Annotated in this window: 53 protein-coding genes and 2 tRNA genes (2 of these 55 running past the window's edge); 26 read left to right on the top strand and 29 right to left on the bottom strand. The window is 64.8% G+C overall.

The annotated features are described in order from the left end of the window. From E2484_RS21180 to E2484_RS21120, 13 genes are all read right to left on the bottom strand, one after another. Positions 1-156, bottom strand: the start of a protein-coding gene (locus E2484_RS21180) for a complex I subunit 4 family protein (RefSeq protein WP_137287177.1). It extends 1,374 nt beyond the left edge of the window; 156 of the gene's 1,530 nt are visible here — the first part of the coding sequence; its start codon is at positions 154-156; its stop codon lies off the left edge, out of view. Beyond that, a complete protein-coding gene (gene nuoL, locus E2484_RS21175; RefSeq protein WP_137287176.1) occupies positions 157-2,214 on the bottom strand; it encodes an NADH-quinone oxidoreductase subunit L in 2,058 nt (685 codons plus the stop codon). 4 nt (positions 2,215-2,218) lie between these two features. Continuing rightward, on the bottom strand, positions 2,219-2,521 hold the full coding sequence (nuoK, locus tag E2484_RS21170) for an NADH-quinone oxidoreductase subunit NuoK (protein ID WP_137287175.1): 303 nt from the start codon (positions 2,519-2,521) through the stop codon (positions 2,219-2,221). Beyond that, entirely contained in the window at positions 2,521-2,982 is a 462-nt protein-coding gene (locus tag E2484_RS21165; RefSeq protein WP_321112880.1) for an NADH-quinone oxidoreductase subunit J family protein, read from the bottom strand. Before E2484_RS21165 ends, nuoK begins: the two co-directional genes overlap by 1 nt. Continuing rightward, positions 2,979-3,245: an NADH-quinone oxidoreductase subunit J gene (locus E2484_RS21160; protein WP_137287194.1), complete on the bottom strand. Its 267-nt coding sequence runs from the start codon at positions 3,243-3,245 to the stop codon at positions 2,979-2,981. The genes E2484_RS21165 and E2484_RS21160 overlap by 4 nt, the downstream gene beginning before the upstream one ends. Before the next feature lie 52 nt (positions 3,246-3,297). After that, the gene (locus E2484_RS21155) at positions 3,298-3,759 is read right to left on the bottom strand and encodes a NuoI/complex I 23 kDa subunit family protein (RefSeq protein WP_137287174.1); all 462 of its coding nucleotides are present in this window, start codon (positions 3,757-3,759) and stop codon (positions 3,298-3,300) included. Further along, a complete protein-coding gene (locus E2484_RS21150) occupies positions 3,759-4,859 on the bottom strand; it encodes a complex I subunit 1/NuoH family protein (protein WP_137287173.1) in 1,101 nt (366 codons plus the stop codon). Before E2484_RS21150 ends, E2484_RS21155 begins: the two co-directional genes overlap by 1 nt. Continuing rightward, the gene (locus E2484_RS21145) at positions 4,859-6,529 is read right to left on the bottom strand and encodes an NADH-quinone oxidoreductase subunit D (protein WP_137287172.1); all 1,671 of its coding nucleotides are present in this window, start codon (positions 6,527-6,529) and stop codon (positions 4,859-4,861) included. Before E2484_RS21145 ends, E2484_RS21150 begins: the two co-directional genes overlap by 1 nt. Beyond that, positions 6,526-7,227, bottom strand: a complete 702-nt coding sequence (locus E2484_RS21140) for an NADH-quinone oxidoreductase subunit B (RefSeq protein ID WP_137287171.1) — start codon at positions 7,225-7,227, stop codon at positions 6,526-6,528. The genes E2484_RS21145 and E2484_RS21140 overlap by 4 nt, the downstream gene beginning before the upstream one ends. Next, positions 7,224-7,637 carry an NADH-quinone oxidoreductase subunit A gene (locus E2484_RS21135; RefSeq protein ID WP_137287170.1) on the bottom strand — a complete coding sequence of 138 codons (414 nt, stop codon included), beginning with the start codon at positions 7,635-7,637 and terminating at the stop codon, positions 7,224-7,226. The genes E2484_RS21140 and E2484_RS21135 overlap by 4 nt, the downstream gene beginning before the upstream one ends. A gap of 570 nt (positions 7,638-8,207) precedes the next feature. Beyond that, complete coding sequence (gene purE, locus E2484_RS21130) at positions 8,208-8,840, bottom strand: 5-(carboxyamino)imidazole ribonucleotide mutase (protein ID WP_137287169.1); 633 nt, start codon at positions 8,838-8,840, stop codon at positions 8,208-8,210. 19 nt (positions 8,841-8,859) lie between these two features. After that, positions 8,860-10,059, bottom strand: a complete 1,200-nt coding sequence (locus E2484_RS21125) for a 5-(carboxyamino)imidazole ribonucleotide synthase (protein WP_321112888.1) — start codon at positions 10,057-10,059, stop codon at positions 8,860-8,862. A 43-nt stretch (positions 10,060-10,102) separates the two neighbouring features. Continuing rightward, complete coding sequence (locus E2484_RS21120; RefSeq protein ID WP_137287167.1) at positions 10,103-11,899, bottom strand: flippase activity-associated protein Agl23; 1,797 nt, start codon at positions 11,897-11,899, stop codon at positions 10,103-10,105. 80 nt (positions 11,900-11,979) lie between these two features. Between E2484_RS21120 and ribH the strand changes: the two genes are divergently transcribed. From ribH to E2484_RS21105, 3 genes are all read left to right on the top strand, one after another. Then, positions 11,980-12,381: a 6,7-dimethyl-8-ribityllumazine synthase gene (gene ribH, locus E2484_RS21115; RefSeq protein WP_137287166.1), complete on the top strand. Its 402-nt coding sequence runs from the start codon at positions 11,980-11,982 to the stop codon at positions 12,379-12,381. A gap of 1 nt (position 12,382) precedes the next feature. Continuing rightward, the gene (locus tag E2484_RS21110) at positions 12,383-13,525 is read left to right on the top strand and encodes a pyridoxal phosphate-dependent aminotransferase (RefSeq protein WP_137287165.1); all 1,143 of its coding nucleotides are present in this window, start codon (positions 12,383-12,385) and stop codon (positions 13,523-13,525) included. A 98-nt stretch (positions 13,526-13,623) separates the two neighbouring features. Further along, entirely contained in the window at positions 13,624-14,517 is an 894-nt protein-coding gene (locus E2484_RS21105; RefSeq protein WP_137287164.1) for a universal stress protein, read from the top strand. 52 nt (positions 14,518-14,569) lie between these two features. Here the strand turns inward: E2484_RS21105 and E2484_RS21100 are convergent, their stop codons facing one another. Further along, positions 14,570-15,184 (bottom strand): class I SAM-dependent methyltransferase, encoded by a 615-nt coding sequence (locus E2484_RS21100; RefSeq protein WP_137287163.1) that lies wholly within the window; start codon positions 15,182-15,184, stop codon positions 14,570-14,572. 160 nt (positions 15,185-15,344) lie between these two features. Between E2484_RS21100 and E2484_RS21095 the strand changes: the two genes are divergently transcribed. Continuing rightward, positions 15,345-16,766 (top strand): sugar porter family MFS transporter, encoded by a 1,422-nt coding sequence (locus E2484_RS21095; protein WP_137287162.1) that lies wholly within the window; start codon positions 15,345-15,347, stop codon positions 16,764-16,766. A gap of 26 nt (positions 16,767-16,792) precedes the next feature. Here E2484_RS21095 and E2484_RS21090 read toward each other — a convergent pair whose 3' ends face one another. Further along, positions 16,793-17,614 (bottom strand): nucleoside phosphorylase, encoded by an 822-nt coding sequence (locus tag E2484_RS21090; protein ID WP_137287161.1) that lies wholly within the window; start codon positions 17,612-17,614, stop codon positions 16,793-16,795. 130 nt (positions 17,615-17,744) lie between these two features. Between E2484_RS21090 and E2484_RS21085 the strand changes: the two genes are divergently transcribed. Both E2484_RS21085 and E2484_RS21080 read left to right on the top strand, forming a co-directional pair. Continuing rightward, positions 17,745-18,653 (top strand): DMT family transporter, encoded by a 909-nt coding sequence (locus tag E2484_RS21085; RefSeq protein ID WP_137287160.1) that lies wholly within the window; start codon positions 17,745-17,747, stop codon positions 18,651-18,653. Positions 18,654-18,701: 48 nt separating this feature from the next. Further along, positions 18,702-19,175 carry a hypothetical protein gene (locus E2484_RS21080; protein WP_137287159.1) on the top strand — a complete coding sequence of 158 codons (474 nt, stop codon included), beginning with the start codon at positions 18,702-18,704 and terminating at the stop codon, positions 19,173-19,175. Between the two features lie 16 nt (positions 19,176-19,191). Here E2484_RS21080 and cdd read toward each other — a convergent pair whose 3' ends face one another. The 9 genes from cdd to E2484_RS21035 all read right to left on the bottom strand — a co-directional run bounded on the left by cdd (position 19,192) and on the right by E2484_RS21035 (position 29,345). After that, a complete protein-coding gene (gene cdd, locus E2484_RS21075; RefSeq protein WP_137287158.1) occupies positions 19,192-19,578 on the bottom strand; it encodes a cytidine deaminase in 387 nt (128 codons plus the stop codon). A 419-nt stretch (positions 19,579-19,997) separates the two neighbouring features. Continuing rightward, positions 19,998-21,053: an ABC transporter permease gene (locus E2484_RS21070; RefSeq protein WP_137287157.1), complete on the bottom strand. Its 1,056-nt coding sequence runs from the start codon at positions 21,051-21,053 to the stop codon at positions 19,998-20,000. Further along, positions 21,050-22,342, bottom strand: a complete 1,293-nt coding sequence (locus tag E2484_RS21065) for an ABC transporter permease (protein WP_137287156.1) — start codon at positions 22,340-22,342, stop codon at positions 21,050-21,052. Before E2484_RS21065 ends, E2484_RS21070 begins: the two co-directional genes overlap by 4 nt. Further along, on the bottom strand, positions 22,339-23,895 hold the full coding sequence (locus E2484_RS21060) for an ABC transporter ATP-binding protein (RefSeq protein ID WP_137287155.1): 1,557 nt from the start codon (positions 23,893-23,895) through the stop codon (positions 22,339-22,341). The genes E2484_RS21065 and E2484_RS21060 overlap by 4 nt, the downstream gene beginning before the upstream one ends. A 113-nt stretch (positions 23,896-24,008) precedes the next feature. Beyond that, positions 24,009-25,082, bottom strand: coding sequence for a BMP family lipoprotein (locus E2484_RS21055; protein ID WP_137287154.1), 1,074 nt, complete (start codon positions 25,080-25,082; stop codon positions 24,009-24,011). 94 nt (positions 25,083-25,176) lie between these two features. Then, positions 25,177-26,289: a BMP family lipoprotein gene (locus E2484_RS21050; protein WP_170977452.1), complete on the bottom strand. Its 1,113-nt coding sequence runs from the start codon at positions 26,287-26,289 to the stop codon at positions 25,177-25,179. Between the two features lie 108 nt (positions 26,290-26,397). Further along, a complete protein-coding gene (locus tag E2484_RS21045; RefSeq protein WP_137287153.1) occupies positions 26,398-27,759 on the bottom strand; it encodes a phosphohexomutase domain-containing protein in 1,362 nt (453 codons plus the stop codon). A 277-nt stretch (positions 27,760-28,036) separates the two neighbouring features. Further along, positions 28,037-28,510, bottom strand: a complete 474-nt coding sequence (locus tag E2484_RS21040) for a DUF5793 family protein (protein ID WP_137287152.1) — start codon at positions 28,508-28,510, stop codon at positions 28,037-28,039. 334 nt (positions 28,511-28,844) lie between these two features. Beyond that, entirely contained in the window at positions 28,845-29,345 is a 501-nt protein-coding gene (locus E2484_RS21035) for a DUF7549 family protein (protein ID WP_137287151.1), read from the bottom strand. Between the two features lie 595 nt (positions 29,346-29,940). Between E2484_RS21035 and E2484_RS21030 the strand changes: the two genes are divergently transcribed. From E2484_RS21030 to E2484_RS25280, 8 genes are all read left to right on the top strand, one after another. Further along, positions 29,941-31,614, top strand: a complete 1,674-nt coding sequence (locus E2484_RS21030; protein ID WP_137287150.1) for a type II/IV secretion system ATPase subunit — start codon at positions 29,941-29,943, stop codon at positions 31,612-31,614. Next, the gene (locus tag E2484_RS21025) at positions 31,614-33,779 is read left to right on the top strand and encodes a type II secretion system F family protein (RefSeq protein WP_137287149.1); all 2,166 of its coding nucleotides are present in this window, start codon (positions 31,614-31,616) and stop codon (positions 33,777-33,779) included. Before E2484_RS21030 ends, E2484_RS21025 begins: the two co-directional genes overlap by 1 nt. 412 nt (positions 33,780-34,191) lie before the next feature. Beyond that, positions 34,192-34,911: a class I SAM-dependent methyltransferase gene (locus tag E2484_RS21020; protein WP_137287148.1), complete on the top strand. Its 720-nt coding sequence runs from the start codon at positions 34,192-34,194 to the stop codon at positions 34,909-34,911. Between the two features lie 168 nt (positions 34,912-35,079). Continuing rightward, positions 35,080-35,150: transfer RNA gene (locus E2484_RS21015), tRNA-Gly, on the top strand. Between the two features lie 98 nt (positions 35,151-35,248). Continuing rightward, a complete protein-coding gene (locus tag E2484_RS21010) occupies positions 35,249-35,794 on the top strand; it encodes an iron transporter (RefSeq protein WP_137287147.1) in 546 nt (181 codons plus the stop codon). A gap of 179 nt (positions 35,795-35,973) precedes the next feature. Continuing rightward, positions 35,974-39,288 (top strand): PAS domain S-box protein, encoded by a 3,315-nt coding sequence (locus E2484_RS21005; protein ID WP_137287146.1) that lies wholly within the window; start codon positions 35,974-35,976, stop codon positions 39,286-39,288. Positions 39,289-39,425: 137 nt separating this feature from the next. Further along, entirely contained in the window at positions 39,426-39,755 is a 330-nt protein-coding gene (locus E2484_RS21000; RefSeq protein WP_170977451.1) for a HalOD1 output domain-containing protein, read from the top strand. A 37-nt stretch (positions 39,756-39,792) separates the two neighbouring features. Further along, a complete protein-coding gene (locus E2484_RS25280; RefSeq protein WP_449272309.1) occupies positions 39,793-40,011 on the top strand; it encodes a DUF7576 family protein in 219 nt (72 codons plus the stop codon). A gap of 262 nt (positions 40,012-40,273) precedes the next feature. Here E2484_RS25280 and E2484_RS20995 read toward each other — a convergent pair whose 3' ends face one another. After that, a complete protein-coding gene (locus tag E2484_RS20995; protein ID WP_137287145.1) occupies positions 40,274-42,691 on the bottom strand; it encodes a DUF2298 domain-containing protein in 2,418 nt (805 codons plus the stop codon). Between the two features lie 326 nt (positions 42,692-43,017). On the opposite strand from E2484_RS20995, the gene E2484_RS20990 reads away from it, so the two are divergent. The 11 genes from E2484_RS20990 (at position 43,018) to E2484_RS20940 (ending at position 52,434) form a co-directional block, all read left to right on the top strand. After that, a tRNA-Met gene (locus E2484_RS20990) sits at positions 43,018-43,092 on the top strand. Between the two features lie 208 nt (positions 43,093-43,300). After that, positions 43,301-43,993 carry a type 1 glutamine amidotransferase domain-containing protein gene (locus E2484_RS20985; protein ID WP_137287144.1) on the top strand — a complete coding sequence of 231 codons (693 nt, stop codon included), beginning with the start codon at positions 43,301-43,303 and terminating at the stop codon, positions 43,991-43,993. Between the two features lie 51 nt (positions 43,994-44,044). Then, positions 44,045-44,323 carry a hypothetical protein gene (locus E2484_RS20980; RefSeq protein WP_137287143.1) on the top strand — a complete coding sequence of 93 codons (279 nt, stop codon included), beginning with the start codon at positions 44,045-44,047 and terminating at the stop codon, positions 44,321-44,323. A 144-nt stretch (positions 44,324-44,467) separates the two neighbouring features. After that, entirely contained in the window at positions 44,468-46,504 is a 2,037-nt protein-coding gene (locus E2484_RS20975; protein WP_170977449.1) for an ABC transporter substrate-binding protein, read from the top strand. A 180-nt stretch (positions 46,505-46,684) separates the two neighbouring features. Further along, entirely contained in the window at positions 46,685-47,674 is a 990-nt protein-coding gene (locus tag E2484_RS20970) for an ABC transporter permease (RefSeq protein ID WP_321112863.1), read from the top strand. Then, the gene (locus E2484_RS20965; RefSeq protein WP_137287141.1) at positions 47,675-48,631 is read left to right on the top strand and encodes an ABC transporter permease; all 957 of its coding nucleotides are present in this window, start codon (positions 47,675-47,677) and stop codon (positions 48,629-48,631) included. Between the two features lie 5 nt (positions 48,632-48,636). After that, complete coding sequence (locus E2484_RS20960; RefSeq protein WP_137287140.1) at positions 48,637-49,785, top strand: ABC transporter ATP-binding protein; 1,149 nt, start codon at positions 48,637-48,639, stop codon at positions 49,783-49,785. Continuing rightward, positions 49,758-51,116 carry an ABC transporter ATP-binding protein gene (locus E2484_RS20955; protein ID WP_137287139.1) on the top strand — a complete coding sequence of 453 codons (1,359 nt, stop codon included), beginning with the start codon at positions 49,758-49,760 and terminating at the stop codon, positions 51,114-51,116. The genes E2484_RS20960 and E2484_RS20955 overlap by 28 nt, the downstream gene beginning before the upstream one ends. A gap of 76 nt (positions 51,117-51,192) precedes the next feature. After that, positions 51,193-51,681: an LEA type 2 family protein gene (locus E2484_RS20950; protein ID WP_137287138.1), complete on the top strand. Its 489-nt coding sequence runs from the start codon at positions 51,193-51,195 to the stop codon at positions 51,679-51,681. After that, positions 51,678-52,136, top strand: a complete 459-nt coding sequence (locus E2484_RS20945; protein WP_137287137.1) for a hypothetical protein — start codon at positions 51,678-51,680, stop codon at positions 52,134-52,136. Before E2484_RS20950 ends, E2484_RS20945 begins: the two co-directional genes overlap by 4 nt. A gap of 43 nt (positions 52,137-52,179) precedes the next feature. Beyond that, a complete protein-coding gene (locus E2484_RS20940) occupies positions 52,180-52,434 on the top strand; it encodes a hypothetical protein (protein WP_137287136.1) in 255 nt (84 codons plus the stop codon). On the opposite strand, the gene E2484_RS20935 is transcribed toward E2484_RS20940, so the two are convergent. From E2484_RS20935 to E2484_RS20920, 4 genes are read right to left on the bottom strand one after another with little or no spacing between them, the layout of a single operon-like run. Further along, positions 52,435-52,644: a hypothetical protein gene (locus E2484_RS20935; RefSeq protein WP_137287135.1), complete on the bottom strand. Its 210-nt coding sequence runs from the start codon at positions 52,642-52,644 to the stop codon at positions 52,435-52,437. It abuts the gene before it with no gap. A gap of 4 nt (positions 52,645-52,648) precedes the next feature. Beyond that, positions 52,649-53,188, bottom strand: a complete 540-nt coding sequence (locus E2484_RS20930) for a hypothetical protein (protein WP_137287134.1) — start codon at positions 53,186-53,188, stop codon at positions 52,649-52,651. A gap of 3 nt (positions 53,189-53,191) precedes the next feature. Continuing rightward, on the bottom strand, positions 53,192-53,440 hold the full coding sequence (locus E2484_RS20925; RefSeq protein ID WP_137287133.1) for a hypothetical protein: 249 nt from the start codon (positions 53,438-53,440) through the stop codon (positions 53,192-53,194). 39 nt (positions 53,441-53,479) lie between these two features. After that, positions 53,480-53,803, bottom strand: a complete 324-nt coding sequence (locus E2484_RS20920) for a hypothetical protein (RefSeq protein WP_137287132.1) — start codon at positions 53,801-53,803, stop codon at positions 53,480-53,482. Positions 53,804-54,081: 278 nt separating this feature from the next. Between E2484_RS20920 and E2484_RS26205 the strand changes: the two genes are divergently transcribed. Further along, positions 54,082-57,671, top strand: partial view of an ATPase, T2SS/T4P/T4SS family gene (locus E2484_RS26205; RefSeq protein ID WP_394347936.1) — the 5' portion only. 277 nt of this gene lie beyond the right edge of the window; only the first 3,590 of its 3,867 coding nucleotides appear in the window; its start codon is at positions 54,082-54,084; its stop codon lies off the right edge, out of view.

The following is a 57,671-nucleotide window of genomic DNA, read 5'->3' as shown; positions in this document are numbered from 1 at the left end:
GTTACCGCTGGCCTCGTACGTGCTGTACATCCAGAGACTCCCGGCGAGCGGGAGCAGGCTGAGCGCGAACGCGAGTTTCCCCGCCACCTTGCTCGGGGCGAGGAAGACCGCGAGCGCGCTCACCATCGTCACGGCGATGAGTGCTTCGATCCACATTCAGAACCAACCTCCCACGAGACCGATGACGACGAGCAAGACGACGAAACTCGCCGTCAGCAGGAAGGCGTAGTTCGACACCACGCCGGTCTGGACGCGCCTGATGCGACTCCCGCCGAAGAGGCTCACGCTGGAGACGCTGTTGACCACGCCGTCGATGACGCCCTGGTCGAACTTGTCCGCGGCGCGGGCCAGCGGCAGGGTGACGCCTTCCGCGAGCCAGACCTGATACTCGTCCTGGTAGTAGTTGTTGAACAGTACCGTCTTCGCACCACCGAGTTTGTCGGTGTGTTCCTCGGGCGAGGGGACCGCGTAGAGCTTCCACGCGAGTCCGGCGCCCGCCAGCGCGAGCGCCAGCGAGACGCCCGCACCGAGCAGCACCGTCGTCAGCTCCGAGCCGATGGTGCCCGCGGAGTAGTGGGCGAAGTCGTGTGTCAGCTCGCCGTAGTGGTGAGCCGAGAGCGCTTCCGCCCCGCCGTCGAGCCACTGGTGGAGGAAGTCGATCTCCACGCCCAGCAGCTTCTGCACCGGGAGCATGTTGACCAATCCGGCGACGGCCGCGAGGGTACCCAGCACCGCGAGCGGGCCCTTCACGTTCCAGCGCACGCCGTGGGGGTTGCGGGCGGTGTCGGTCCGGGGCTCACCGTGGAAGGTCAGCGCGACCATCCGGAAGGTATAGAACCCGGTGAAGAACACCGCTACCAGACCCATCGCGTACGCGCCGAGCAGCAGCGGACTGTTGAGGCCGTGGACGAGCGCCTCGTAGAGGATTTCGTCCTTCGACCAGAAGCCCGAGAACGGCACGATGCCCGCCAGTGCGAGCGAACCGGAGAGGAACGAGTAGTAGGTCACGGGCATCCGGTCTTTGAGACCGCCCATGTCCCACATGTTCTCGTTGTGGTGCATGGCGATGATGACCGACCCGGCACCGAGGAACAGCAGCGCCTTGAAGAACGCGTGGGTCATCAGGTGGAAGGTCGCCGCGACGTAGCCGCCAGCGCCCAGTCCGAGCATCATGTAGCCGTACTGGGAGATGGTCGAGTACGCCAGCACCTGCTTGATTTCCTTCTTGACGACGGCCATCGTCGCCGCGAACAGCGCGGTGAAGCCTCCGACGAAGGCGATGAGCGCCAACACCTGCGGCAGGAGGGCGTAGAACCCGTAGATGCGCGCGACGAGGTAGACACCTGCCGCGACCATCGTCGCCGCGTGAATCAACGCGGAGACGGGAGTCGGACCCTCCATGGCGTCGGGCAGCCACGTGTGCAGGGGGAACTGCGCGGACTTGCCGACGACGCCGCCGAGGATGAGCAGGCCGAGAACCGCGAACCACGCCTGCGGGTCGAGACCGAGATAAGTCGTCACCTCGGCTGCGCTCTCGCCTGCGAGGACCTGCTCGGCTATGTGGGGGAAGGATTCGAGGCCTTCGCTACCCACGAACATCGACGTGCCGAAGGTGGCGAAGACGCCGACGAGACCGACGAGGAAGAAGTAGTCACCGAATCGGGTGACGAGGAACGCCTTCTTCGCCGCGCTCGGCGGTGCGTCGTCGCGGAACCAGAAGCCGATGAGGAGCCACGAACACAGGCCCACTAGCTCGAAGAACATGAACGCCATCAGCAGGTTGTCCGCGAACACGAACGAGAGCATGCTCGCGGTGAACAGGCCGAGTCCGGCGTAGTACCGGGGCAGGCCCGTCTCGCCTTCGTCGTTCATGTAACCGAGGCTGAAGACGTGGACGAGGAACGCGACCAGCGAGACGATGACGAGCATCATCGTCGAGAGCGGGTCGAGCAGGATACCCAGATGCAGGTCGAACGTCGCTTCGCCCGCGCCTGCGACCCACGTCACGTACTCGTGGTAGGTCTCGCCACCCGACACTTCGAGGAACGCCCACAGCGACAACAGGAGCGAACCGCCCGTGGCGAGGATGCCGGGAATCGCGCCGCCCTTGGGGAGTAGCCGCGGGGCGAACGCGCCGACGAACAACGCGATCAGGAACGATACGAACGGCAGGGCCGCGATGGCCGGTGCCAGTTCGAAGGGGAGTGCTGCCATACGTTTACCACCTCATCGTCGTCGCTTCGGTTACGTCCACGTCCTTGAAGTTACGATACAACACGAGGATGATGCCGATACCGACCGCGACTTCGGCGGCCGCCAGCGCCAGCGTGAACAGGCTGAACGTCTGGCCGGTCAGATTGCCGTGGAACCGCGAGAATGCGACAAGGTTGACGTTCGCCGCGTTCAGCAGTAGCTCCACGCTCATCAGGAACAACAGTGCGTTCCGGCGAGTCAGGATGCCGAAGACGCCGATTGCGAAGATAGCGGCCGAGAGCAGGAGGTAGTACTGTATCGGTACCATCACTCCTCACCTCCGTCCCGTCCGCCGTCGGCGACGACCTCATCGCGCGACGATTCGCCGACGGTTTCCTGCGGCGACCCTTCCTGCTCGACCGCGTCCGAGCGCAGGGCCGACGTGATTTCTCCAGCGTCGTCGCGGCGGGCCAGCATGACCGCGCCGACGAGCGCGGCGACCAGCACCAGGTCGATAATCTCGAAGGGAATCAGGAACCCTTCGCTCGGGATGGCGTTCTCCGCCGGAATGTTGAACATCGCGTAGCCGATGCTGGCGGTGATGCTCTCTCCGTCGGAACCGAAGCCAGCGGCGGCCTCGCCGAACTCCGCGCCGACGAAGACCCACGCCATCACCGCGAACAGTCCGAGAGCGGCCACGCCGGGCAACTTCCGGCCGCGGTCGTCGATACCGACGTCGGGTTCGGTACTTACGTCCCGTTCTTCCCTGTCGTCGTCGTATCCGCTCATACTTTCGATACCTCCTCTGTCTTGGCCTGGCGCGTGAGCATCACGGCGAACGTGATGAGGACGAGAACCCCGCCGACGTAGACGAGGATCTGCATCGCTGCGAGGAACTCGGCCTGCAGCATCACGTAGTGGACCGCGACGGAAAGCAGCGCGACACCCAGCAGTAACGCCGAGTGCCACACGTCCCGCACCAGGACGACGCCCAGACTGCTCGCTATCGTCACGAGAGCGAACAGTCCGAACGTAAGTGTCTCGTATGCCATTTCGGTCACCTTGAAATTCTGGTAATCGTCCTTTTAACGTTTCGAGACGGACTTACTGGTAGTCCACCTCACCTTCGCCCTCGCCGATCCACGCGCCCCGGTCGGGTTCGCGGGATTCGAGGGGGTCAATGTCCTTGTACCACGGGACGTTCTTCAACTGTTCTTTGTTGTACACGAGGTCGTCCTTGGTGTCGCCCGTGAACTCGAAGTTCTCCGTCAGGAGGATAGCGTCCACGGGGCAGACCTCCTCGCACAGCCGACAGTAGATGCACTGTCCGATGTGGAGGTTGTACTGCTCGCCGTTGCGCTGGTCGTCTTGAACGATCTGAATCGTGTCGTTCGGACAGACGTTCTCGCACTGGCGACACCAGATGCAGCGCTCCTGGCTGAACTTGTGGACCCCGCGGAACCGCGGGCTTACTTCGGGTGCCACGTCGGGGTACTCGACCGTGAACGTGGACCCGTCCAGTGCGTGCTTCAGCGTGGTTGCCATTGACTTGAGGACTCCGATCATTAGAGCATCACCCCAACGATGATGGCCGTCAGGACGAGGTTAGCGAAGCTCAGTACGAGCATGCCCTTCCAGCCGATTTCGATGAGTTGGTCGATGCGGACGCGCGGCACCGCCGACCGCGCCCACTGGGTGAACAGGAAGACGGCCCAAATCTTCACGACGAACCAGACGAAGTTCAGCGACTCCGGCAGGAACGGGCCGCTCGCACCGCCGAGGAACAGCGTGGCGATGATTGCGCCGCCGAGGAAGATGTGGAGGAACTCGCCGAGGTAGAACAGCACGAAGTACACCGACGAGTACTCCGTCTGGTACCCCGCGACGATTTCGGTCGGCGCTTCCGGAATGTCGAACGGGTTCCGGCCGACTTCGGCGAGGTTCGCCACGACGAACAGGATGAACGCGAACGGGTTCACGAACGCGAACCACGACGGAATCGTGATGCCCGCGACGGTGAACAGCGCCTCCTGCTGGGCCGCGACGATCTGGCTCATCTGGAGCGTGTCGGTGAACAGCACGACCGACGCCGCCGTGATGATCAGCGGAATCTCGTACGCGATGTTCTGCGCGATGGCGCGCAGACCGCCCATCAGCGAGTACTTGTTGTTCGATGCGTAGCCCGCCATCGCCAGTCCGAGCGTGGCGATGGAGGCGGCCGCGAACACGAACGCCATCCCCGTCTCGGGGTCGGCCAGATGCAGGTTGACGCCGAAGATGTGACCCATCGGGATGACCGCGAATCCGAGCAGCGCTGACGACGCCACCACGAGCGGCGCGAGGTCGAACGCCGGGCGGTCGGCGCCGTCCGGGATGATGAGTTCCTTGCTCAGCAGGCGGACGGCGTCGGCCACGATGATGAGTAGCCCCGCGGGACCCACGCGGTTGACCGCGATGCGGTCGGTGAACGCCGCGGTAATCTTCCGCTTGGCCCACGGCCCTGCGACGCCCGTCATCGCCAACATGATGTTGCCGATGAGGAAGGCAGCGATGAACGCCGCGATGGCTTCCTGCCACGGAGCCATGTTCGCTCCGAACAGCCACTCACCGATGGTCTCGGGGAGCAGGGGTTCGGCCTGTCCCTGGAGCGGGACCAACGACGTCATCAGCGGTCCACCTCCCCGAGAATCACGTCGAGGCTACCCAGTGCGGCCACGAGGTCGGGCACGTACTCGCCCTCGGCCATCGCCTCCAGCGAGTGGAGGTTGTTGAAACACGGACTCCGGATCTTGAATCGGCCGGGCTTGTCGGTGCCGTCCGACCGGATGTAGATGCCGAGCTCGCCCTTGGCACCCTCGACGGCCCGGTAGACTTCGGTGTCCGGGTCGGGCTTGAGCGTCCGGGGGACGTTGGACTGGATGTTGCGCTCGTCTTCGGGCCAGTCTTCGAGCAGGTCGACGCACTGGCTGATTATCTTGGCCGACTCCTCGACTTCGCGCATCCGCACGAGCAGTCGCGCGAAGTTGTCACAGCCGTCCTCGGTGATGACGTCCCAGTCGAGTTCGTCGTAGTAGCCGTAGGGGTCGTCGCGGCGCAGGTCGTAGTCGATGCCCGACGCGCGGGCGACCGGCCCCGTACAGCCGTAGTCCTTGGCGGTCTCGGCGTCGATGACGCCCGTGTCGATGGTACGCTTCTGGAAGATCTCGTTGCCGGTGATGAGGTCGTGGTACTCTTCGAGGGTCTCGGGCAGGTCGTCCATGAAGTCCCGGACCTTCTCGAAGAACTCCTCGCGGGGTTCGGGCAGGTCCCAGACGACCCCGCCGAGTCGGAAGTAGTTGAACATCATGCGCTGGCCGGTCAGGTCCTCCAGGATGTTCTGGACCTTCTCGCGGTCGCGCATGGCGTACATGAAGATGGCCGTGAAGTCGCCGTAGATGTCCAGACAGAACGTCCCGAGCGCCAGCATGTGCGACGCGATTCGGCACAGTTCGGCGCTCATCGTCCGGATAATCTGGGCGTACTCGGGCACCTCGATGTCGTTCAAGTCCTCCGCCACGCGGGCGTAGGCCCACTCGTTGAGCAGGCCGGCAGACGCGTAGTCCCACCGGTCGGGGTACGGCATGATCTGGTGGCGGTAGGTGCCCTGCTGGCACATCTGCTCCTCGCAGCGATGGAGGTAGCCGATGTCGGGTTCCACGTCCGCGACCTGCTCACCGTCGAGGACCGTCTTGACGTGGAGCACGCCGTGAGTCGCGGGGTGGTGCGGTCCGATGTTGAGGAACATCGTGTCCGACTCGCTGTCCTCTTGGCTCTCCGCGAGCGGATTGACGTGTTCGTCCAGCGTGACTATCTGAGGCTTGTCCTGGTCGTAGTCCGAACTCAGCGGGTGGCCCTGCCACGTCTCGGGCAGGAGGATGCGCCGGAGGTCTGGATGGCCTTCGTACTCGACGCCCACGAGGTCGTAGGCCTCGCGCTCGTGCCACTCGGCCGTCTTGTACACCGACGCGGCCGACTCGCTGGCCGGGTTCTCCGGGTCGGTCGGGACGACGACGCTGACCTCCTGGGTCCGGTCGTCGTACTTGGTCAGGTGGTAGATACTCTCGTATCTGTCCTCGTAGTCCTGGGCGGTGAGCATCGAGAGGTGGTCGAATCCGGCCTCGTCGCGGAGGAGTTCGAGCGTCTCCTCGACCTCGTCGGGCCGAACGACGAACCCCTCGGCGTTGAGGTGAGTCTCGCGTCGAATCACCCGGTCGCCGAGCAGGTCCTCGATAGCGTCGTAGTCGACGCCCTCGACCTGTGGAAGGTCGCCCTCGGGCGTCTTCTCTTGGGAACTCATGGTGAATCAGCCCAGTTGTACCGCATTACGAGGGTGTCCTCGTCGATGTCGTCGGCGAGTTTGTCGATGAGTTCGTCCTGTTCGAGGTCGCCGAACTGCTCCAGTTCGTAGGGCTTGACCGTCACTGGACTGGTCTCGCCGTTGGCGATGCGCTCCTGAAGTTTGGCGACGCCGTAGACCAGCGCTTCGGGGCGGGGCGGGCAACCGGGGACGTGGATGTCCACCGGGATGACCTCCTCGGCACCCTTGATGACGTTGTAGCCCTCCTGGAACGGGCCGCCCGAGATGGAACACGACCCCATGTTCACGACGAACTTGGGTTCGGGCATCTGGTCGTAGACGCGCTTCATCCGGGGTGCGAACTTCGAGACGATGGTTCCCGGAACGATCATCACGTCGGCCTGTCGCGGCGACGCGCGGGGGACGCCCGCGCCGAAGCGGTCGAGGTCGTGCTTGACCGCGTAGGTGTGCATCATCTCGATGCTACAGCACGCGATACCGAACTGTAGCATGAACATCGACGACCCACGGACCCAGTTCATGAACTTGTCGAACTTCGTGAGGATGAACGGCGACGAGCCGAACGCCTCCCGAAGCTTGGAGTTGAACCGACTGTCCACGCCCGACATCCGGGCTTCGCGGGTCTTCGTCTGCGGCTCTGTACTACTGTGAATCGTTTCCCGTGGTTCGTTGCTCATTGTCGTTCCACGCTCCGTTGCGAACGGTCGGGGTTGCGGACCCACCGTACGGCACCGTTACGCCACGCCCAGCCGAGACCGATTACGAGAACGCCGATGAACACCAGCATCGGGAGCAGGGCTCCCGTCAGGCCGACGCCCTCCATCGAGACCGCGTTCCTGTAGATGACCGTCCAAGGGAAGATGAGAACGGTCTCGATGTCGAAGACGACGAACAGCAGCGCGACCATGTAGTACTGGATGTTGAAACGGATTCGCGTGCCGCCCGTCGGCACTTCACCGCTCTCGTAGGTGGCGCTTTTTCCTTTCTCGGGCACGGTAGGCCGGAGCAGGCTGGATACCGCCATCATCCCGAACGGTATCAACAGCCCCACCAGCGCCAACGCGCCAATAGCTATCCATGGATTCATGCGGATATTCTCCTACCATCCCGAGATTATGAGCGCACCCTCATAAGCGTTGATTCTTGCGATTCCTACGAATCTGGCCGCCTCGCGTGCGTTTCGCCGGTTTGACGGTTTCTGTCGGGTAACGGAATATTTCGAGTCGGAGTTCCGGAGGTCACGCCGTTCACCGACGCTACGCGGTGGTTGTCACCCGTCCGAACTGACGTTAAGCCGATATAACCGACGGAACCGACGGGACAATCGGATTTTGTCGTTGAATTTTGTCCGCGCGGACGCCACATCCGACTTCTTCCCGAGCGGAACCGGCGTTGATCCTGCGCTCTCTCGACCGAAACGGCGTCACTCGACTGAAACGCGAGGCAAAAACCCGTTCCGTTCGCGCGAACGGACTGCTATACGATTTTCTCGGACGCTTTTTCCTATGTAAGGCAAATGGAGGAGCGATTCTGTATCGCGTATTTCTTTCTCTCGACGAAAGTCCGCGGGCGAGAGACTGCCCGTCGCCCGACCGCCCGACTCGACGCACTCGGCCCGACGACCGATCGCGATTCCGTTCGACCTATCTCCGACCCGTCACTCGCTCCGGTCGCGGAACCCCGGCGTCCCCTCCTCGTGGAGTCGCCGCGACACGTTCGCCACGTCCTCCTGCAAGTCGTCGTGATAGGCCACGAGTCGGTCCCGAAGGTCGCCGTGCCGGCGCGCGAGAATCTGGACCGCCGACAGCGCGGCGTTGAACGACTTGCCCGCGTCCACCGCGACGATGGGTGCGCCGGTCGGCATCCCCATCACGGAGGGGAGCGACTTCTCCTGGACCGGCACGCCGACGACCGGCAGGGGGTAGGCCAGCGAAGCCGTCATGTTCGGGAGGTCCGCGGACTTCCCGCCAGCGCCCGCGATGATCACGTCGAGACCGCGTTCCTCGGCGGTCTCTGCGTAGGCGTACATCAGTTCGGGCGTGCGGTGGGCCGACACGACGTAGGTCTCGAAGGTGAACCGGGCCTCCGGCGGGTCGTCGTAATCGGTGATCTCCTCGAACCCCAACTCGGTCAGGGCGTCGTAGGCCCCCTCGGAGTCGTCGGTCCCGGCCATCACGTCGAGGTCCGAGTCGCTCCCCATGACGATGCCGATTTCGGGCGTCTCCTCGGGGTCTCTGTCGCGCTCTGCCTCCGCTCGCAGGTCGTCGATGAGTCGCTGTAGTTCGCTCATTCAAATTCTCCTGTGGGTCTCACTCGAAGGTCACTTCGTCGCGCAGGTCGCGGGCGTCTCGAAGCAGTCGCTCGGGCGTCTCGTCGTCGCGCCGGACCAGCGTCAGGTGGCCCATCTTCCGGAGCGGGTACACCTCGTGCTTGCCGTACCAGTGATAGCTCGCGCCCGGATGGGCGAGAATCGCCTCGTCGCCCGAAATCTCGGCCCGCTGGCGCTCCTCGACGTCCCCAAGAAGGTTCGCCGACACGACGGGGCCTCGGAGGTCGGTCGCGCCGAGCGGTCGCCCGGTCACGGCGCGGGCGTGTTGCTCGAACTGGGAGGTCAGCGCGCCTTCGATGGTGTAGTGGCCCGAGTTGTGCGGTCGCGGGGCGATTTCGTTCACGAGAATCTCCCCCTCCGGCGTCTCGAAGAGTTCGATGCCGTACACGCCCCGGCCCGACAGCAGGTCCAGCACGTCCTCGGCCACCTCGCGGGCGCGCTCGCCGACTTCCTCGTCGGTCCGGGCGGGAACGACCGTCTCGCGCAGAATCTCCTCGCGGTGGACGTTCTCGCCGAGCGGGAAGGTGGCGGTCTCGCCGTCTCCTTTCGCGCCGATTACCGACACCTCGCGCTCGAACGCCACGAACTCCTCGACCATCGCTCCGCCCGAGACCGAGGCCAGCGCGTCCTCGACCTCGGTCTCGTCCGCTATCGGGACGTTGCCCCGGCCGTCGTACCCGCCTTCGCGGGCCTTCAGCATGACGGGGTAGCCGAACTCCTCGGCGGCCGCCGCCACGTCCGCGCGGTCGTCTACCTGCCGGAACTCCGGCACGGGAATCCCGGCCTCGCGCAGGGTGCGCTTCTGAACCAACTTGTCCTGAATCGTCCGAAGCGTCTCGGGGTCGGGGTTCACGGGCACGTCGTACTCCCGTTCGACCGATTCCAGCAGGTCGGGGTCGGCCAACTCGATTTCGTACGTTAAGTAGTCCGCGCGCGCGGCCAACTCCTGGACGCCCTCCTCGTCGTCGAACTCGGCGACGATTTGGTCGCGGGCGACCGGCGAGGCCGGGCACTCCGGTGTCGGGTCGAGGACGACCACTTCGACGCCGAGCGGTGCGGCCGCCTCCGCCAGCATCCGGCCGAGTTGTCCGCCGCCGACGACGCCGAGCGTCTCTGTGCGGGTCATCTGGTGGTGGGTTGTAGACGGCCCTGCATAAGATTTGCCAACTCGGGCGGCTATTGTGCAAGAACGTGGCCATCGAGTGTCGGTGGCGTCGCGGTGGCTACTGCGTGCCGACCGCGTCGCGGTGTTGGGAAACCGAGCCACCCCCGTTCTCCGGCGGAAGCGCGTCCTCGCGGACGAAGAACACCGTCTCGCTCCCCCAGAGGGTCAGTTCCTCCTCGAAGGCTCGATAGCCGTCGAGGCGCTCGGCGACCTGCGCGCGGTCCCCGGCGCGGGCGACGACGACCGGCGGCGGGTCCGACTCGACCACGCCGAGTTCGGTCGTGCTGTCTACCTCCGCGCCGTACATCTCGGTGTACCACGGGAGCGGCAGGCGGTCGTACCACCCGCCGCCCGCGGCCCACCGGTCGTTCTCGGTCTCGTCGGCGACGTAGAAGTCCGACCCGTAGTACAGCACGTCGATGCCGTCGTTGTGGTTCGCGGCGTAGCGCACTCGTTCGAGCGTCGGCCGGAGACCCTCCGCGGGTTGGCCGTACTGGAGCAGGGCGTTCCTGTCCTCCTCGGCCTCGTCGAGGTACTGGTCGGCCGGATGCTGGTAGGTCGTGCTGACCGCGGTGGCCGCGACCTGTCCGGCGACCAGCAGGACGAGCAGGGCCGCGAGCGTGGCGCTCACGGCGTCGCCGTCGGTCACGGCCTCCGCGCCCCAGCGGACGAGGATGGCGATGCCGACCCCCGCGGGAACCGCCAGCGGGACGACCGCGTGGACGACCTCCCACGGGAACGCGTTCTCCACGATGACGGGGTAGCCGAGGATGCTGACGAACCCCCAGTAGGCCGTGAACGAAACCACGTCGCGGGGCCTGTCGCCGACGTATCGGTCCGCGACGAACCCGACGACTGCCAACACGACGATCGCGGCCGCGCCCTCCCAGAGAACCGCGCCGAGCGACTCGAGCGTCCCGAGGTACGACTTCTGGTTGCCCTCGCCCCACTTGCCGACGAACGACTCCCACGACCCCACGGTGGCCTCTTCGAGTACCGCCGGGAACGTCCCCGGATTGCCGAACGCCTTCCAGAGACCCGGTTCGGAGACACCCTGCGACCGCGGCGCGTAGAAGAAGACGACTACCGCGAAGAAGAAGACGACTCCGAGGACGAGGTGGAGACCCCACCGGTCGTGCCAGAGCGCGCGCCACGTCTCGCGGGCCTGCTCGCGGAGGAAGGCCACCCGGTCGTCGGCCCCGACCACGAGTTGGAGTCGGTGGTCGAACAGGAGGACGGCCGCGCCGAGCCACGTCACCACGTAGACCAGCACGTTCTCCTTCGTGGTGAACGCCAGCGCGACCATCAGCGTCCCGGCGTAGAGGTATCGCGGCTTCCCGGTGTCGAACAGGCGAACGTAGAACGCCAGCGCGTACATCATGAACGCCGCGAGCAGCACGTCGTTGCGCATGAACCGCGAGTAGTACAGGATTACGGGGTTAGCGGCGAAGAACAACCCGACGGCGATCATCTCGACGCGGCGGAGTCGCTCGCGGAACAGCCACGCGGTCAGCGGAAGCAGGCCCGAGACGACGGCGACGGGCAAGCGCGCGAGGAAGTCGCTCGCGCCGAACCACTGGAAGAGATACTTGTTGACGTGATAGAGAAACGGCCCGTGGATGACGGCGTGGTACTCCCAGATGCCGTTCTCGGCGTAGCGTAGAATCCAGTAGCCGACTCGCGCCTCGTCCCAATGGAACACGCGCGTTCCGAGCGCGAACAGTCGAAGCGCCAGCGCCAGCAGTGTCACGGTGAGCACCGCGACTGCGGTTCGCGTACCGACCGCCCGGCGGAACGAACTCACGGAATCGCGGGTCCACCGCCGAGCGCTCGCGGACCTCTCGTCTGCGGTCATCGTTTCCGGAAACCATCCGGAGGGATACAAGTTTTCCGGAGAACGGTAGTTCTTTTACTCGTCCAAACCACGACTCCGACATGGTTTCCCTCGGTCTCGTCGTCTCGCGGTTCAACCGCGAGGTAACTGAGCAGATGGAAGAACGCGCCAACGAGGCCGCCGCCGACCGCGGTGCGGAGGTCGTCGAGACCCTCCGCGTCCCAGGCGCGTACGACGCGCCGCTGGCGGCCGACCGCCTCGCCCGGCGCGACGAAGTCGACGCCGTGGCGGTGGTCGGAACCATCGTGACCGGCGACACGGACCACGACCAAGTTATCGCCGACGCCGCCGCGCAGGGCCTGACCGACGTGAGCCTCGACCGCGACACGCCGATCACCTTCGGCATCAGCGGACCGGGTATGTCGGGAGCGGAGGCCCGCGAGCGCGTGGACAAAGGTGAAGAGGCAGTGAACGCGGCAGTCGAACTTGTGGAGGAACTCTAAGATGGACTTTTCAGACCGAATTCAGCGAGTCGAACCGAGCGCGACCCTCGCAATCAGCAACCTCGCGGCCGAACTGGAGGCCGAGGGCGCGGACGTAGTGGACCTGAGCGTCGGCGAACCCGACTTCCCGACGCCCGAGAACGTCGTCGAGGCCGGACAGGAGGCGATGGACGCGGGCCACACCGGCTACACGTCCTCGAACGGAATCGCTCGACTCCGCGAAGCCATCGCCGAAAAGCTCCGCGGTGACGGACTCGACTACGAGGCCGGAAACGTCATCGTGACGCCCGGAGCGAAGCAGGCGCTCTACGAGGCGGTCCAGACCCTCGTGGACGACGGCGACGAAGTGGTCCTGCTCGACCCCGCGTGGGTCTCCTACGAGGCGATGGTCAAGTTGGCGGGCGGCGACCTCGACCGGGTGGACCTCTCGCCCTACGACTTCCAACTCGAACCCGCGCTGGACGAACTCGGCGAGGCTATCTCCGACGAGACCGAACTCCTCGTCGTCAACTCGCCGAGCAACCCCACGGGCGCGGTCTACTCCGACGCCGCGCTGGAAGGCGTCCGTGACCTCGCGGTCGAACACGACGTGACGGTCATCAGCGACGAAATCTACCAGCAGATCACCTACGGCGCGGAACCGACCAGCCTCGGTACGTTCGACGGCATGGCCGACCGAACCGTCACCATCAACGGCTTCTCGAAGGCCTACTCGATGACCGGGTGGAGACTCGGCTACCTCGCCGGACCCGAGGAACTCATCTCGGAGGCCGGGAAACTCCACTCCCACTCGGTCTCCTGTGCGACCAACTTCGTCCAGCACGCGGGCGTCGAAGCCCTCCGGAACACCGACGACGCGATCGAGGAGATGGTCGAGGCCTTCGCCGAGCGCCGCGAGTTCCTGCTCGAACGCCTCGGCGAGGAGGGCGTCGAAGCACCCGAACCCGACGGGGCCTTCTACCTCATGATGCCGGTCGCCGACGACGACCAGACGTGGTGCGAGGACGCCTTGGAAGAGGCCCACGTCGCCACCGTGCCGGGCAGTGCCTTCGGCGCGCCGGGCTACGCCCGCATCTCCTACGCCAACAGCAAGGAGCGCATCGGCGAGGCCGTCGATAGACTCGTGGACGCCGGCCTGCTGTAGCCGGGGCGACTCCTTTTCGACGGGCGTCGATTCTCGACGCTCGGGAACTGCCAGCTTCCTTAAGGGACGGTCCCTCGTACGTCTCGATACGATTCACCATGTACGACACCATCCTCGTGCCCACCGACGGAAGCGAACACGCCGAGCGGGCCGCCGAGCACGCCCTGCATCTGTCACGCGCGTTCGACGCCACGGTCCACGTCATCAACGTCGTGGACGTGCAGTCGGAGGGCGGTCTGTTCAGTGCCGGCGGCGTAGACGAGGAGTTCGTCGGGCAACTCGAAGACCGCGCCCGAGAGACGATTGCGGAACTCGACACACTGACCGACTCCTCGGACGACGTTCGCACGGCGGTCGTCAAGGGCAAGCCGTCGGAGGGCATCCTCGAATACGCCGACGACAACGACGTGGACCTCGTTCTCATGGGTACGCACGGCCGAACCGGGCTGAACCGGTTCGTCACGGGGAGCGTGGCCGAGCGAGTCGTCCGACTGTCCGACGTCCCGGTGTTCACGGTCCGAGCGACCGAGCGGAGCGTCGTCGGTGACGGCTACGACCCGATTCTGATTCCGACCGACGGGAGCGACTGCGCGACCGCCGCGGTGGACCACGGCATCGCAATCGCCCGGAAGTACGGCGCGACCGTTCACGCGGTCAACGTCGTGGACATCCGGTCTGTGGCGACTGCGTCCGAGGTCGGCCCTGAAGCCGACCTCCTCCAGCAACTCGAGGAGCGCGGCGAAGACGCCACCGAGGCCGTCGCCGAGCGAGCGCGCGAGGCCGGTCTCGACGCCACGACTGCAGTTCGAAAAGCCGTTCCGGCGCGGGGACTGCTCGACTACGCCGACGACAACGACGCTGACCTGATCGCGATGGGGACTCACGGACGAAGCGGTCTCGACCGGCACTTCCTCGGTAGTACGACCGCGAAGGTCGTCAGGGCCGCCGAGATTCCGGTTCTGTCGGTGCGTTCGCCGGAAGAAGACGAGTGACGGCCCTTCGTCGGAGCGCCGTCACTCGTCGCGCGCCGCGTCGGGTGGACCGTCACGCCCGCCCGAGCAGTTGTACCCAGTCGCCGTCCGAAACGGTCTCGACCTCGAACCCCGCGACGTCGGCCAGTTCGCGCAGTTCGTCGGCCCGGTAGAGCGTGAACTGGCGTCGGTCGTCGTCGTAGGTGTCGCCCTCGGTCTCGCCGTCGCCCGCCTTGACAGAGAGGAAGACGACCCCGCCCGGCCGGACCACGCGCCGGAACTCCCCGAGGGTCGCGGGAGCGTCCTCGCGGGGGACGTGGAGGAACGACGCGCAGGCCCACAGGCCGTCGAAGGCGTCGTCCGCGAAGCCGAGGCTCCGCATGTCCATCCGAGCGAACTCGGCGTCGGGGGCGCGGTCGCTCGCGGCCCGGAGGAACGCGGGCGTGAGGTCCACGCCGACGACCTCGTGGCCCGAGTCGGCGAAGGTGGCCGACTCCCAACCGGGACCACAGCCTACGTCGGCGATGCGGGCCGGTTCCGAGTCGGTCGCCCATTCGCCGTCGGGCGGGGTTTCGAACGACCCGAGGAACTGCTCGACCGACTCTCGAATCGGGGAACGGTCGTCGTGGCGTTCTCGGTACTCGTCGGCGACCGACTGATACGTCGAAATCGTGTCCGGGTCGGTCATCGTCTCCGGGTTCGTCGAGGGTTCGTATCAATCTAATTGGATCGGACGCGCCATCCCTCCGGTAGAATTCATAATCGTAGAACATTTACTACGACCGTAGTAATCGTTTTCAAAAGTTTCGTTAGTGACTACGGAAAACATCGAACCGGGTATTCTCGATATGTCCGCGACCGAAACGGGGGAGAGCGCCATCGCGGGACGTAACAGTTTCGTCTACGTCACCGCCGCGTTGGCCGCCCTCAATGGCTTGCTGTTCGGATTCGATACGGGAATCATCTCGGGAGCGTTCCTGTACATCAAACAGACGTTCACCATGACGCCGCTGGTCAGGGGAATCGTCGTCAGCGGCGCGATGGCGGGTGCCGCCGCCGGGGCGGCGCTCGGCGGCAAACTCGCCGACCGCATCGGCCGCCGCCGACTCATCCTGCTCGGCGCGTTCGTGTTCTTCGTGGGGTCGCTCACGATGGCAGTCGCACCGAACGTCCCAGTGTTAGTGCTTGGCCGACTCATCGACGGGGTCGCAATCGGCTTCGCGTCCATCGTCGGCCCGCTGTACATCTCGGAAATCGCGCCGCCGAAGATTCGCGGCGCGCTCACCTCGCTCAACCAACTCATGGTCACCATCGGCATCCTCGTGTCGTACTTCGTGAACTACGCGTTCGCCGACGCGGGCGCGTGGCGCTGGATGCTCGGGGCCGGGATGGTTCCGGCACTCGTCCTCGCAGTCGGGATGTTCAAGATGCCCGAGAGTCCGCGGTGGCTCTACGAACACGGTCGCCGCGACGAGGCCCGGGCGGTCCTCGAACGGACCCGGCAAGGCAGCGTCGAAGAAGAACTGTCCGAAATCGCCGAGACCGTCGAGAAGCAGTCCAGCACCGGGCTCAGTGACCTGCTCCAACCGTGGCTCCGCCCGGCGCTGGTCGTCGGACTGGGGCTCGCAGTCTTCCAGCAGGTCACGGGTATCAACGCGGTCATGTACTACGCGCCGACCGTCCTCGAATCGACCGGGTTCGGTAGCACGACTTCGATTCTGGCGACGGTCGGCATCGGCGTCATCAACGTCGTCATGACCGTCGTCGCCATCGCGCTCATCGACCGCGTCGGGCGGCGCGTGCTGTTGCTCGTCGGGGTCGGCGGGATGGTCCTCACGCTCGGAGTCCTCGGCGCGGTGTTCTACATGCCCGGGTTCTCCGGCGCGCTCGGGTGGTTCGCCACCGGGAGCCTCATGCTGTACGTCGCCTTCTTCGCCATCGGTCTCGGGCCGGTGTTCTGGCTCCTCATCTCGGAGATATACCCCCTGACGGTCCGGGGGACCGCGATGGGAGCGGTGACGGTCGCAAACTGGGGTGCGAACCTGGTGGTCTCGCTGACGTTCCCGATGCTGACCGCGAACGTCGGCACCCCCTTCACGTTCTGGCTGTTCGGGGCGTTTAGCCTCGCCGCGCTGGTGTTCACCTACTACGTCGTTCCGGAGACGAAGGGTCGCTCGCTCGAAGCGATCGAGGCCGAACTCCGCGAGAACGTCGGTACCGCCGCGACCGAGAACGCGGGCGAGGAGTCGCCCGACACCGCAGACGACTGAGACGAACCCTCGGTCGGAACTCTTTTTCAGTCGAGGCTCAGACCGGGGTGCCACCGCTCGACGCCGTTCTCGGCCTTAATCTCGTCCATCCTCGCCAGAAGCTTCACCGCGAGACTTGCGGTTTCGGCCGCGCGGTTCTCTCCCTCGGTCAGGAACTCGCCGGTCTCGCGGTTGGCGAACACCGAGCAGACCGCGCCCGCCCGGAGGCCGTAGATGTTGGCGAGCGTCATGATGGCGCTGGCCTCCATCTCGATGTTCTTGACGTTGGCCTCCTTCAGTCCGTCTACGAGTTCGTCGCTCCCGACCGCCTCGAAGCCCTCGAAACCGGGTCTGCCCTGTCCGGCGTAGAAGCTGTCGGCGCTCATCGTGATGCCGGTGTGGTAGTCGTAGTCGAGGCGTTCGGCGGCGGCAACGAGTGCGGAGACGACCTCGTAGTCGGCCACTGCGGGGTAGTCCTCGCGGACGTAGGCGTCGCTGGTGCCCTCTTGACGGACCCCGCCGGTCGTGATGACCAGATCACCGACTTCCATGTCGGGTTGAATCGCACCGCAGGAGCCGACCCGGATGAAGGTGTCCGCGCCGACGCGGGCCAACTCCTCGACCGCGATTGCGGCCGAGGGACTGCCGATTCCGGTCGAGGTGACGCTGATGGGCGTCCCCTCGTAGTCGCCGGTGACGGTCCGGTACTCGCGGTGGTGGGCCACCTCTTCGTCGTCGTCCCAGAACTGGGTTATCTTCTCGATGCGCTCGGGGTTGCCCGGCAGGAGGACGGCGTCCGCCACGTCGCCCTCGCCGACTTCGATGTGATACTGCACTTCGTCGTTGGGGTCTTCGCTGTCGCCGGTCATGCCGTTGGCTGACTCGGCCAGCGGGCATAAATGGTTCGTCGCGCCGTCGGAAGCGCGGTCGGGTCGCTGGCAAGAGGACGGTACCACAGGAAGCGGGAGGCTTATTTCCGGCGGGTTCCGAGCAGGTACGGTGTCACGCTATCGAGACGCTGTGCTGTTCGTCTTCCTCGCAGTCGCGTGGGGCGGGTCGTTCGTCGCCATCGAAGTCGGACTGGACTCGTTGCCGCCGCTGTTGTTCGCCGCGTTCCGATACGACATCGGTGCGGTCCTGCTCGTCGTCTACGCGGCGGTTGCCTGCGACCGATGGCTGCCCCAGACCCGCGACGATTACCTCGCGGTACTCGTCGTCGGTGTGTTCCTCATCACGGCGGCGAACGGACTTCTCTTCGTCGGTCAGCAGTACACGACCGGCGGCGTCGCGGCGATTCTCTACAGTCTGAACCCGGTGCTGACGACGGGGTTCGCCCGAAGTCTGCTCCCCGACGACCGACTGTCGCCGCTCGGAATCGTCGGACTGCTGGTCGGACTCGCGGGCGTCGCACTAGTCGTTCGTCCCGACCCCGCGAACCTGTTCGCGGGCGCGACCGGAAAACTGCTGGTCGTCGTCTCCGCGACCAGCGTCGCGTTCGGGAGCGTTCTCCTCCGGCGACTGAAGCCGACCACCGACAGTACCGCGACCACCGCTTGGGGAATGCTGGTCGGCGCGGTGTTGATGCACGGCGTGAGCATCGCCCGCGGCGAGACCCCGAAATTCGCCGCCGCGCTCGACCCGCAGGTCGTAGTTCCGCTGGCCTACCTCGCCGTGGTCGCCACCGCCGTGGCGTACGCCGTCTACTTCGGACTGCTGGAGCGTCACAGTCCGGTCCAAATCAACCTCGTCTCCTACGTCGTCCCGGTGGTTACGGCGTTCGCGGGGTGGGTCCTGCTCGGCGAATCGCTGGCACCGGCCACGTTCGCCGGATTCGTCGTCATCCTCACCGGGTTCGCGCTGATAAAACGAGAGGTGCTGGCCGAGTTCGCTGGCCGGTACTCGGTCTGACGGTCGCCGGGAAGAAAACTTATTGGCCCGGTGAGAGAACCGCGAGTCATGCCCTCCAGACGACAGGTCCTCGCGGGACTCGGAAGTACGACCGCCGTCGCACTCGCCGGATGTAGCGGGTCCGGGTCGGGCGGGTCGGAGACGGTCGACTGCCACACGCACGCGGTCGAACACGGCGACGGAGAACTCCTCGACGGCGGCGCGCAGGCGACGGTCGAAGACGGTGACGTTAGACTGGCGGTCCCCCTCTCCGTGGAGGACGTACGCGGAACGGGCCTCGACTCGCTCGAACTCCACGACGCGTCCGGAGAACTAGCGCACCTGATTCCGGTCTCGTCGGACGACGCCGACCTGATGGCGAACAAGGACGGCGTCGGACGGGGGCAACTACGCTACGAGCAGTACCTCGGGGAACGTCCGTTTCACGGACGATACTCGGTCGTCGCGGTGGACGACACCGACGAATCGCTCGACTCCGTGACGGTCGAGTTCAACTGTTTCCCCGACGTTTCGAAGGAGTAGCGTCGATACGCGGCGACTACTCCAGCATCTCCTCGGTAATCGTGTTCGGGAGGAGTTCGCCCAATCTGTACTCGGCAACGTCGTCGCCCTCGTCGCAGACGACCGGCAGGTCGTCGTCGCAGAACTCCGAGAGGGTCTGGCGACACATCCCACAGGGAGTCACGCCGTCTCTCCGACCGGAACTGACCGCCAGCGCGTCGAACTCGCGGTGTCCCTCCTTGACCGCCTCGGCGATGGCGACTTCCTCGGCGTGGAGGGAGTTGCTGTAGTTGGCGTTCTCGATGTTGCACCCGACGTAGACGCTCCCGTCGGCGGTTCGGAGCGCCGCGCCGACCGGGTAGTCGGAGTAGGGAACGTGAGCGTCGTCCTGCACCTCGCGGGCGGCCTCGATGAGTTCGTCCATAGTGACGGGATTGGGAGTCGCTGGTCAAATATCTCCCGTCTGCGAGCAGTGGCGTCCGTGCCACCGCACTGCGTCACCACACCTCTCTCGAAGTGTGTCGCTCGCTAGCGCCGTCCGAGATGCTTATATCGTTCTTACACAAATGAAAATACACCTCTAATATTCCGATAATTGTCTTTAATCGCAGAACGGCCGACAGCTCGGGTCGGACGGAATCACCCGAGGGTTGAAATACGAAGCCGGGACGAATCCCGCCCGGACGCCACGCGCGGTTCCGGACGAGGGCAGTAGCGCGCACTGCGGGACCGCCAGTCCGACTACCCCGAAAGGGCTGAGCCACTGGTCGAGATGCATCGCCGGAACGTCGCTTCGAGAATCAGCACCCAAGTACCAGCGACCGAAGACGGACCGCGGGGACCCTACTCTTCGCCGGACTCGTAGTGGTCGCCCGCCGCGGACGGAATCCGGGTGTGGCCGACGAACGCCAGCACGACCACGACCGTCACGTAGGGGATGATGCCGATGAGTTCGCTCGGGATGTTGTAGCCCAGTTGCTGGAGTCGAATCTGGAGCGCGTCGAGGCTGGCGAAGAGGAACGACGCGCCGAACGCCCCGAGCGGGTTGTAGTTGCCGAACAGGTAGGCCGTGATGCCGATCCAGCCCCGGCCGTTGACCATCGTCGCGCCGCCGCCGATGAACTGGCCGACGCGACCGAGCGCGAGTCCGGCACCGCCGAGGCCCGAGAAGAACCCCGAGAGCAGGACGCCCGAGTAGCGGACCTTCCGCACGTCGATGCCCACCGTGTCGAGGGCCTTTGGGTTCTCGCCGCTGGCCTCTATCCACCGACCGAAGGCGGTCCGGTTCAGGGCGTACCACGCCAGCGGAACCGCGACGAGCATCATGACGACCGGCGGGTTCGCCGTGAACAGCACCGCGTCCGTGAACGGAATCCCGAGCGTCCAGTCGTTCAACGTGGCGACCGGCGGACTGTTGACCTGTCCCCAGATGACCTTGCTGGCGAACGGTGCGAGACCGAGCGCGATGAGCCATACCGCGAGCCCCGCGATAATCTGGTCGGCCTTGAACTCGATGCAGACGACCGCGAACAGCAGCGCGAACAGGACGCTCGCCAGCACCGCGACGAGGAAGCCGACCCAGAGTTGGAGTTGCGTAGGACTCCCACTGCTGATGGTCCCGGCGACCGCGATGGAGGTGAACGCCGAGATGATGAGCAGGCCTTCGAGACCGATGTTGATGACGCCGCTCTTCTCGGCGAAGATACCGCCGAGCGCCGCGAACGCGATGGGGACGGTGAGCCGCAGCACCGACCGGACGTAGTTGGCGTCCACGATGCGGACGACCTCGGACACCGGACTCTCCGGGAAGAACAGTTCGACCATGACCAGCGCGACGCCCGCGAGGACGACGGCTCCGGCCAGCCAGCGACGCTTGCGCGAGCGGTCGGCGTAGCTCATCTGTCGTCACCTCCTTGGTCGTCGCCGACACTTCCGCCTGTCGTCTCGCCCGCACCGTCGGTGGCGACCGACTGGCGTTCGTCGCCGAACCGGAATCGCGCGCCGACCATCCGGAAGAACTCCGGCATGGCGACGAACAGGATGATGAGACCGCGCAGGACCCCGACCAACTGCTTGGGCACTGCGAGCTGGAACTCGATGGCCAGACTACCGGTCTTGAGTGCGCCGAACAGCAGGGCCGCCGGAATCACCCCGAGCGGGTTGTTGCCCGCGAGGATGGAGACCGTGATTCCGTCGAAGCCGAGCGACGGGATGCCGGTCCGCCACCGCGCGGCGACCATCAAGACGTAGACCGCGCCGCCGAGACCGCCGAGCGCGCCCGACAGCGCCATGCTCGACACCATCGTCTTCTTGGCCTCGACGCCGCCGTACTCGGCGGCCTCGGGTTGGACGCCGCTGGTTCGGAGGTCGTACCCGAACGCGGTCCCCTTGAGCATCCAGTAGATGGCTCCCGCGAGGACGAGCGCGCCGACCAGTGCGAGCATCGAGAACTCCGTGGTGTCGAAGACCACCGGCTGGAGTTGTGCGAACGCGGCGATTCGCCGGGTCTGGACGGTCTGGCTCGCCGGGTCCTTGAACACCTCCGAGACGAGGGTGAACGCGATACCGGACGCGACGAAGTTGAGCATGATGGTCGTGATGACCTCGTTGGCGTCGGCGTAGGCCTTCAGCGCGCCCGGAATCGCACCCCAGAAGCCACCGACGAGTGCACCCACGAACAGTCCGACCGAAATCAGAATCAGTGCACCGACGAGACCCGCGGGGACGACCGGCGCGACCCACAGCACCGACAGGGCGGTGCCGAGTGCGCCGAGGACGAGTTGGCCCTGCGTCCCGATGTTGAACATGCCAGCACGGAACGCGACTGCGACCGACAGGCCCGTGAACAGCAGGAGCGTGGTCTCCTTGAACGTGATGGCGACGTTGTACGAGGGCCAGATTGCGCCCTTGAACAGGGTGACGTACACCGAAACGGGGTCGTAGCAGAACGACCCGACGCCCGACGTCGCGAAAAACGGCGACTCGCAGGTCGCCACCCATCCGGAGACGAGGATGACCACCGCCCCGACGACCACCGACAGCGCGAGCGCCGCGAGGCTGATGAGGATGCGCTCGACCGCGGAGGCACCTACGAGTCGTGCGAGCGCACGGTCGGCCCGGTCCTGCCAGGAGTCCTCCGGGTTCGGGTCGGCCCGTTCGTCGTCGCGGTCTGGCTCACCGTCGCTCATCGCTCACCTCTCACGGCGTCGGCGATGCTCGGCGCGTCCTCTGGGGACTGGCCCGCCATCAGCAGACCGAGTTCCTCCTCGGTCACGCGGTCGGGGTCCACCACGTCCATGACCTCGCCCTCGTACATCACCGCGAGGCGGTCCGATAGCTGCTGGACTTCGTCCAACTTCGAGGAGACGAGCAGAATCGTCTTGCCCTCCCGCCGGAGGTCGAGCAGTCGCTCGTGGATGAACTCGATGCTCCCCACGTCTACTCCACGGGTCGGGTGCGAGGCGACCACTACTTCGGGGTCGCGGGCGAACTCCCGGCCGACCACGAACTTCTGCTGGTTGCCCCCCGACAGCGACTCGGCCTCGGCGTCGGCGTTCGGCGGGCGCACGTCGTACTCTTCGATGATGTCCTCGGCGTGGTCGCGGGTGTGTTCCCAGTCGATGCGGCCGTGCTCGGCGAACGGAGTCGCGTGCTGGCTGCCGAGCAATCCGTTCTCTACGAGGTCGAACTCCATCACCAGTCCTCGCTCTTGGCGGTCCTCGGGGATGTACGCCATCCCGGCGTCGATGCGCTCGCGCCGCGAGAGGTCGGTCACGTCCCGGCCGTAGAGCGAGACCGTTCCCTCCTCGGGCGTGGCGAGACCGGTGATGGCTTCCACGAGTTCCGACTGGCCGTTGCCGTCCACTCCGGCGATACCCAACACCTCGCCCTCCCGGGCAGTGATGTCGACGTCACTGACCTGCTCGACGCCGCGGTCGTCGGTGACGCGGAGGTCCGACACCGACAGGCCGACCTCGCCCGGTTCCACGGAATCTTTCTCGGCTTCGAGCAGAACCTCCCGACCGACCATCAGTTCGGCGAGTTCCTCGCGAGTGGTCGTCTCGGCGTCCACCGTCCCGACGTTCTTGCCGTCCCGCAGGACCGTGATGTCGTCGGCGGACTCCATCGCCTCGCCGAGTTTGTGCGTGATGAAGATTATCGTCTTGTCCTCGGCCGCGAGTTCGTCGAACACCTCGAAGAGGTCCTCGACCTCCTGGGGCGTGAGGACCGCGGTCGGTTCGTCCAGAATCAGCACGTCGGCCCCGCCGTACAGGGCCTTCAGAATCTCGACGCGCTGTTGGACCCCGACGCTCACGTCCTCGACACGTGCGGTCGGGTCCACGTCGAAGCCGTAACGTTCGCTCAGTTCCCGTACGTCGCGTTCGGCCTGTGCGCGGTCCATGGCCAGACCGCCCCACTTTCGAGGTTCGTGGCCGAGAACGATGTTTTCGGCCGTGGTCAGCGTGTCCACGAGCATGAAGTGCTGGTGAATCATCCCGACGCCCGCGTCGATAGCGTCTCGTGGGGTGTCGAACTCTCGTGGCTCCCCGTGCAGGTAGACGGTCCCGCCCTCCGGTTGGTAGAGACCGTACAGGACGTTCATCAGCGTCGTCTTCCCCGCACCGTTTTCGCCGAGGAGGGCGTGGACGCTCCCTTCCTCGACTTCGAGGTCGACCTCGTCGTTGGCGACGACGCCGGGGAACCGTTTGGTTATCCCCTGTAGGTGGACGGCTACGCTCATCTTTGGTCGGTGTTACGGACGTGCCCGCTTAAGAGACCCGGATTTCGTAAAGAATGTTCAGGCAGGATACGTTTCCTTTCGGTCGAAATCAGTCGTTTCTGACGTGGTTCCTGCTACTGCGTGGTCGTCGCCTGACCGACGTTGGCCGGGTCGGTCGGCACCGTGATTTCGCCGTCGATGATCTGCTGGCGGGACTGCTGGAGTTGGGACTTGACCTGCTCGGGAATTTCGGACTCCAGCCCTCGACCGTAGACGGCTTCGACCCCGTCCTGTTCCAGTCCGAGGTTGTTGACGGTCCCGCCCTCGAAGTTCCCGTTGACGACGTTCCTGGCCGCTTGGAAGACGGCCTCGTCGACGTGTTTCACCATGCTCGCCAGAATCACGTTGCTGTACTCCGGGAGGCTCTGGCTCTGGTCGGCGTCGACGCCGATGGCGTACCGCCCTCTGCTCTGGGCCGCCCTGAACACGCCGTTGCCGGTGCCGCCCGCGGCGTGGTAGATGATGTCCGCTCCGTTGTCGTACATCGAGTTGGCGATGGATTGGCCCTGCGCGGGGTCGTTGAACGAACCGGAGTAAGCCGAGAGAACGCCGACGTCCGGGTTCGCGTGCTGTACGCCCGCCGTGTAGCCAGCCTCGAACTTCTTGATTAGCGGGACCTCCTGGCCGCCGACGAACCCGACCGTCAGGTCGTCGTTGGTCTCGCCGCCCCCGGCGCTGAAGTCCATCGTGGTCAGTAGTCCCGCGAGATGGCCGACCTGGAACGACCCCTGATGCTCCTTGAAGACGTAGCTGGCGACGTTCGGCGACTCGACTACGGTGTCCACGACCATGAACTTCTGGTCGGAGAACCGCTGGGAATTCTGACTGAGCGCCTCCTGCTGGACGAATCCGATACAGCAGATGAGGTCGTAGTTCGGATTCTGCGACCGGGCGAACCGCCGCTGGAGCGCCGCCACGTCGCTCGGACTGCTCGGTTCGGCGTTCTGGAACTCGAGGTCGAACTCCTCGGCCGCGTTCTGAATCCCGGCGTGTGCCATGTCGTTGAACGAGTTGTCCCCCAGTCCGCCCGTGGCGTACACCATCCCGACGTTGGTCACGTTGTTCTGCAGGAGTCCGACCGTCCCGAACGCGGCCGTTCCCCCCAGTACCTGCAAGAACCGACGTCTGCGTTTGTTTTTCCCCCGCATCTCCTCAACGTTCACCGTCGACCGTGAAGAAATCGACGCTTTGTTGCTCGGGAAGCGGTCCGAAACCGAAAGAGAACCAGTGAGCTGCTACAATTCAGGCGTTCCCGGGCTCGGACGGAACCTCGATGTCGCCGTCGACGATCTTCTTCCGGGAGTCGTCGAGTTTCGACTTGACGGAGTCGGGGATTTCCGAGCCGATTTCGTCGCCGTAGACCGTCACGACGCCGTCTTTCTCGAGGCCGAGACTGCGAACCGACCCGCCCTCGAAGTTGCCGTTCGAGGTGCGCTCGACCGACCGGTAGACGGCCTCGTCGACGCGTTTGACCATGCTCGCGAGGATGACGTCGCTGTACTTGGACAGACTCTTGGACTGGTCGGCGTCGACGCCGATGGCGTATCGGCCTTTGCTCTGGGCCGCCTTGAACACGCCGTTGCCGGTGCCACCCGCGGCGTGATAGATGATGTCCGCGCCCTTGTCGTACATCGAGTTGGCGATGGATTGGCCCTTGCCGGGGTCGCTCCACGTGCCGGCGTACGCGCTCCGAACGCTGACGTCGGAGTTGGCGTGTTTGACGCCGGCCTTGAAGCCAGCCTCGAACTTCTTGATTAGCGGGACCTCCTTACCGCCGACGAACCCGACCGACAGGTCGTCGTTGGTCTCGCCGCCCCCGGCGCTGAAGTCCGTGTCGGTCAGCAGACCTGCCAGGTGGCCGACCTGGAACGAACCCTGGTGTTCCTTGAAGACGTAACTTGAGACGTTGTCCTTCTCGACCACGGTGTCCACGACCATGAACTTCTGGTCGGAGAACTTCCCGGCGTTCTCCTTGAGCGCACTGGTCTGGACGAAGCCGATGCAACTGATGAGGTCGTAGTCGGGGCTCTGAGACCGGGCGAACTTGCGCTGGAGCGTCGACACGTCGCTCGGACTGCTCGGTTCGGCGTTCTTGAAGGAGATGTCGAACTCGGACTCGGCACTCTGGATACCCTTGTGAGCCATGTCGTTGAACGAGTTGTCCCCCAGTCCGCCCGTGGCGTACACCATCCCGACGTTCAGCGTGTCGGACTCGGTCGTGGTCGTCTCGCTACTGTCACCACCACCGCCACCACCGCCACCGCCACCACCGAGACATCCCGCGATTCCGGTTCCGAGAAGCCCCGCACCGCCAACTTTCAGCATCCGACGCTTTCCTTCGTCAATTTTCGTCATCGTATCCGAAGTACCTCGGCAGCGCTCTATAAAACCGTCGCTTCAAAATTAAAACGATGGAAAATACCGAGATAAACCGTTCTTCGCCGACGTTTCGCCCCGAACACGTCAGCTCTCAGACTCGACAGCGTCTTCCACTACGTCGGTCGCTTCCCCGACGAGCGCGTCTACGTCGTCGCTCTCGGCGTAGATGCGGACGTAGGGTTCGGTCCCACTGGGCCGGACCAACACCCACGACCCGTCGGGGAAGGTCGCCCGAACGCCGTACTCGGTTTCGACCGACGCCTCGGGGAACCGCTCGGGGACCGCCGTCTCCAGTCGCGTCATCACGCTCTCCTTGGCGTCGTCGGGACAGGAGACGCTGACCTTCCGGTAGGGCCGCTCGGTGACGGGGTCCCGAAGCGGGCCGAGTCCGCCCGCCTCGGCGACGAGTCGGGAGACGACGGCCGCGCTGGCCACGCCGTCTATCCACCCGCCGAACAGGGTGTGGACGTGCTTCCACGGTTCGGCCGCGAAGACGACCTCGGTGGTCTCGTCACCCTCCTCGCGGGCCGTGGCGATGCCCTCGTGGAGCGCACCGAGTCGCACGCGCTCGACGCGACCCCCGGCGGCTTCGACCCGTTCGTCGATGCGCCCGGAGGCGTTGGGCGTCGTCACGACCACGGGGTCGTCGGCCTCGCTCCGGTCGGTGTAGTGGCCCGCGAGGACGGCGACCACGGTGTCCTCGTGGACGACTCCGCCGTCGCCGTCCACGACGACGATGCGGTCGGCGTCCCCGTCGTGGCCGATGCCGAGGTCGGCGTCGGGGTCGTTGCGGAGAAACTCCCGGAGGTCTGCGAGCGTCTCGGGCGTCGGCTTGCTCTCCCGGCCGGGGAAGTGGCCGTCCACGTTGGCGTTGAGGGAGACGACCTCCGCGCCGAGCGCCCGCAGGACTTGCGGGGTCGCTACGGCCGCCATTCCGTTGCCGCAATCGACCACGACGCGCAGGCCGTCGAGGGGTGCCCCGTGACTCTGTGCGTACTCGACCACGGCGTCCCGGTAGTCGTCCAGTACGTCCACGCGCTCGCCGTCGCCCCACTCGTCCCACGCGACCGGCGGGTCGTCGGCCTCGATCCGCCGGTCGATGGCTCGTTCGGCCTCGCGGTCGTACTCCTCGCCGTCGATGAACAGTTTGATGCCGTTGTCGGTGGGCGGATTGTGGCTCGCGGTCAGCATCGCGCCGCGCCGTCCCTGCGAGGCGAACGCGAGCGCCGGGGTCGGGAGTTGGCCCGCCCGGCGAACGTCGCCCCCGGCGCTTTCGAGTCCGGCCTCCATCGCGGCCGCCAGCGCCGGGCCGGTCTCGCGGCCGTCGCGCGCGACGACGAACTCCCCACCGTCGCGTCCGGCGGCCCGGCCGACGGCCAGCGCGAGTTCCGGCGTCACCGTCTCGACTGCACTCCCGCGGATGCCCGCGGTCCCGAAGAGAGTCATATCCGAACTTCGGGGGGCCGGATACTTAGCTTTCCGCGGTTCGACGCGACGGGCCAGTGAACACCGAGGGACCGAGACGGACCGCATTGCCCGTGAAACCTAAGCCGTCGGTCGCCGTAACCGAAAATATGAAACTGAGTCTCACCGACCCGGAGGGCCTATTCAACACCGTCATCGGTGGCATCATCCTGTTGGCGGCGCTCTTCCTCGCGTACCTGTTACTGTTCGGTACGTACTGAGAGTCGGAGGGAGATGCGCCGCCGACGAGCGGGAGGGGTCAGAGTTCGACGCCGCTCGGGATGAGACTGTGTTGTCGGAGGAGATTCCCCTCCTCGTTGTAGACGAGGAACGTGCTCTTGTCGTATTCGACGAGGTCCTCGCCGTTGATGCTGATCTCGACGTGGTACCGGCCGTCCATGTCGCCCGAGGCCTTGCCGTACTCGCGGGCCGCAGTGATGAACTTCAGCACGTCGTCGGCGTCCTGATTGAGTTCGAGGACGAAATCACCCGTGATGCGGTTGGTGACGCTGACGACGCCCGTAGTCTCGTCGTCGTCCACCGGCCCCTGGAGTCGGAACGCAACGTCTGTCTCCCCGGCGTCGAGTAGCTCGTCGCCTGTCCCCGTGAGGCGCTCGCGGAGCGTCGAGGACGGACCTTCGAAGTCGATGATTACTGTCGGCTTCTTGGCTTCCGCGTCCTCCTCGACCCAATCGACGTTTCGAACCTCCAGCGTGAAGTAGTCGCGCCTCATTCCGTATCCCCCTCTACGGTCCGGCGCGTCATGAACGTAACGCCACTGGCAGGATGGAAGTCGGTCGAAGAAACTCGTAATTACTCGGTCGGGAACCGGTCCCTCGGCAGGAACTTCCACCCATTACATCTGTTGGTATCGTTATAAGTCTGGGCTTCTCGGCGGGCCTGCTCCTCGACGGGTCGCTCTGCCGCCTCGGGCGCGTACTGACTGGCCGACCAGCCTTCTCCCGTGCGCTCGCGCCCGTCTCACAGAATCGCAGTCGTTTGTTCGACTTTCGAGCGAAGAGGAGGACGACGAACCGGAACGCGACGAGCAGAACGGCCTCGAAACGCTAGTCCCGACGGGCAACCAACAGCGTCCCGCCGAACAGGTACAGCAGGACGACCCCGATGGGAATCGGCAGGCCGGGGAACCCGCGAGTCCAGAGCAACCACGTCGCGGCGGTGAGGACCACGCCTGCGAGCGAGAGGAGCGCGCCCATGACCCGCACCGCGTCGACGGTCGCCTCGACGCGCTCTTCGTAACGGTACAGCAGGACGCTCAGCGCCACGGCCGCGCCGACCACGGCCGCGCCGACCGCCCACGCGGTGTAGGCGGCCGCAATCGACTGGCCCTCCTGATACGCCAGCGCGCCCAGCGGCGTCGAGACCGCGAGACCCTTCGAAATGGAGATGCCCGCGACGTACCGGACCTGAAAGAACGGGAAGCGAACGAACAGGACGCTACCGACGCCCGAGAGCGTCGAGTAGGTGACGTTCCACGGGAGAAGCGCCGAGAGCCACGCCAATACCACGGCCAACTCCCCGGCGTACTCCGAGCGAACCCAGACCATGCCGGGGACACCGAAACCCGGGGAGTAAAAGCTACCGGGACTGCTTAGAGCACTTTTTGGGTTTATTTCGATGTTAAATAGTTGTGTTTTGGAATTCTAATTCTGGTTAGAGCTGGCGAGAAGCTAGCTTCGGGCTCGAGCCACTCATCCCGCACGGCACCGTGACCGCGCCGCCTCGCACCGCAACCTCACCGCCTCGCACCGCAACCTCACCGCCTCGCACCGTAACCTCACTGCAACCGCGGGCCTCACGCCTCCCCAGCCTCCTCACTCGCTTCGCTCCCTCGTCCACCGTCAGAGGCACACTGTGACGAGCCTTCAGTCACTTCGCTCCTGAAGACCTCGCGCGCTGGCGCGACCTCGCTGTGTGAGGTCGCGCCAGCGCGCGCCGGGCCGGAAAGACAAGTCTGCACGCGCCGGGCCGGAAGGCCAACCGGCTCACACCGAGGAGGTGGGCAATCGACGCACGACGGGGCAGACGAGCCAGTTCGCGGGTCGCCTGACCCGTAATTTAAGTACCCCCGACGAGATGTGGCGCGTAAACCGTCGCTGGCGGCTTGCGCGACTCTCGACCGCTCGCAACCTCCGACCCACCATGTCCGAGTCACCCCTCTCCGAGTGGACCGACGACGTGCGGATTCGAATCCAGGAGTTCCAGCGGACGCTCCGCCGGACCGCCGAAGTCCTCCGGGGAACGACCATCGACGCCGACGAGTACGACCCCCGCGAACACGGGTCGCTGGTCTCGTTCTCCGGACTCGACGGCTACGAGGAGATCGACCGCTACTGGGTCGACGCGCCGTTCGCGTTCGTCTCCATCAACTACGACGACGTGGAGAACGAACACCTGTATCAGGTCGTCGAACCCGAGTTGGACGACCTCGAAACCGAACTGCTCGACCGCCTGTTCGCCGACATCCGCGACTCGCTCGTCCACCGCCGGGACGCAGGCACCGAGGACGCCCAGTCGGAACCCGGCGGGGCCGACACCGCCGAGGTGGTGCTGAAGGAGGAACTCCGCGAACTCCTCTCGATGTACGGCGTGGACGTGGACGAAGCGACGTTCTACCGCCTGTTCTACTACCTCTTCCGGACGTTCCGCGGGTTCGGAAAGTTGGACCCGCTCATGCACGACCCTCACATCGAGGACATCTCCTGCGACGGCTACGACCTGCCGCTGTTCGTCTACCACGACGAGTACACCGACATCGAGACCAACGTCGTCTACGGCCAGGAGGAACTCGACAACCTCGTCGTCCGCCTCGCCCAACAGTCGGGGCGCCACGTCAGCATCGGCGACCCCGTGGTCGAGACGACCCTGCCCGACGGCTCCCGGGCCGAACTCGCGCTCGGTGAGGAGGTCACGCCGCGCGGGTCGGCGTTCACCATCCGGAAGTACGCCGACGAACCGTTCACTCCCATCGACCTCGTGGAGTACGGCACCTTCAGTTTGGACCAGATGGCGTACCTCTGGTTGGCGATCGAGTCCAACAAGTCGCTCATCTTCGCCGGGGGAACCGCCTCGGGGAAGACCACCTCGATGAACGCCATCTCGATGTTCGTCCCGCCGCGCTCGAAGGTGCTGACCATCGAGGACACCCGCGAGTTGGCGCTCTACCACGACAACTGGCTGTCGTCGGTCACGCGCGAGCGCAGAGGCGAGGGCGCGGACATCACGATGTACGACCTCCTGCGGTCGGCCCTGCGCCACCGGCCGGAGTACATCGTGGTCGGCGAGGTCCGCGGCGAGGAGGCGATGACCCTGTTTCAGGCGATGAACACGGGTCACACCACCTACTCCACGATGCACGCCGACTCGGTCCAGACCGTCATCAATCGCCTCGAGAACGAACCCATCAACGTCCCGCGGGCGATGATCCAGAGCCTCGACATCCTCTCTGTCCAGACGCTGACCTACGTCGGCGAGGAGCGCGTCCGCCGGAACCGGGTCCTCGCCGAAATAGAGGGCATCGACCAGCGGACCGGCGACCTGGACTACTCGACCACCTTCTCGTGGAACGCCGACGAGGACACCTTCCGGCGCAACGACAGCAACATCTTGGACGAAATCCAGAACGAGAGAGGGTGGTCGCGCGGCGAACTCCTCGAAGAGTTGCGAAACCGCAAGCGCGTCCTCCAGTACCTCCGGGAGCGCGACGTATCCGACTACCGTCGGTTCACCGCGATGATAAACGAGTACTACTCCCATCCCGACCGCGTGCTGGACACCTTGGACGTAGACGCCGAGATTTCGACCGGGTTCGACTGATGTTGGCGTTCTTGCCCCTCCTTCTGGTCGTCGCCCTCGTCGTTCCGGTGGCGCTCGCGCCCCTCTCTCGCCGGGCCGACCGCCTCGTCACTCGGGTCGCGCTCACGGCCTTCGGCGGGTGGGTCGCCGACCGCGGCAGGCGACGAACCGAGCGCCAGCACCTCCTCCAGGCGGTCCACGTCGGCCAGACCTACCGGGTGTACGCAGCCAAGACCCTGCTCTACGCCGGGGTCGCCGCGGTGGTCGGGAGCGTGCTGGGCGTCTACCTCGTCGGAGGCGTGCTGGAGATCCTCCGAATCTCGCCCGAGGCGATGCGGGCGGCGCTTCCCACGCAACTCCACTTCCTCGCGGGTCTGCTCGTCTTTCCGGACCTGTCGGTCGGTCAGTTGTTCGCCATCCTGCTCACCAGCAGCGGGACGGTCGGCGTGGCGTCCGGGGGACTCGTCTACTGGACTCGGTGGGAGAACCTCTCGTACCGGGCCAACGCCCGCGAGCGCCAGATCGACGAGAGCATCGCTCGGACCGTGGCGTTCGTCTACGCGCTCTCCCGGAGCAGGATGGCGTTCCCCGAAATCATGCGGACGTTGGCTCGGAACCGGGCGGTCTACGGCGAGGCCGCCGAGGAGATCGGCGTCGCGGTCAAGGCCATGGACTACGCGGGTCTCGACATGCTGTCGGCCATCGAGCGCCTCGCCGACCGGACGCCCAGCGAGAAGTTCGGCGAGTTCGCCGACAACCTCGCCAGCGTCCTCCAGAGCGGCCAGAGCATCTCGTCGTATCTCGACGACCAGTACCAGCGGTATCAGGAGGACGCCGAGGCCCAGCAGGAAGCGTTTCTCGAACTGCTCGGCACGCTCGCGGAGGCGTACGTCTCGGTGTTCGTGGTCGCGCCGCTCCTGTTCATCACCGTCTTCGTCATCATGGGGTTGATGGCGCTGGGGGACACCCTGCCGCTCCTCCAGACGCTGACGTACTTCGCCATCCCGCTGGCGAACGTCGGATTCGTGGTCTACCTCGACAGCATCACGGAGTCGCTTCGGGCGACCCGCGAGGACCGCGACGTCGACCTCGCGTCTGTGGCGCTGGCGGGCGTTCGGCACACCGACGACTCCGGGGCCGAGCGCACGGGCGTCCAGCGACCCGAGGGCGGCGTCGGGACGGTCCGTTCGGACGGCGGCGAGCAGACCGCCGGTCTGGGAACGTCGTCGGGCCATCGGTCCGGCGGGAGCGCGGGCGTCGTGAACTTCGAGCGACTCGACGCGTTCGAGAACGTGCGCTGGTTCCGCGAGGCGCTGGCCGACCCCGGGAGAACACTCCGGAACAGGCCGGTCGTCCTGCTGTACGCGACGGTCCCGCTCGGCCTGCTCTCGGTCCTCGTCCGGTCGTGGCCACACCTCGTCTCGGGGACGCTCACGCTCCGGGTCGTGGACGACTTCGTGGTGCAGGCCGCGCTGTTCGTCGTCGGTACCTTCGCCGTGGTGCAGGAACTTCACCGTCGGCGAATCGCGGCCATCGAGGCCGCAGTCCCCGACTTCCTCGACCGACTCGCCAGCGTCAACGAGGCGGGGATGTCGGTGGTCGAGAGCTTCGAGCGCGTCGCCGACAGCGACCTCGGTGCGCTCGACGCCGAGGTCCGAAAGCTCTGGGCGGACGTGCAGTGGGGCGTCGACGCCGAGACCGCCCTCTACAGGTTCGAAGACCGCCTCGACACGCCGACGATCACCCGGACCGTGACGCTCATCGCCAACGCAATGCACGCCAGCGGCGACATCGCGCGAGTCCTCCGCATCGCGGCCGACGACGCGCAGGACACCCGTCGCCTCAAGCGAAAGCGCCGACAGGAGATGGTGACGTACGTCGTCATCATCTACCTCTCGTTCGTGGTGTTCCTCGTCATCGTCGGCGCGCTCGACAGCATCCTCATCCCGAATCTGCCCACGGACGGGGCCACGACCGGCGGCGGGTCTCCGGTCGCCGGTCCGCTCTCGGGGATTTCGGCCGTAGACACCGAAGCGTACACGCTCATGTTCTTCCACTCCTCGCTGGTGCAGGCGGTGTTCTCGGGCTTGCTCGCCGGACAGATGGGCGAGGGGAGCGTCAAGAACGGCGCGAAGCACGCGACGGTTCTGCTGGCCATCGCCTACGGCGTGTTCCTGCTCCTCTGAGCGGTCGTCTCACGGTCGTCGCGCCTCGGGAGCGACCTCGAGACTAGTGGCTCGGCAACTTTTGTATTTCTTTTACAACTGTAATCTTGTCTTTGGGAGATGTTTCTATGTCTTAACTCTCCACCTCGGCGCGCGCTGGCGCGGCCCGAAGCGGCCGCGCCAACCGTGCGAGGGACGAGTAGCGCAGGTCCGTGGCCGAGCAACGCAGTCGGTTGGGGAGGCGTGAGGCCGTCGCGGTACTGTGCGGGGCGGTTGCGGAACTCCTTGGCTCGAGGAGTAGCTAGCTCCCGTGTTGCGGTGTCGAGGCGGGTAATCAGCCAGCAAACCCCCGAGGTTCGAGAGGGACAGCTAACTACCCGTCTCCCGCGAAGAACCCGGAGCCGTTTTCACCCCTCACGACCCACGCAGAAGCATGGACGAGGCGGACCCAGACCGCCGAAGCGACGACAGAGCCGACGTGCGAGCGACGTACGACTACATCGCCGACCACTTCGCGCAGACACGCGAGTACGCGTGGCCGGAGGTCGAGGAGTTCGTCTCCGAGCAGTCCCACGTCCCGATTGCGCTGGACCTCGGCTGTGGCAACGGTCGCCACGCCGAACTCCTCGCAGCGCAGGCCGACCGGGTGGTCGCCGCAGACGTGAGCCGCGGACTGCTCGAAACCGCCCGCGAGCGGGCCGCCGACCGGGGCTTCGACGCCGACCTCGTGCAGGCCGACGCCGCGACCCTGCCGCTCCGCGACGCGACGGTCGGCGTGGCGGTGTACGTCGCCACGCTCCACCACCTGCCGAGTCGGGCCGCACGCGTCGGGAGCCTGGACGAACTCGCGCGCGTCCTCGCGCACGAGGGGCGTGCGCTCGTCAGCGCGTGGAGTACCGCCCACGACCGATTCGACCGAGAGGAAAGCGAGGCGCAACGCGCCTCGAACAGTCGAGCGGGCGAGACCCGCGAGACGGGGTTCGACACTACCGTCGATTGGACCCTGCCGGGCGGCGAGACCGTCGAGCGGTTCTACCACATCTACTCGCCCGCGGAGTTCGAAGCCGACGTGGCCGAGAGTGCGCTGGAGATGGTGGAGTTCGAGATATCGAGCGGGAACTGCTACGGAGTCGTCCGCGGAACGAAACAGTAAGGCCCTTAATCCCGGGCGGCGAACGGTGAAACACGACGACGTGCGCCGGTGTCTTGCCGAACGACGTGAGGCAAGGTTCGGCGCGCGAACGAGCGTCGTGAGCGAAGCGCGCGGGTGTTGAGACGGACGAAGTCCTCGATGCTCGGCGCGAACGAGCAAAGCGGATGAGCGCCGGTGGTCTAGTGGTATGACTATGGCCTTCCAAGCCATCGACCCGGGTTCAAGTCCCGGCCGGCGCACTCCTTCCGAGTAACTGACCAGCGAGCGACTGCTTCGCGCATCGGTCGTCCCTGCCACAACCCTTAATCTCGCACCTACCGTGGCTCTTACGTCCACGATGCCTGACAATCCCGAGAAACAGACCAGCGACGAGGTAGACCAGACCCAACTCGACCTCGCCGAGAAAGCGGGAGACGCCTACCGCGAAGCCCTCGACTACATGGCCAACGAGGTGGCTCACACGGGCGACAAGCAGGAGACCGGCGATTACCTCGTCGGATTCGCGCAGGAGGAGGCCGAGGGGATGTACGTCCTGAAAGACGAAGGTCAGTTCGAGTTCGTAGAACCCGACGACGCGAACTGCCACCTCGAAGTGGCGGTCTGTGACGCCGACGACGGCAGATTCGTCCCGGGATGTACCGTCATCGCCACGCTGACCGGCGAGGACGGCGAACGGGTCGGCCCGACGCGACTACCGTTGCTCTGGCATCCCGGTCTCTACCACTACGGCAAGAATCTCGACGTGCCCGGCGACGGTACCTACGACATCGACGTGCGGGTCGAACCGCCGACGTTCAAGCGCCACGACGAGCAGAACGGCGACCGATACGGCGAGCCGGCCGAGGTCACGTTCGAGAACGTGGACGTCGAGACCGGACAGTGACCTCTCTCGAGGGAGTCACCTTCACCCCAAATGCATAAATTTCTAATACCTTGGCCGTGCGGTTTTTCTACCCGAATGGTGTACGTGTAGGCAAGCGTATCTTTGCCGGAACCGACGCACAGTCTCAGTACGTTAGCCCTCAGTCCAGCGATGAATGTACCTCGTCCCCCGACGAAACGATGACCGGCCCGGTTCGCACCCTCTACGTCACCACGGACGCATCGACGGGCGAAGCCCTCGAATCGCTGTTCGCGGACGAACGACCTGCGGTCGCGTTCTCGTACGTCACGAGCGCCGAACAGGCGTTCGCCACGCTAGACGCCGAGCGAATCGACCACGTCGTCCTCGGCGCGGCGGTCGGTGGTTCCGAGTCCGACGACCCCGGGAACGTACTCCGGCGTGAGAACGCCGACGTGGGAATCGAGACGATATCGAGACCCGACCCCGGAGGCGCCGGCGAGGCGACCGGCGACCAGTTGTGGCGAGCCCGAACCGAGCAAGTCCGAGTTCTCGCGCAGCGAATCGAGGACGCCGTCGCGTCCGAAACGGTGGCCGACGGCGGGGTCGAAGCCGACCACTTTCGGGCGCTCGCCGAGGAACTCACGGACGCCATCCTCGTCATCGACACCGACAGCGTCGTCCGCTTCGCCAATCCCGCCGTGGAGGAGATATTCGGCTACTCGGCGGACGAACTCGTCGGAGAGTCGTTGACGAAGCTCATGCCCCCGGGCCTCGCCGAGCGACACCACGAGGCGATTCGGCGCTACCTCCGCGAGGGCGAGCGTCACGTCGATTGGAACTATCTCGAACTCCCCGGCCAGCGTCGGGACGGGAGCGAAGTGTCGCTGGGCGTCTCGTTCAGCGAGTTCGTCTCGGGCGACGAGGTGCGGTTTACCGGCATCGTCCGGGACATCACCGAACGCAAGCGCCGGGAATCGGAGCTTCACGACCGGGTTCGCCAGCAGGAAGCACTCTCGGCGTTCTCCCGGCGCGCGCTCGAAAACGAATCGCTGGACGACCTGTTCGACGAGGCGGTCGAACTCGTGGCCGAGGCTCTCGACCACGAGTACTGTAAAGTACTCGAACTCAGGCCCGAGTCGGCCGACCTCCTACTTCGGTCGGGCGTCGGCTGGCGCGAGGGTCTCGTCGGGTCGGCCACGGTCGGGACCGACCGTGAATCCCAGGCCGGGTACACGTTGCTCTCGTCGGAACCGGTCGTGGTCGAGGACCTCGAATCCGAGGACCGGTTCTCCGGACCCGAACTGCTCACGTCCCACGACGTGAAGGGTGGCATCAGCGTGATTATCGGGTCTCCGGACGACCCGTGGGGAATCTTGGGCACCCACGACATCGACCAGCAAACCTACACCGACCACGACGTGCAGTTCGTCCAGAGCATCTCCCACATCCTCACGGCCGTCATCCAGCGCCGCGAGCGCGAGCGACGACTCGAACGCTCCGAGGCGATGCTCGACGCGGTCAGCGACGGGGTGTACGCCCTCGACGCCGACTCCCGGTTCGTCGCGGTCAACGACGCGTACGTCGAACTCACCGGGTACGCCCGCGAGGAGTTGCTGGGCGAACACGCTTCGAAGGTCGTCGGTCCGGACCTCTACGAGGAATCGAAGTGGATACAGAAGTCGCTCGAAGCCGACGAGGACGTGGTGACGATGGAAGCCACCCTCCCGACCGCAGACGGCGAGTCGATACCTATCGAGACCCGCATCACGCCGCTTTCGCTCGGCGACCAGATGGGACGGGTCGGCGTCGTTCGGGACGTGACCGACCGGAAACGCCGGGAAGAGAAACTAACCTCGCTCAACGAGATGTTGCGGTCGCTGGCCGACGCCGAGACGCGGTTCGAAATCTGCGACCTCGGGGTGGATACCGCAGTCGAGGTTCTCGGATTCCCGAACGCGGCCGTGGCGCTGTACGACGACGAGGCGAGCAGTCTCGTCTCGACGGTTCGGCGATGGAGTGGCGGGGACATCGACGACGTGCTCCTCGGAACACACGCCGACGACGTGGCGTGGCGGGTGTTCGTCGAGGGCGAGTCCAAGGCGTTCGACGACCTCGGTGCAGAGCTTGACGCCGACACCGAGATGGGAAGCGCGCTCGCGGTCCCGCTCGGGAAGTACGGGGCGTTCATCGCCGCGGCCCCCGACCGGGCCGCGTTCGACGCGACCGACCGGTCGCTCGCCGACATGCTGTGTTCGAACGTCAGGTCGGCGCTCGACCGGGCCGAACGCGAGGAGGAACTCCGAGACCAGCGCAACGACTTACAGGAGAAGAACCGAGAACTCGAACGGGTCAACCGGCTCAACAGCGTGATTCGGGAGATGACGAAGGCGCTGACGCAGGCGTCGTCCCAGGAGGACGTGATGCAGGCGGTGTGCAGTCGGCTGACCGAGTCCGGACCCTACCGGTTCGCGTGGTTCGGCACGCACGACAGAGCCACCGACGAGATACGCCCCGAAGCGTGGGACGGCGTCGGGGAGGACTATCTGGAGGACATCGACGTGAGCGCGGACGACGGGGAGCCACGCGGACGCGGGCCTGCTGGCCGGGCGATTCGAACGACCGAGTTGCAGGTGCAGAACGACCTGCTCGGCGACCCGCCGTTCGAACCGTGGCGCGAACAGGCGTTGAAGCGAGGCTACCGGTCGAGCGTTGCGGTCCCTATCGTCTACGGTGGGACGGTCTGGGGCGTCCTCAACCTCTACGCGGGCGAATCCGGCGTCTTCGACGAGATGGAGCAGACCGTGCTGTCGGAACTCGGCGAGACGATCGGCTACGCGATGAACGCGCTCGAACAGAAGCAGGCGCTCGTGAGCGAACGGTCGATAGAACTCGACTTCCGAATTCGGGGGTCGGAGAGTCCGATCCTCGAATTCGTGACCGAGACCGACGCGGAGTTCGAGTTCGAGAACGCAGTCCAGCGCAGCGACGGTCGACTACACGCCTTCTTCACCATCCGGGACGCTCCGCCGGAGGAGACGCTCGAATTCGCCGAGGCGGTGACGTGGATAGAGGACGTTCATCTCGTGACCGAGCGCGACGACGAGTACCTCTACGAGTGTACGCTGTCCGACCAGTCGTTCCTCCGGTCGGTGATGGACCGCGGGGCGATGCCTCGGACCATAACCGCCACGGAGGAGGAAGGCAGGTTCGTAATTCGCATCCCCCAGAGCGCCGACGTGCGGACGTTCGTGGACCTCTTCGAGGACTACTACGCCGAGGTCGAACTGGTCGCTCGACGCGAACGCGACGAACCGGTGATGACCCGACAGGACTTCGAGACCGAACTCCAGGAGCGACTCACCGAACGACAGGCCGAAGTCCTCCGGATGGCCTACCTCCGCGGCTTCTTCGAGTGGCCCCGCGAGAGCACGGCCGAGGAAATCGCCGAGGCGCTCGACGTGTCCCAACCGACCGTGAGCCGCCACATTCGAGGTGCCGAGCGGGTGCTGTTCGGTCTACTGTTCGAGGAGTAGCGAACAGACTGGCTGCAATCGGCGGTCGGGAGCGATTCGCGGTGCGAATTTAGATGTATAACCCGCCGGGGACGAGACCGGGTATACATCTATCGTGAATTCCTATGCCCGCTGCGCCCTACAGAATACAATACGTAATGAGTCAAAGTGTGAGCGGGGATACCTTCGAGAAGCGTTCGACCAGCCAGCGAGTCATCACCGCCGTCGCCGAGGAGACCGGCAACGACCCGACGGAGGTGGGACCGCTGTATCACGTCGTCGACCCCGACGCCCTCGACCGCCTGTTCTCCGCGACCAAGGGAAGCGGCCGGAATCAAGGCTACGTGGCGTTCACGTTCGGCGGATGCGACGTCGTCGTGAGCGGAAACGGCGACGTGGACGTTACCGAGCGCGACGTGGCGACGGAACTCGCCGACGAGGACGGCGACATCCGGAGTCTCGGGACTAACCTCGACGAAACCGCGTAAGGAGTCCGGATGCTCGAAACCGAACCTCAGCGATCAGATGCGACGTAGTTGTGATCCGACACCAAACACGGCTGACGACCGGCCGACTGACGGCGACTACATGACCGACCGTTGTACCCGCTGTGGCGACGATATCACTCTCGAGGAGTGGCATCCGGTCGCTACCGTGCGCGACGACGACGGTACAGTTCAGATATACGACTTCTGCTGCGAGGCGTGTCGCACGGCGTGGCAGGACGAACGGGACGCGGACTGAAACTGGGTGTGGCCGCGCTCCTCGCCGGTTCGTCTGCTTCGTCTCTGCCCCTTTGCATCATACATCGTCGTTTAGAACTCTTATAGGCGCGTTAAGGAAATAATATTCTTTCTTTGCCGCTCCTCGTCTCGGGCCGTGAGACGCGGAGGATTCTTCGAGCAGGCGACGTTCAGCAACGCGACGACCGACTGGTCACCAGTCCGGTGCCGACCGATCCACCGTCGGATGAGACGAAGGACTCGCCAGCGAAGGAGCGGTCGGTTCAGAGCTTCGACTGGTGAACGCGATAGATGACCACGCCGTCCTCGCGGAACACCTCTTCGATGCCCGGATACTCCGAGAACTGGAGTTCATCGGCGTCGTAGCGCTCGCGCGCCTGCGGGCCGACGTAGATGTACTTCACGTCGTATCGCTGGAGTCGCTCGACCCGGTCGCCCCACGACCCGGTGTAGATGCGGTCTACCTCCTCGGCCCGCGCCTTCGACGCGTCGTGGCCCCGGTAGATGCCCTCGTGATAGACCCACCCGACGACGGTCGGAAGGCCGGTCAGCGAGGCGGCGGGACTGCTCCACGCGTACACGTCGCGGCCCGGTGTGGAGACGATGTGGGGTTGGCCCTCCCTGTCGTCCAGCCACGCGATGGCGGCCGCCTCGTCGGGGTGGTAGTCCTCCGCGAACGCCTTCCCGTCCAGCGTGGGGTCGTCGATTCGGTGGTGGTCGCTGGTGAAGTGACCGCCCAGCGCCATCCCACCGTAGAGCGCGGTCGAGACCACGAGGACCGCCGCGAGCGCGCCCATGACCTCCGAACGGTCGATGCCGACGCCCGGGAGCGTCCAGTCGGACGGCCCGGACGAGGCGACGAGGGTCGCCAGCGCGGTCCCCGCGGCGGTCGCCCAGAGGACCCACACCTGCATGTACACCTTGAACACCGTGTTGAATCGACCGCCAGCGGCGCTGTCCTTCACGTAGACGAACTCTACCAGCGTGACGAGTCCGGCCCCCGCGACCAACAGGACCGTCTCGTAGCCGACGCCGCCCTCGGCGTCGGGAGCGTCGCCGACCGTCCGAAGCAACAGCCATCCGAACACCAGCAGGGGAACGACCAGCACCAGCACCGCGTAGTTCAACACCCACGCGTACCCGACCAGCGCCACGGCCAACAGGCCGAATCGGGCGGGTTCCACGTCGAACGCCGCCCGCGCTCGGGGCCAGAGGAACGCCGCGAACACCACGACGAAGGTGCCGTGGACGAGCAGGAGTCCGACCGCGCTGGCGGGTTCGGGGAGGAAGGCGATGCTCCGGTTGCCGGCCGAGCGCAGGAGGATACCGAAGACGAACGGCGCGACCCACGCGACCGCAACGGTGGCGACGACGCCCGTCACGGCGAACGCGCCTGTGATTCGGCGGGCCTCTCCGAGGAGGCTGAGTCCGGCCACGCTGGCGGCCCCGCCGTCACTACTTTCGGTCCCGCCGTGACCGCTTCCGGCCCCGCCGTCGGCGACCGGCTCGGCGGTCTCGTCCGAGGAGACGCCGGGGAACAGCGTTAGCGGGTCGGCGGGCGAAAACAGGACGGCGAGCCACACCACGCCCAGCCCGGTCGGAAAACTCCAGACGTTGACGAGTCCGAGAAGGCCGACAACGACCGGGAGGACGCCGAACGCGAGACCGCGCCGGCGACGGAGCGCCCCGGGACCGGACTGGTAGTAGGAGAACCCGAGTGCGGCGACCAACAGCAGGAACGGCGTGCTGACCATGTGGGCGTGGAGATCGCCGTTGAGGAACGAGAACAGGGGGAACTCGTTGATGGTCTGGGGGATGACGCGACTCGGTCCCCAGTAGCCGAAGGAGTCGAGTCCCTCCGTCACGAGTTCGCCCGAAGTCGATTCCGCGATGGGTTCGGCGACCCAGTCGGCGACCCTGCGGGCCATCGAGTCGGGGAGGAGCCAGATTGCTCCCGTGACCGCGGTGACGAGGTTGGCCGCGAAGCCGACGAAGAAGGCACCGAACGCGCCCGCCGTACGGCGCGAGACCCCGCGGGCGTCGGCCATCGCGCCAGCGAGTCCGTAGGCCGCGGTGACGAGCATGGCGTAGAACCCCGAGAGCGCCAAGTTGTACGCGAACTGGGCCTCGGTACCCGTGAGGTGGGTGAGGAGGCCGGCCGCGAGGTGGCCGCCGTAGTAGTAGAGGACGTGTCCGCCAGCCCACCACATGTCCTGCGGAGGCAAGACCTCGGCCCGGAGGAGCGACTTCAGGATGCCGAAGTCGAGGAACTTCTCACCACCGCCCGGGAAGATGCCGGGGTCCACGGCGCGGACCGCGACGAGAAACGCGAACGCGATGCCAAAAATAACTATTGTCTCCGCGTACGCGCGCGTTGGGATTGCGAGTCGAGCGTCCCTGGCGGGTCGAACGTCCCCGCCATCCCGAAGCGAGCGGTCGCTCCACAGGACGATTCCCGACAGTCCGGCGAGCACCGCGACCCCGAGAACCGCGGTCCACCGGCCGAACGCGAGGTGGCCGACCCAGTAACCGACGGTCGTCACGACGACCATCGCCACCGGAAGCGCGAAGGCCGCGCCTCGGTCGGGGAACCGGGGAAACAACCGAGTCGTGAGCGGCAGTGCGACGAACGCGAGCGCCTGAAAGACGACGAACCACAGCAGGACGAGCGCGTACTCCATTCGATATGTAGGCGTGCGACCGAGCGATAAACATCTTGGGGTTCGGACCAAAGTCGGTGTTAAGGTACGTACGACGGCCAACCAGTCTCGGCCGGTGAACCAGTCCACTCAGAAGACTGAAAGGACGGGGGCTTTCGAAGTCCCGGCTCCGACTCCTGCAACGTCTCCGAACACTACCCGGACCACACCATCCGGCGATTTCCGAGACGCGTTATCGTTCACGAACGCCTGTCATCGGTAGTCGGAGCGTCCGAGAGTATCGGTAAAAATTCGCACACGCCGGTCGAATCACAATCCTTATCCGTGGGACGGCGCTACGATATGGTAGCGGGATGGGATAGCCAGGAGATTCCGGCGGGCTCATAACCCGCAGATCGGTAGTTCAAATCTACCTCCCGCTATACTTTTGCCGAACTCGATTTCGAGCGAGTCGGTTCGTCACCGACCACCGGCTGAGTCGTGCAACTATCCTCCGGAGTCGGGCGCTTCACGACGCCTATAATTACAATCAGTTCTGTCTCTCGACGTTCGCTTGGTGGTTACGGGCGCCAGCGCGCCGCGGTCGGGGTGACCACGTAGTTAATCAGTATCGCGGAGTATTAGGACACGATGACGTCCGTACTGTTCGTAGTCAGCGAGGAGGGGTACTGGGGCGAAGAGTGCGTAGACCCGCTAGAAACGCTCTCTGACACTGACGCTAGCGTCGACGTGGCGACGCCGAGCGGGAACAAACCCGTGGTGGACCCCCGGTCGATAGATCCCGAGAACGTGGGCGAGGAGACTTCCGAGTGGGTCAAAGAGGTCCACGCGAACGACCAGCGGCTCCAGAACCCGAAACCTATCGCCAATGCGAACGCCGACACGTACGACGCCGTGGTGTTCCCGGGCGGACACGGTACGGAGTGGGACGTGAATCAGGACAAGCACGCTCGCGCCCTGTTCCGCGAGATGATCGCAGGTGACGATCAGAAAGCACTGGTCGTCTGTCACGCAGTCGGCCTGTTGGCGTTCACGAGGGACGGTAATGGCGGCTTTCTCGTGGACGGCCGCGACGTCACCGGCTTCCCCAACGAGTGGGAGCGCAACATCGTCGACGACAACGACAGGATGCCCGACGGCCGAAAACTACCGTACTGGGTCGAAGACGAGGTGAAGGCCGCAGGCGCAAACTGGGACGCGGAACTCGACGCCGACACCAGCGTCACCGTCGACGGCGACCTCATTACGGCCCGTGGGCCGGAGTCGTCCCACGAAGGCGTGATGGCGCTCGTCGAAGCACTCGGCGTCACACCGCCCGCGTAGGGCCGAAAGCACACCTTTATCACTGACGTCTCCGCTTCGAAAGACGAAGAGATGGCGTTAGGCACTCGCGGAGTTCTCGCAATCGTCGCCGGTCTCTTGATGACCGCGGCGTTCGTCGCCGCTCGGGCGGAGAGACGGCTACTCGGGACGTGGATTATGACGCTCGGTTTCACCGTCGCGTCCTTCTGGTCGATTCTGAGCATATTCTGGGCGCAGTCTCACCCGAGCGCACTCACGCCGAAACTCTGGCTGACGATGGCGTCGATGGCGGCAACGGCGACCGTCTACTTCGGATATCTGGGTCTCCACGGCGAAGGTCTAGGTGAATAATACGCCAGCCCAAGCACTCCTTACCGTCGTAATCGCGGTACGCAGCCGCCCGTACCATCTCTCATTACTCGCTTTACCAGTCCATTACTATATGGAAATATAATAACCAGTAGATTTAAATGCATGTTTGCATACCTCATTGGTATGCCACACCGGCGCAACCGATCGGACGATACGAACAATAGCCGACGAAAGTTCCTGAAGGCGAGTGGTGCTGGTGCCGTTGCCCTCTCTCTGGCAGGCTGTAGCGGTGGCGGCAACCAGACCACCACCGACGCCACGACCGAGGAGGAGACGACCACCGAGGAAGAAACCGTCGAGAAGAAGACGGAAGACACCGACTCCATTCCACGCGGCGGTACTCTCACCTACGGGATGAGTTCGCAACCGGACACCTCCAACTACCTGACGTCCGGGAGCGTGTACTCGGCGGTCGCACTGAACCTCATCTACGACTTCGGGATCGAGATCGACCCGGTCACCGACGAAGTGCGGCCGTGGGTGTTCACGGACTGGGAACTCAAGAAACCGGACGCCGAGAAACCCGAAGTCGTCTTCGACGTCCGTACCGACATCAGTTGGAACGACGGTGAGGACTTCACGGTCGAGGACGTCGTCTTCTCGCACAACTACATCATCGAGAACGAGGTCGGCGAGTGGTCGTCCGTCTGGAACAACATCGAGAAGGTCGAGAAGGACGACGGCGACTGGGACTGCCGGATGACGCTCACCGGCCAGATCGGGACGTGGGACGTCTCGGCACTCGGTGCCTGCCCGATGATCCCCAAGCACATCTGGGAGAACGTCGACGACTTCCAGGCCTACGACCCGATGGAGGAGCGCGAGAATGGTCCGGTCGGTACCGGTCCCGGCGTGCTTACCAAGTTCGCTCCCGACACCTCGATGCAGATCAAGTTCCGTGACCCCGAGGAGTACCCCCTCACGGACCAGGACTGGGTCGCCGAACACGACAATCTCGTCACCGGCGGTCCGTTCATCGACCAGATCGACTTCAAGGTGTACGGCGAACAGACCGCGATGACCCAAGCGTTCATGCGCGGCGAAATCGACACCCACTACGGGACGCTGGACACCGACAAGATTCCGGAGGCCAAGAAAACCGACGGTCTCGGACTGGTGAAGGGGTACGACGACGGGTTCTCCTACATGGGGTTCAACTGCCGACGCCAGCCCCTGGACGACGTGGCGCTCCGACAGGCAATCTCGTTCGTCTTCGACGACTACCACTGGACCCAACAACTGGAGAAGGGCTTCCGCATCGAGGGCGACTTCGCGGCCCCGGCCGGGTACACCGTGCGACCAGACGAGGTGTTCGGCGGCGAGATGCTCACGGACCCGGCGGCGGAAGCGTTCTCGTTCCGCGGAAAGGGTGACTCCGCCGACGTCGACGTCGAAGCAGTTCGTTCGTTCCTCACGAACGGCGAGGTCATCGACGGCACGGAGGGCACGTACGCCGGAATGGACTACCCCGGTACGCTCTCGGGCATCGAGGCCAGTCAGAGCGAAGCCAAGTACGACTACACCTTCGAGGAGGCCCAGGCCGACGTGCTGTCGGACACTTCCGACAAGGAACTGTACGTCGACGGAGAACCGATTTCGGAGGTCATGGACGGTCCCATCGAGATTCTTCTGGACCCGCCGAGCGACAGTCCGAAGCAGTCCGAAGCGTTCTCGCGCTGGGCCGAGAACGCCAACAAGGTCGGCATTCCGGTGTCGCTGAAGCCCACCGAGTTCAACACCATGGTCGATCTGGTCTACTACGACGCCGACTACGACATCTACGAGATGGGCTGGGCCGGAGTCAGCAGGTTCGGTACGTCGACCGAGAACTACTTCCACTCCAAAAACGCCAAGGAGGCGTTCGGGGAGAAGGAAGGCGAGAAGTTCGCCTACAACTCCACGGGGTACGGCGTCGCGGGCGGCAGTGTCGACGACCTCATCGACGACGCTTACAGCGAGATGGACCCCGAGACGCGCCAGGAGAAGTGGGCGACGGCTCTCGAGAAGGTGTACCTCGACATGCCGTACATGATTCGTGACTACGAGAAGGTCCGTTGGCCGCTCAACACCGCGGACTTCACCGGGACTATCGAACCCGTCATCGGTCCGGCCTACCTGAACTGGACCTGGCAGGCGTTCCACCTCCACACGACGGAGTAACGTTCCGCAACTGCGACCCGTTTTTTGTCGGTGACGCTGAGGACGCGAAAGGCGCACCTACACGGCCGAAAGCGGCGCAGGATGGGAATCATCACATTAATAATGGACGTATCCAATTACGAAGATAGAATATCCAACGAGTGTTCGCATGTTACACAATATGACACGGAGTGATGGAAGATGACACGAATCAGCGGACGCTATCTCGCAAAGCGGATCGTGGTCTCCTACATCACACTGCTGGTAATCATGACCCTCCTGTTCGCGCTCCTGCGGAGCATGCCGGGAACGTTTCTGGGTGCGATGATCAGCCCGGAAATGACGGCAGAGCAGATAGCGCGCATGGAGGAGGTGTGGGGACTCAACGAACCGCTCTGGTCGCAGTATCTCGACTTCATGATCAACTACCAGACCGGCGAGTTCGGGATGTCGCCGACCCGGAAGGTCCCCGTCTGGGACGTTATCATGCGGCGACTGCCCCGGACGCTCATCCTGTTCGGCGCCGGGTTCATCGTCGCCTACGTCGTCGGCCCGCTCGTCGGCATGTACCTCGGCTGGTGGCGAGGAACGAGGAAGGACAAGTCGATCTTCTCGACGGCCCTCGTGATGTACTCGATGCCGGCGTTCTGGATCGCGTGGCTGTTCATCTGGCTGTTCAACTACGAACTCGGCCTGTTGAAGTCGACGTACATGTTCGACAAGTTCCCCGAGTTCCAGTGGACCATCGTCACGACGATGACGAACGTGCTGCACCACATGGCGCTCCCGCTACTCAGCATCACGTTCGTCGGCTGGGTCGGGTCGATGCTCGTGATGCGACCGTCGATGAACAACGTGACCGAAGAGGACTACGTCTTCCTCGCGCAGGCGAAGGGACTCAGCGAGCGAACCGTGATGATAAAGCACGCCGCGCGGAACGCGCTCATCCCCGTCGCCACGCAGGCCATCGTCGGTATCGCGTTCCTCATCGACGGGAGCGTCATCATCGAACGGGTGTTCAGTTGGCCGGGTATCGGCGACCTGATAGTCGCGGCGGTGCTTCAGCAGGACTACCCCATCGCACAGGCGGCGTTCTTCATGCTGGCCGTGATCATCATCGCGCTGCGACTGCTGACCGACGTGGTGTACACGTACCTCGACCCACGAATCAAGTTCGGGGAGGGACAATAGATGTCGACCCAATCAGAGAGCAGTTTCGATCTCGACGCGTTTCGAGAGCGCTGGGAGCCCCGCATCGAGCGACTCAAGCGCGGGTGGAACCGGTACACGACTCACAAGATGGGAGTCATCGGACTCGTCATTCTGGCGGTGTTCATCCTGTGGGCGCTGTTCCCGTGGGCGTTCACCCCCCACACGCCCGAGTGGCAGGCGTACATCGGCTACGAGAACACCCGCATGACGCCCGACCAGGTCTCGTCGCTCCCCCATCCGCCGGCGTTCGGCGACCCGTTCTTCGCACCGCTCGGGACGAACGTCAACGGGTACGGCGTCTACACGTTGCTGGTGTACGCCGCGAAGGACGCCCTCTACATCGGATTCGCGGCCGGACTGCTGTCGAGTCTCGTGGGCGTCCCGCTCGGTCTCATCAGCGGCTTCTACGGAGACACCTGGATCGACGAACTCATCCAGCGAATCGTCGACGTGATGTACGGCCTGCCGTTCCTGCCGTTCCTCGTCGTGTTGGTCGCCATCCGAGGCGTGAACACGACGAACATCATCCTCGGCATCGCGATCACCTCGTGGCTCAACAACTGCATCCTCATACGAGGAGAGACGCTGTCGCTGAAAGAGCGCTCGTACATCGACTCCGCGAAGGTCGCGGGCGCGAGCGACACGCGCATCGTGTTCCGGCACATCCTGCCCAACGTCCTGCCGCTGGCGTTCGTGTTCCTCGCGCAGGACGCGGCTATCGCCATCCTCACGCAGGCGTCGCTGGCCTATCTGGGACTGGCGGACTTCACCGCCAACTCCTGGGGCCTCATGATCGAGAACGTCAAGGCCCACGGGTACATCTACAACGCGCCGTGGTGGCTCCTCCCGCCTGGAATCGCGATCACCTTGATCGCCGCAGCGTTCTACTTCATCGGTTTCTCGATGGAGGACGTGACCAACCCGCAGAAGGAGTGATATAAATGAGTCTACTCGAAGTAAACGACCTCTCGATACGGTACGACGTGGGCGACGACGACGTACACGCCGTCGACGGCGTTACCTTCAGCATCGATCGCGGTGAGACGTACGGTCTCGTCGGCGAATCGGGATGTGGAAAGACGACGCTTGCGAAGTCGCTCATCCATCTCCTCGACTCGAACGGCTACATCGAGAGCGGCGAGATGTGGTTCGACGGCACGCTCCCTCGGTGGGAGAACGAACGCGGCGAACCCCGCAGAGAGATAATCGACGACGACCAGTATCCGGTCCGAGAGGACGGGATGACCGACCTCGCCCAACTGGACGACGAACAGATTCGGGACGTTCGGTGGCGGAACATCGCACTCATCCCACAGAGTGCGATGAACGCGCTCAACCCGGTGTACAAGGTGGGCGACCAGATCGTCGAGGCCATCCTGCGCCACGAACCCCACACGCCGCGCGAGGAGGCCGACCAGCGCGCCCGCGACCTGCTGGAACGAGTCGGCATCGAACCCGACCGGGCGGACGACTACGCCCACGAGTACTCCGGCGGGATGAAACAGCGGGCCGTCATCGCGATGGCGATGGCGTGCAGTCCGGACATGCTAATCGCCGACGAACCGACGACCGCGCTGGACGTCATCATCCAGGACCGCATCCTCGACGAACTCGACGAACTTCAGGAGGAGTTCAACGTCTCCATCCTCGTGGTCAGCCACGACATCAGCGTCATGGCCGAAATCTGCGACCAACTCGCGGTCATGTACGGCGGAAAGATAATGGAGAGCGGTCCGAAGAAAGAGGTGTTCCAGCAGTCCGCGAACCCCTACACCCTCGGATTGAAGAACTCGTTCCCGACGGTCAAGGAAGAACAGTCCGAACTCGTCTCCATCCCCGGGTCGCCGCCGACCCTACTGGACCCGACAGACAAGTGCCGGTTCGTCGACCGCTGTCCGTTCGTGGTCGAAGAGTGTCACTCCTCGCACCCGCCGATGTACGGCGTCTCCAGTGGTGAAACCGGACGGCGCGCCGAGGCCGACGACCCACAGACCCACCGGACGGCGTGCTACCGGGTGGACGAACTCGAAACGATGCGGACGGAAGCAGGAAAGGAAGAAACATGGCAAGCGACGACCCAAAACCGCTAGTGGACGTACAGCACGTCTCGAAGTTGTTCGACACGACCCAGGGCGTCACCGACCGGTTGTTCGGCCGCGAACCGAACCCGGTCCGTGCCGTCGACGACGTTAGCCTCACAATCAACGAGGGCGACATCATGGGCATCGCCGGGGAGTCCGGTTGCGGGAAGACGACGCTGGGCAAACTGCTCGTAAAACTCCACGAGCCGACCCACGGCTCCATCGAGTTCGACGGCAAGGACATCAGCGACCTCTCGAACGAGGAGCGAAGCGAGTTCCGTCAGCGGGTCCAGATGATATTCCAGGACCCCTTCGAGAGCCTCAACCCCCGGATGACGGTGTTCCAGTCGGTGATGGAGCCGCTGAAGATAAACGGCATCGGCGATGGGTACCACGACCGGCGCGAGCGGGTCAAGGAGGTCCTCAACGACGTAGGTCTCTCGCCCGCCGAGGCGTACCTCGACGAGTTCCCGAAGGAGCTCTCGGGCGGGGAACGCCAGCGGGTCGCCATCGCGCGGGCGCTCATCGTCAACCCCGATTTCATCGTCTGCGACGAACCGGTGTCGATGCTGGACGTGTCCATCCGGGCGGGCGTGCTGAACCTGATGAAAGAACTCCAGGACGAGTACGGTCTCACCTACGTCTTCATCAGCCACGACCTCTCGCTCATTCGGTACATGTGCGACCGAACGGCCATCATGTATCTCGGGGACATCATCGAGCAGGGGCCGACTCAGGACGTCGTGATGAACCCCAAACACCCCTACACGGAGGCGCTGTTCGACGCGGTACCCGAAATCGACCCCGAGGCCGAGCGCCACCGTGCGAACGTCACCGGCGAGGTTCCCAATCCCCGTAACCCGCCCTCCGGCTGTCGATTCCACCCTCGGTGTGCCAACATCATCCCGCCCGAGGACTGGACGGGGAGCCAAGATGCGTTCCGGCGGACCTTCCAGTTCAAGCGGCGCGTCTTGCACGACGACCTCGACCCCGAGGAAGCGACGGAGAGCGTCGGCAGGGAGTCGCCCGACGCGATACTCGAACGCGGACTCGCGCTGGAACTCCCCGAGGAACACACGCTGGCCGACGAGAGTTCCCGCTCGGTCGATCCGTCGGTACTCGACCTGCCGGGCGACGCAGAGCGAACGCTTCGTGACGCCGCCGAGAAGTTGCTCGGCGGTGACCGCGAGGGCGCGAAGGCAGAACTGGAGGGCGAGTTCGTCTCCATCTGCGAGCGCGAACACCCGGACATGCGCGAGGCCGGGTCCCGAATCACGGCCTGTCACCTCTACGAAGAGGAGGAGACGGACCGCGTCGTCGCGCCGGGAACCTCCGACTGACCGGCTTCCGGCCGCCGTTTTCCCCCAGTCGGATGAAAAGATTTAGTGAGTGTCACATTCTCGTTAGCGCCGTCGAATGAGACTCCCCGAAAGCCGCGCCGAAATGACGACGAAGCGCCTCCTTCTGGTCGGGTCGTTTCTGCTCGTGTCGGTCGTCACGACGGCCGCGTTCGCGCAAGCCGTGACCGGCCACCTCGCGGCGATGCACGCTCCGAGCGCCGACGTGACGGTCGTCGGCCACGAAGTCGTCGACGATCGGTTGGACGTGACCGTCCGCGTTCACAACCCCACCGTGAAGAACCTCGAACTCGGGACTGTACTGGTGAACGTGTACGTCGGCGGGGAGCAGGTCACGGACGGGACGACGTCGAGGACTCGTGACGACGTGACAGTCCCGCCGCATGAGACCGAGAGGGTGACGTTTCCGCTGAGACTCCGCGAGGGGATGGCCGACCGATTCCGAGACGCCGACCCCGCCGAGGTCGAGATGCGGGGACGAATCGATGCGTACGTCGTCGAAGAGATGGTCTACCTGTCCGTCGAGGAGACGGGGGTGAGCGGATGAGCGGCTCGAACTCCACGGGTTGGTCGGCCGAGACTCCCGACACGCGTCTCGATTCCCTGCGACGAGTCGGCGTGTTTCTGCTGACGGGAGTCGCCGTCGGTACGCTGGCGGGGATGGGCACGTTCGTCTACAACGCGACCCAGTTTCTGTCCGTCGAGACGGACGTGCGACTTCTGCTCGTCCCCGTCGTCGCCGCCGGGTCGTTCGCACACCTGTTCGCTTCCTCGCTACAGCGGTCGATTCGACTCGGTCTAATCGGCTTCTTCGTCGGTCTGTTCGTGTTCGTGGGCGCGTGGATCGCCCCGCTGTGGATACTCCCGTACCCGCCCGAAGCCAGGGGCGTCCTGCTCCCCAAACTGGTGGGCGACACGATGTCGGCGGCGTTCATCAACTACGCGACGGCGTACCTCGGGGGCTATCTCGCCACGGTCACTGTCGCCGCGTTCTGGGAGTGACCGAACCGCTACGTTTTTCCGTCGAGTTTCAGTACGGGCACTCGTGACGAAGGACACCCCGCAGCGCGAGAAGACCGTGCGCGAACGGGGGACGTTCGCCAAGCACGGCGACGACCCTACGCTGAAGAGCTATCTCTCGTCGCTGTTCTTCGTGCTCTCGGTGCCGGGTTTCATCACGCTGGCAGTCGTCGGTCACTGGTCGGGTCTCTACCCGTACTCGTTCGTGGTTCCCGCGTTCGCGGGGCTACTCGTGGCGTCGCTGGTGGTCGTGTTCGGTCTGATGCACTACCTGACGTAGTCAGAACGTGTTGCCCCAGAGGGTCAGGTAGAACACGACCAACATCGCGGCGAGTAACAGTCCGAACTGGAACCGAGTCGGTGACCCCGCGGACGAGAAGAAAAAGAGGACGAGACTGGTGAGACCGAGCAGCGCGGCGACGCCGAAAAGCAGCATCGTCCGGTAAGCTTCGTCGAACAGCCACGAGTCCAGCCAAGTACGACTGCCCATACACTCAGTAGAGTACGTCTTCGTAGACTGCTTCGACGGGTTCGACGACCAACTGCTGGGCGAACGCGTACGTCGTCAGCGCGACCTGGTCGTCGGCGGTGAACTCGTCGGCTTCGTCGCGCCACTCCGCGACGCTGGCGGCGTACCGAACGTGCGAGTCGTGAATCGTGAAGAGCCACTCCTCGGGGAGTTCGTCGTCTTCTGTGGCGTCTTCCCGACGGGCGCGGAACAGGTACTTGAACGTCTCGTCGGTGCGGTCGCTGATGTCGTTCCCGGCGTGGTAGTCCGACACCTGCGGCGTGCCGAACAACTGGACGAGGCGATACAGCGCGACACCGACGCTCACCGCGTCGGAGCCGTCGGATTCGGTACTCAGGTACGCGATGACGTTGAGGTCGTCGCGCTCGCGGACGTTGTCCTCGACGAGTACCTTTCCGTCCTCGCGCTTGCGTTCGATTTCCTCCGGAGGAATCGGTTCGACGCGAACGTCTCGGAGCGCCTCGGGGTCGGGCGCGTCGGGGTGTTTGCGGATGTCGACCGACATAGTTCAGTACGCGAAGTAGGTGAAGCCCTTCCAGCCGAGATAGCCGACGCCGAGACAGGCGAGGCCGACTCCGGAGATAGCCAGCGACTCGAGTCCCGAGAGCGCCTCTGCGGGGTCGCCCATGCCGAAGTAGAGGGTGAGACCAACCGTGACGAAGATGTACCCGACGACGAGACCGAGAATCATCACGCCAATCGAACCGAACCCGATCGGTCCTCGAAGCGGTTTCGGTACGTGATCCTTCAGAGCCATGGTCTGTGGTGTCTTTCACCACGCTTAAAAGTTCTGGAACTATTTCTCCTCGTCGGCGTCGAGGTCCTCGAACTGCTCGTCGGAGAGCGGCGACAGTTCCGAGTCGAAGTCACTCCCCCCTTCGTCGCTCGATGACTCCGCGGACTCCGCCGACGGTACCGACGTGTACTCGTCGGGCGGCGTCTGGAAGCGATAGCCGAGTGCGATGCAGACGAGTCCCGCCACTGCCCGGACGACGGCCGCCGGGGAGGTGGCGGGGTACTGGCCGGTCACGACCGACCCGTGGAGAGCGTCGCCGACCAACAGCGCGCCCGTCACGAGGAAAAACGTGCTGAGCAACGCCACGAACCGTACTGAAATCACGCACGGGGGTTTCGAGTCCCACAAGTTACGACTTCCGGTTCCCATCTAACCGACGACACGTCTGCTGTTCCGAGATGTCGGTAAGACGTCTATTTGGAGTATCAACGGTAGAAATTCGTCGCGAGAGTCCGAGAGGAGGCCGAACGTGGAGGATCACTATTCCATCTTTTCGGCCACAATGTTCATTATCCCTCCATCGACCATGTAAAGTAAAGTATGACGACGTATCTTTTGTCTGTTACGAGGTTTTTTGCATCATTAGGCGAGGGGAGTAATCAATGAGCGACGAACGGGACGCCGGGGACGACACCCCCGACGAAGAATCACGGCGAGTAGACGCCTCCCCGACCGACGGCTCGGACATCGACGCGCCGGCCCGGGACGAGGGCGACCCGGACGAACGAGCGACCGATGGTGACTCCGAGACGACCGAATCGGCCGGCGGCCGGGAGACGGACGACGACCGAGGGGCGGATAGCGACCGAGACACGGACGACGACTCGGCCGACCTCTCGTTCGGAACTCGCACGGACGAGACCGAATCCGAGGACGGCACCGAATCCGACGACGAAACCGAGGCCGACGACGAGACCGGGACCCGGGACGAGACCGGTTTCGGCGAAGACGTGTCCGAGGACGACACCGAATCCGAGGGAGACGAGGGGCCGGGCGGTCTCGACATCTCCGGCGAGCAACTCACCAGCGCGGCCGTGACCGTCGGCGAGTACGACTGGGAGGAGTTCAAAGACGAGTTCTTCTACGAGAACGGGAGTCCGCCGACCAACTGGCGGGGGAAGGCGCTCCCCTTCGACCCCGAGGAGTACCTCGGCCACGACCCCGAGGAGACCGGCGAGCGGGTCGCAGGTGCCGCCGAGACCGCGGCGGGCCTGAGCGCCTACTTCGAGGACTTCCTCGACCCCGAGGAGACGCCGGTGGCGCTCGGCGAGTACCTCTGGGAACACTTCCGATACGAGTACTACTACGACGAAGCGGAAGAGGGGATGGCCCGCCCACGCGACGAGTCGGGCGAAGTCGTCCCCTTCGACCGGAGCGAGTGGCTCGGCCACGACGACTTCCCGACCAGCGTCTTCGAGGGCGGGACGGCAGTCACCGACCTGAGCGCGAGTTTCGAGGAGTGGCTCGACCCCGCGACCACGCCGGTCACGAAGGGCGAGTACTACTGGGAACACTTCAAGTACGAGTACTACTACACCGACACCGACGTCACCGCGCCCGAGCGACCGCGAGACGACGACGGCGAAATCGACCGATTCGAGAAAGAAGAGTGGCTCGGGTTCCCCGAGGAGGACCTCGAAGAACTCCTCGCGGAGGGCGCACACGACGCTCGGAAGCTCCTGCAAATCGAGGACGAGCGCACCCTCGACGTGCCCGAGGAACTCGACGAGGACGCCTTCTTCTCGACGGTCGAGGGACACACCACGCTGGTCAATCGCTACGACCTCGAAAAGGAAGTCGCGCTCCCCAAGAAACAGCACTTCCGAGAGGTGGACCGCTACTGGGTCAACAAGCCCTACTCGTTCGTCGTCATCTTCCACTCCGAGAAGGAGAACGAGACCAAGTACTACCTCGTGGAGCCGTACTGCACGCCCATCGAGGACGACCTCAAGGAGTTCCTGACCAAGAAGCTCCGGTCGTCCATCAAGTACTCCAGCGAGGACGTGGTGGTCGAAGCCGAAGCCGAGGAGCGCGGAAGTGTCATCGAGCGCGAGACCCTCGAACTGCTCGGACGCTACGACCTATACGTCGAGAACGACGGCGAGCGCGCGGAGCAACTCGCGGAACTGCTCGAACGCTACGACGAGACCAGAGACGCCGTGAACGCCTACGTCGAGCGAATCCGCGAGGAGACCGACACCGCCTTCGAACCAATCCGAGAGGCCATCGAGAAGCGCCGGGAGGCCGACGACGGTGACGGACTATCCGAGCAGGACGAGGCGGAGGTCGAGGAACCGTCGGAAATCGAAGCCGAGGCCGAACCCGACAGCGAGACCGAACCGTCGCCCGACGCCGAGGCGGACGGCGAGGAAGTCGCGGCCGACGGTGGCGCGGTCGAGGACGACGCGGAGTCGGAGGCTTCCGCGCCCGAAAGCCCCGAGTCACCCGACGCGCCAGACGGTCCCGAACCGACCGACGGCTCCGAGTCGGCCGACCTCCCGGCGAACACCGACGAGGCTGGCGACGGCGACCTGCCAGCGACCGGCGACGAGGACGACGGCCCCCGAATCCGACTCGACGAGTACCTCGACCTCGAAGTCGAGGTCGAGGGGCCGCTCCGCGAGCAGGTCCGGGCCGCGGTCGAGGCCAAAATCGAGGCGCTGGAACCCGACGAGTCGGGCGGACTGGACGGCATCATGGTCCGACCCGAACCGGTCCTCATCGAGGAGGACAGCGACGACCTCTCGGAGTACCAGACCGAGAAACTCCTCTACTTCCTCAAGCGCGACTTCACGGGCTACGAGCGCATCGACGGTATCAAACACGACATCAACGTCGAGGACATCTCGGTGGACGGCTACAACTCGCCCGTCTTCGTCTACCACACCGACTACGAGCAGGTCATCTCCAACGTCTACCACGGCGAGGACGAGTTGGACGACTTCGTGGTCAAGATGGCCCAGCGGTCGGGCAAGGGCATCTCGAAGCGCCAACCGCAGGTAGACGCGACCCTCCCCGACGGCTCTCGTGCCCAGTTGACCCTCGGCCGGGAGGTTTCTGACCACGGGACCAACTACACTATCCGGCAGTTCAAGGACGTGCCGTTCACGCCGGTCGACCTCGTGAACTGGAACACCTTCTCGCTGGAGGAGATGGCGTTCATGTGGCTCGCCATCGAGAACCACAAGTCGCTCATCTTCGCCGGGGGGACGGCGTCCGGGAAGACGACTTCGCTGAACGCGGTGTCGCTGTTCATCCCGAGCAACTCGAAGATCGTCTCCATCGAGGACACCCGCGAGGTCGAACTGCCCCAGCGCAACTGGATCGCCAGCGTCACCCGCCCCTCGTTCTCGGACGACGACAAGGGCGACGTGGACGAGTTCGACCTGCTGGAGGCCGCGCTCCGCCAGCGACCCGACTACATCGTGATGGGCGAGATTCGCGGCGAGGAAGGTCGGACCCTCTTCCAGGTCATGTCCACGGGTCACACGACTTACACCACCTTCCACGCCGACACGGTGGGCGAGGTCCTCAAGCGGTTCACGACCGAACCCATCAACGTCTCGAAGACCCTGTTCACCGCGCTCGACCTCGTCTCCATCCAGACCCAGACGCGGGTCCAGGGGAGCAAGGTCCGCCGAAACAAATCGCTCACGGAGATCAACGAGTACAACGCCGAGAACGACGAGATCAACGTCCAGGACATCTTCCAGTGGCGCGCCGAGGACGACGAGTTCATGCGCCTCTCAGGGTCGAACACCATGGAGGAGATCATGTTCGACCGCGGGTGGGACCGCGACCGACTGGAGAGGGAGATACTCAAGCGCCGGGTCATCCTCGCGTATCTCATCAAGAACGGTCTCAACGAGTACACCCAGGTCGCGGCCACCGCGCAGGCGTTCATCAACGACCCCGACACCATCCTGACCCTCATCGCCAACGAGAAACTGGAGGAGAGCCTCGAAGACCTCCGGGAGATGGAGAGCGTCCAGATCGACGTGGACCCCAAGAAAGAGGAGATGGTGCCCCGGCCCGACCCCAGCGAGGAGACCTACGACCTCGCCAAGGGCATCCTCGCCGAGGCGGAAGACCGCCTGCTCGACGACTACCGCGGGGCGGACGCCGACGTGGACGGACTCGCAGTCGCACTCGCCGAGGCCGCCGAGCCCACCGACGCGCCCTCGGAGGTCGA

The organism is Halorussus salinisoli, assembly GCA_005239435.1.
In the GTDB taxonomy this organism is placed as follows: Archaea; Halobacteriota; Halobacteria; order Halobacteriales; family Haladaptataceae; genus Halorussus; species Halorussus salinisoli.
The sequence above is the reverse complement of the archived record's forward strand: the minus strand, read 5'-3'. Positions and strand labels throughout refer to the sequence as shown.

Excerpts from the sequence above, each read along its gene's own strand:
- nuoL (WP_137287176.1), bottom strand. The coding sequence starts at position 2,214 with ATGGCAGCACTCCCCTTCGAACTGGCACCGGCCATCGCGGCCCTGCCG.
- nuoK (WP_137287175.1), bottom strand. The coding sequence starts at position 2,521 with ATGGTACCGATACAGTACTACCTCCTGCTCTCGGCCGCTATCTTCGCA.
- E2484_RS21165 (WP_321112880.1), bottom strand. The coding sequence starts at position 2,982 with ATGAGCGGATACGACGACGACAGGGAAGAACGGGACGTAAGTACCGAA.
- E2484_RS21160 (WP_137287194.1), bottom strand. The coding sequence starts at position 3,245 with ATGGCATACGAGACACTTACGTTCGGACTGTTCGCTCTCGTGACGATA.
- E2484_RS21155 (WP_137287174.1), bottom strand. The coding sequence starts at position 3,759 with ATGATCGGAGTCCTCAAGTCAATGGCAACCACGCTGAAGCACGCACTG.
- E2484_RS21150 (WP_137287173.1), bottom strand. The coding sequence starts at position 4,859 with ATGACGTCGTTGGTCCCGCTCCAGGGACAGGCCGAACCCCTGCTCCCC.
- E2484_RS21145 (WP_137287172.1), bottom strand. The coding sequence starts at position 6,529 with ATGAGTTCCCAAGAGAAGACGCCCGAGGGCGACCTTCCACAGGTCGAG.
- E2484_RS21140 (WP_137287171.1), bottom strand. The coding sequence starts at position 7,227 with ATGAGCAACGAACCACGGGAAACGATTCACAGTAGTACAGAGCCGCAG.
- E2484_RS21135 (WP_137287170.1), bottom strand. The coding sequence starts at position 7,637 with ATGAATCCATGGATAGCTATTGGCGCGTTGGCGCTGGTGGGGCTGTTG.
- purE (WP_137287169.1), bottom strand. The coding sequence starts at position 8,840 with ATGAGCGAACTACAGCGACTCATCGACGACCTGCGAGCGGAGGCAGAG.
- E2484_RS21120 (WP_137287167.1), bottom strand. The coding sequence starts at position 11,899 with ATGACCGCAGACGAGAGGTCCGCGAGCGCTCGGCGGTGGACCCGCGAT.
- ribH (WP_137287166.1), top strand. The coding sequence starts at position 11,980 with ATGGTTTCCCTCGGTCTCGTCGTCTCGCGGTTCAACCGCGAGGTAACT.
- E2484_RS21110 (WP_137287165.1), top strand. The coding sequence starts at position 12,383 with ATGGACTTTTCAGACCGAATTCAGCGAGTCGAACCGAGCGCGACCCTC.
- E2484_RS21105 (WP_137287164.1), top strand. The coding sequence starts at position 13,624 with ATGTACGACACCATCCTCGTGCCCACCGACGGAAGCGAACACGCCGAG.
- E2484_RS21100 (WP_137287163.1), bottom strand. The coding sequence starts at position 15,184 with ATGACCGACCCGGACACGATTTCGACGTATCAGTCGGTCGCCGACGAG.
- E2484_RS21095 (WP_137287162.1), top strand. The coding sequence starts at position 15,345 with ATGTCCGCGACCGAAACGGGGGAGAGCGCCATCGCGGGACGTAACAGT.
- E2484_RS21090 (WP_137287161.1), bottom strand. The coding sequence starts at position 17,614 with ATGACCGGCGACAGCGAAGACCCCAACGACGAAGTGCAGTATCACATC.
- E2484_RS21080 (WP_137287159.1), top strand. The coding sequence starts at position 18,702 with ATGCCCTCCAGACGACAGGTCCTCGCGGGACTCGGAAGTACGACCGCC.
- cdd (WP_137287158.1), bottom strand. The coding sequence starts at position 19,578 with ATGGACGAACTCATCGAGGCCGCCCGCGAGGTGCAGGACGACGCTCAC.
- E2484_RS21070 (WP_137287157.1), bottom strand. The coding sequence starts at position 21,053 with ATGAGCTACGCCGACCGCTCGCGCAAGCGTCGCTGGCTGGCCGGAGCC.
- E2484_RS21065 (WP_137287156.1), bottom strand. The coding sequence starts at position 22,342 with ATGAGCGACGGTGAGCCAGACCGCGACGACGAACGGGCCGACCCGAAC.
- E2484_RS21060 (WP_137287155.1), bottom strand. The coding sequence starts at position 23,895 with ATGAGCGTAGCCGTCCACCTACAGGGGATAACCAAACGGTTCCCCGGC.
- E2484_RS21055 (WP_137287154.1), bottom strand. The coding sequence starts at position 25,082 with ATGCGGGGGAAAAACAAACGCAGACGTCGGTTCTTGCAGGTACTGGGG.
- E2484_RS21050 (WP_170977452.1), bottom strand. The coding sequence starts at position 26,289 with ATGACGAAAATTGACGAAGGAAAGCGTCGGATGCTGAAAGTTGGCGGT.
- E2484_RS21045 (WP_137287153.1), bottom strand. The coding sequence starts at position 27,759 with ATGACTCTCTTCGGGACCGCGGGCATCCGCGGGAGTGCAGTCGAGACG.
- E2484_RS21040 (WP_137287152.1), bottom strand. The coding sequence starts at position 28,510 with ATGAGGCGCGACTACTTCACGCTGGAGGTTCGAAACGTCGATTGGGTC.
- E2484_RS21035 (WP_137287151.1), bottom strand. The coding sequence starts at position 29,345 with ATGGTCTGGGTTCGCTCGGAGTACGCCGGGGAGTTGGCCGTGGTATTG.
- E2484_RS21030 (WP_137287150.1), top strand. The coding sequence starts at position 29,941 with ATGTCCGAGTCACCCCTCTCCGAGTGGACCGACGACGTGCGGATTCGA.
- E2484_RS21025 (WP_137287149.1), top strand. The coding sequence starts at position 31,614 with ATGTTGGCGTTCTTGCCCCTCCTTCTGGTCGTCGCCCTCGTCGTTCCG.
- E2484_RS21020 (WP_137287148.1), top strand. The coding sequence starts at position 34,192 with ATGGACGAGGCGGACCCAGACCGCCGAAGCGACGACAGAGCCGACGTG.
- E2484_RS21010 (WP_137287147.1), top strand. The coding sequence starts at position 35,249 with ATGCCTGACAATCCCGAGAAACAGACCAGCGACGAGGTAGACCAGACC.
- E2484_RS21005 (WP_137287146.1), top strand. The coding sequence starts at position 35,974 with ATGACCGGCCCGGTTCGCACCCTCTACGTCACCACGGACGCATCGACG.
- E2484_RS21000 (WP_170977451.1), top strand. The coding sequence starts at position 39,426 with ATGAGTCAAAGTGTGAGCGGGGATACCTTCGAGAAGCGTTCGACCAGC.
- E2484_RS25280 (WP_449272309.1), top strand. The coding sequence starts at position 39,793 with ATGCGACGTAGTTGTGATCCGACACCAAACACGGCTGACGACCGGCCG.
- E2484_RS20995 (WP_137287145.1), bottom strand. The coding sequence starts at position 42,691 with ATGGAGTACGCGCTCGTCCTGCTGTGGTTCGTCGTCTTTCAGGCGCTC.
- E2484_RS20985 (WP_137287144.1), top strand. The coding sequence starts at position 43,301 with ATGACGTCCGTACTGTTCGTAGTCAGCGAGGAGGGGTACTGGGGCGAA.
- E2484_RS20980 (WP_137287143.1), top strand. The coding sequence starts at position 44,045 with ATGGCGTTAGGCACTCGCGGAGTTCTCGCAATCGTCGCCGGTCTCTTG.
- E2484_RS20975 (WP_170977449.1), top strand. The coding sequence starts at position 44,468 with ATGCCACACCGGCGCAACCGATCGGACGATACGAACAATAGCCGACGA.
- E2484_RS20970 (WP_321112863.1), top strand. The coding sequence starts at position 46,685 with ATGACACGAATCAGCGGACGCTATCTCGCAAAGCGGATCGTGGTCTCC.
- E2484_RS20965 (WP_137287141.1), top strand. The coding sequence starts at position 47,675 with ATGTCGACCCAATCAGAGAGCAGTTTCGATCTCGACGCGTTTCGAGAG.
- E2484_RS20960 (WP_137287140.1), top strand. The coding sequence starts at position 48,637 with ATGAGTCTACTCGAAGTAAACGACCTCTCGATACGGTACGACGTGGGC.
- E2484_RS20955 (WP_137287139.1), top strand. The coding sequence starts at position 49,758 with ATGGCAAGCGACGACCCAAAACCGCTAGTGGACGTACAGCACGTCTCG.
- E2484_RS20950 (WP_137287138.1), top strand. The coding sequence starts at position 51,193 with ATGAGACTCCCCGAAAGCCGCGCCGAAATGACGACGAAGCGCCTCCTT.
- E2484_RS20945 (WP_137287137.1), top strand. The coding sequence starts at position 51,678 with ATGAGCGGCTCGAACTCCACGGGTTGGTCGGCCGAGACTCCCGACACG.
- E2484_RS20935 (WP_137287135.1), bottom strand. The coding sequence starts at position 52,644 with ATGGGCAGTCGTACTTGGCTGGACTCGTGGCTGTTCGACGAAGCTTAC.
- E2484_RS20930 (WP_137287134.1), bottom strand. The coding sequence starts at position 53,188 with ATGTCGGTCGACATCCGCAAACACCCCGACGCGCCCGACCCCGAGGCG.
- E2484_RS20925 (WP_137287133.1), bottom strand. The coding sequence starts at position 53,440 with ATGGCTCTGAAGGATCACGTACCGAAACCGCTTCGAGGACCGATCGGG.